48 protein-coding genes and 4 pseudogenes (2 of these 52 cut by a window edge) are annotated in these 57671 nt (G+C 70.2%); 33 read left to right on the top strand and 19 right to left on the bottom strand.

Features of this window, described 5'->3' with window-relative positions:
* From ACWC91_RS31385 to ACWC91_RS31370, 4 genes are all read right to left on the bottom strand, one after another.
* Positions 1-223, bottom strand: partial view of an acyl-CoA dehydrogenase family protein gene (locus ACWC91_RS31385; RefSeq protein ID WP_225080136.1) — the 5' portion only. It extends 1004 nt beyond the left edge of the window; only the first 223 of its 1227 coding nucleotides appear in the window; the start codon lies at positions 221-223; its stop codon lies beyond the left edge, outside the window.
* Positions 220-387, bottom strand: coding sequence for a hypothetical protein (locus ACWC91_RS31380; protein WP_450643815.1), 168 nt, complete (start codon positions 385-387; stop codon positions 220-222). The genes ACWC91_RS31385 and ACWC91_RS31380 overlap by 4 nt, the downstream gene beginning before the upstream one ends.
* Positions 384-1991 carry a type I 3-dehydroquinate dehydratase gene (locus tag ACWC91_RS31375; RefSeq protein ID WP_450643814.1) on the bottom strand — a complete coding sequence of 536 codons (1608 nt, stop codon included), beginning with the start codon at positions 1989-1991 and terminating at the stop codon, positions 384-386. Before ACWC91_RS31375 ends, ACWC91_RS31380 begins: the two co-directional genes overlap by 4 nt.
* Before the next feature lie 255 nt (positions 1992-2246).
* Positions 2247-3731, bottom strand: a complete 1485-nt coding sequence (locus ACWC91_RS31370) for an arsenate reductase/protein-tyrosine-phosphatase family protein (protein ID WP_225080134.1) — start codon at positions 3729-3731, stop codon at positions 2247-2249.
* Positions 3732-4305: 574 nt separating this feature from the next.
* Here ACWC91_RS31370 and ACWC91_RS31365 point away from each other — a divergent pair.
* Positions 4306-4437, top strand: a complete 132-nt coding sequence (locus ACWC91_RS31365) for a hypothetical protein (RefSeq protein ID WP_263638711.1) — start codon at positions 4306-4308, stop codon at positions 4435-4437.
* A 1003-nt stretch (positions 4438-5440) separates the two neighbouring features.
* A complete protein-coding gene (locus ACWC91_RS31360) occupies positions 5441-6106 on the top strand; it encodes a hypothetical protein (protein WP_450643813.1) in 666 nt (221 codons plus the stop codon).
* A 701-nt stretch (positions 6107-6807) separates the two neighbouring features.
* Here the strand turns inward: ACWC91_RS31360 and ACWC91_RS31355 are convergent.
* Complete coding sequence (locus ACWC91_RS31355; protein WP_225080131.1) at positions 6808-7539, bottom strand: SDR family oxidoreductase; 732 nt, start codon at positions 7537-7539, stop codon at positions 6808-6810.
* A 609-nt stretch (positions 7540-8148) separates the two neighbouring features.
* Here ACWC91_RS31355 and ACWC91_RS31350 point away from each other — a divergent pair.
* Positions 8149-9009, top strand: coding sequence for an alpha/beta fold hydrolase (locus ACWC91_RS31350; RefSeq protein ID WP_225080130.1), 861 nt, complete (start codon positions 8149-8151; stop codon positions 9007-9009).
* Positions 9010-9078: 69 nt separating this feature from the next.
* Here the strand turns inward: ACWC91_RS31350 and ACWC91_RS31345 are convergent, their stop codons facing one another.
* Positions 9079-9993, bottom strand: a complete 915-nt coding sequence (locus ACWC91_RS31345) for an NmrA family NAD(P)-binding protein (protein WP_225080129.1) — start codon at positions 9991-9993, stop codon at positions 9079-9081.
* 386 nt (positions 9994-10379) lie between these two features.
* Between ACWC91_RS31345 and ACWC91_RS31340 the strand changes: the two genes are divergently transcribed.
* The gene (locus tag ACWC91_RS31340) at positions 10380-11279 is read left to right on the top strand and encodes an MBL fold metallo-hydrolase (protein WP_450643812.1); all 900 of its coding nucleotides are present in this window, start codon (positions 10380-10382) and stop codon (positions 11277-11279) included.
* Between the two features lie 265 nt (positions 11280-11544).
* Positions 11545-12012 carry a nuclear transport factor 2 family protein gene (locus ACWC91_RS31335; protein ID WP_225080127.1) on the top strand — a complete coding sequence of 156 codons (468 nt, stop codon included), beginning with the start codon at positions 11545-11547 and terminating at the stop codon, positions 12010-12012.
* On the opposite strand, the pseudogene ACWC91_RS31330 reads toward ACWC91_RS31335, so the two are convergent.
* Positions 12009-12311: pseudogene (locus ACWC91_RS31330) on the bottom strand (MFS transporter); the annotation flags it as partial. The gene ACWC91_RS31335 and the pseudogene ACWC91_RS31330 sit on opposite strands and share 4 nt — an antisense overlap.
* A 139-nt stretch (positions 12312-12450) precedes the next feature.
* Entirely contained in the window at positions 12451-13002 is a 552-nt protein-coding gene (locus ACWC91_RS31325; protein ID WP_376499947.1) for a GNAT family N-acetyltransferase, read from the bottom strand.
* A 48-nt stretch (positions 13003-13050) separates the two neighbouring features.
* Between ACWC91_RS31325 and ACWC91_RS31320 the strand changes: the two genes are divergently transcribed.
* Positions 13051-13674: a TetR/AcrR family transcriptional regulator gene (locus tag ACWC91_RS31320; RefSeq protein WP_450643811.1), complete on the top strand. Its 624-nt coding sequence runs from the start codon at positions 13051-13053 to the stop codon at positions 13672-13674.
* Between the two features lie 75 nt (positions 13675-13749).
* Here the strand turns inward: ACWC91_RS31320 and ACWC91_RS31315 are convergent, their stop codons facing one another.
* The gene (locus tag ACWC91_RS31315; RefSeq protein WP_225080150.1) at positions 13750-14295 is read right to left on the bottom strand and encodes an AAA family ATPase; all 546 of its coding nucleotides are present in this window, start codon (positions 14293-14295) and stop codon (positions 13750-13752) included.
* Positions 14296-14429: 134 nt separating this feature from the next.
* Positions 14430-14589: pseudogene (locus ACWC91_RS31310) on the bottom strand (FAD-dependent monooxygenase); the annotation flags it as partial.
* A 267-nt stretch (positions 14590-14856) separates the two neighbouring features.
* Between ACWC91_RS31310 and ACWC91_RS31305 the strand changes: the two are divergent.
* Positions 14857-15786, top strand: a complete 930-nt coding sequence (locus ACWC91_RS31305) for a GNAT family N-acetyltransferase (RefSeq protein WP_225080125.1) — start codon at positions 14857-14859, stop codon at positions 15784-15786.
* Between the two features lie 102 nt (positions 15787-15888).
* Complete coding sequence (locus ACWC91_RS31300; protein WP_450643810.1) at positions 15889-16236, top strand: VOC family protein; 348 nt, start codon at positions 15889-15891, stop codon at positions 16234-16236.
* 420 nt (positions 16237-16656) lie between these two features.
* On the opposite strand, the gene ACWC91_RS31295 is transcribed toward ACWC91_RS31300, so the two are convergent.
* Together ACWC91_RS31295 and ACWC91_RS31290 are read right to left on the bottom strand one after the other, a co-directional pair.
* On the bottom strand, positions 16657-19740 hold the full coding sequence (locus tag ACWC91_RS31295; protein ID WP_450643725.1) for an NPCBM/NEW2 domain-containing protein: 3084 nt from the start codon (positions 19738-19740) through the stop codon (positions 16657-16659).
* 517 nt (positions 19741-20257) lie between these two features.
* The gene (locus ACWC91_RS31290; protein ID WP_376504693.1) at positions 20258-21517 is read right to left on the bottom strand and encodes a cytochrome P450 family protein; all 1260 of its coding nucleotides are present in this window, start codon (positions 21515-21517) and stop codon (positions 20258-20260) included.
* Between the two features lie 296 nt (positions 21518-21813).
* Here ACWC91_RS31290 and ACWC91_RS31285 point away from each other — a divergent pair, with 296 nt between their 5' ends.
* The 7 genes from ACWC91_RS31285 (at position 21814) to ACWC91_RS31255 (ending at position 32213) form a co-directional block, all read left to right on the top strand.
* Positions 21814-23433, top strand: a complete 1620-nt coding sequence (locus ACWC91_RS31285; protein WP_225080122.1) for an FAD-dependent oxidoreductase — start codon at positions 21814-21816, stop codon at positions 23431-23433.
* A 175-nt stretch (positions 23434-23608) separates the two neighbouring features.
* The gene (locus tag ACWC91_RS31280; protein ID WP_225080121.1) at positions 23609-24550 is read left to right on the top strand and encodes an amidohydrolase family protein; all 942 of its coding nucleotides are present in this window, start codon (positions 23609-23611) and stop codon (positions 24548-24550) included.
* Positions 24551-25478: 928 nt separating this feature from the next.
* The gene (locus ACWC91_RS31275) at positions 25479-25823 is read left to right on the top strand and encodes a hypothetical protein (RefSeq protein ID WP_450643724.1); all 345 of its coding nucleotides are present in this window, start codon (positions 25479-25481) and stop codon (positions 25821-25823) included.
* Positions 25824-25825: 2 nt separating this feature from the next.
* The gene (locus ACWC91_RS31270) at positions 25826-27154 is read left to right on the top strand and encodes a PP2C family protein-serine/threonine phosphatase (RefSeq protein WP_225080119.1); all 1329 of its coding nucleotides are present in this window, start codon (positions 25826-25828) and stop codon (positions 27152-27154) included.
* Between the two features lie 224 nt (positions 27155-27378).
* Complete coding sequence (locus ACWC91_RS31265) at positions 27379-28356, top strand: MASE1 domain-containing protein (RefSeq protein ID WP_225080118.1); 978 nt, start codon at positions 27379-27381, stop codon at positions 28354-28356.
* Between the two features lie 439 nt (positions 28357-28795).
* Entirely contained in the window at positions 28796-30430 is a 1635-nt protein-coding gene (abc-f, locus tag ACWC91_RS31260) for a ribosomal protection-like ABC-F family protein (RefSeq protein ID WP_225080117.1), read from the top strand.
* Between the two features lie 79 nt (positions 30431-30509).
* Positions 30510-32213 (top strand): ABC-F family ATP-binding cassette domain-containing protein, encoded by a 1704-nt coding sequence (locus tag ACWC91_RS31255; RefSeq protein WP_450643723.1) that lies wholly within the window; start codon positions 30510-30512, stop codon positions 32211-32213.
* Between the two features lie 272 nt (positions 32214-32485).
* Here ACWC91_RS31255 and ACWC91_RS31250 read toward each other — a convergent pair whose 3' ends face one another.
* Both ACWC91_RS31250 and ACWC91_RS31245 read right to left on the bottom strand, forming a co-directional pair.
* The gene (locus ACWC91_RS31250; protein ID WP_450643722.1) at positions 32486-33052 is read right to left on the bottom strand and encodes a DUF1097 domain-containing protein; all 567 of its coding nucleotides are present in this window, start codon (positions 33050-33052) and stop codon (positions 32486-32488) included.
* Between the two features lies 1 nt (position 33053).
* Positions 33054-34331, bottom strand: a complete 1278-nt coding sequence (locus ACWC91_RS31245; protein WP_450726125.1) for an amidohydrolase family protein — start codon at positions 34329-34331, stop codon at positions 33054-33056.
* 431 nt (positions 34332-34762) lie between these two features.
* Here ACWC91_RS31245 and ACWC91_RS31240 point away from each other — a divergent pair, with 431 nt between their 5' ends.
* Positions 34763-36340: a PucR family transcriptional regulator gene (locus ACWC91_RS31240; RefSeq protein WP_450726123.1), complete on the top strand. Its 1578-nt coding sequence runs from the start codon at positions 34763-34765 to the stop codon at positions 36338-36340.
* Here ACWC91_RS31240 and ACWC91_RS31235 read toward each other — a convergent pair.
* The gene (locus ACWC91_RS31235) at positions 36321-36743 is read right to left on the bottom strand and encodes a hypothetical protein (protein ID WP_450644099.1); all 423 of its coding nucleotides are present in this window, start codon (positions 36741-36743) and stop codon (positions 36321-36323) included. The genes ACWC91_RS31240 and ACWC91_RS31235 overlap by 20 nt on opposite strands.
* 151 nt (positions 36744-36894) lie before the next feature.
* On the opposite strand from ACWC91_RS31235, the gene ACWC91_RS31230 reads away from it, so the two are divergent.
* From ACWC91_RS31230 to asnB, 4 genes are all read left to right on the top strand, one after another.
* Positions 36895-38475 carry an acyl-CoA synthetase FdrA gene (locus ACWC91_RS31230; RefSeq protein ID WP_450644101.1) on the top strand — a complete coding sequence of 527 codons (1581 nt, stop codon included), beginning with the start codon at positions 36895-36897 and terminating at the stop codon, positions 38473-38475.
* A 41-nt stretch (positions 38476-38516) separates the two neighbouring features.
* The gene (locus ACWC91_RS31225) at positions 38517-39977 is read left to right on the top strand and encodes a YlbE family protein (RefSeq protein WP_376504665.1); all 1461 of its coding nucleotides are present in this window, start codon (positions 38517-38519) and stop codon (positions 39975-39977) included.
* Entirely contained in the window at positions 39974-40810 is an 837-nt protein-coding gene (locus ACWC91_RS31220; protein WP_225080109.1) for an oxamate carbamoyltransferase subunit AllH family protein, read from the top strand. Before ACWC91_RS31225 ends, ACWC91_RS31220 begins: the two co-directional genes overlap by 4 nt.
* 559 nt (positions 40811-41369) lie before the next feature.
* On the top strand, positions 41370-43208 hold the full coding sequence (gene asnB, locus ACWC91_RS31215) for an asparagine synthase (glutamine-hydrolyzing) (protein WP_376504661.1): 1839 nt from the start codon (positions 41370-41372) through the stop codon (positions 43206-43208).
* Between the two features lie 92 nt (positions 43209-43300).
* On the opposite strand, the pseudogene ACWC91_RS31210 reads toward asnB, so the two are convergent.
* Positions 43301-43477 (bottom strand): annotated as a pseudogene (locus ACWC91_RS31210) (helix-turn-helix domain-containing protein); the annotation flags it as partial.
* Between the two features lie 59 nt (positions 43478-43536).
* Positions 43537-44133 (bottom strand): dihydrofolate reductase family protein, encoded by a 597-nt coding sequence (locus ACWC91_RS31205; protein WP_225080107.1) that lies wholly within the window; start codon positions 44131-44133, stop codon positions 43537-43539.
* Positions 44134-44204: 71 nt separating this feature from the next.
* On the opposite strand from ACWC91_RS31205, the gene ACWC91_RS31200 reads away from it, so the two are divergent.
* A complete protein-coding gene (locus tag ACWC91_RS31200) occupies positions 44205-44783 on the top strand; it encodes a TetR/AcrR family transcriptional regulator (RefSeq protein ID WP_225080106.1) in 579 nt (192 codons plus the stop codon).
* 99 nt (positions 44784-44882) lie between these two features.
* Here ACWC91_RS31200 and ACWC91_RS31195 read toward each other — a convergent pair.
* Positions 44883-45059, bottom strand: a pseudogene (locus ACWC91_RS31195) (VOC family protein); the annotation flags it as partial.
* On the opposite strand from ACWC91_RS31195, the gene ACWC91_RS31190 reads away from it, so the two are divergent.
* Positions 44989-45660, top strand: a complete 672-nt coding sequence (locus tag ACWC91_RS31190; RefSeq protein ID WP_450644104.1) for a helix-turn-helix transcriptional regulator — start codon at positions 44989-44991, stop codon at positions 45658-45660. The pseudogene ACWC91_RS31195 and the gene ACWC91_RS31190 sit on opposite strands and share 71 nt — an antisense overlap.
* A gap of 47 nt (positions 45661-45707) precedes the next feature.
* Complete coding sequence (locus ACWC91_RS31185) at positions 45708-47600, top strand: SMI1/KNR4 family protein (protein WP_450644106.1); 1893 nt, start codon at positions 45708-45710, stop codon at positions 47598-47600.
* A gap of 30 nt (positions 47601-47630) precedes the next feature.
* Here the strand turns inward: ACWC91_RS31185 and ACWC91_RS31180 are convergent, their stop codons facing one another.
* Positions 47631-50345 (bottom strand): AAA family ATPase, encoded by a 2715-nt coding sequence (locus ACWC91_RS31180; RefSeq protein ID WP_450726121.1) that lies wholly within the window; start codon positions 50343-50345, stop codon positions 47631-47633.
* A gap of 370 nt (positions 50346-50715) precedes the next feature.
* Here ACWC91_RS31180 and ACWC91_RS31175 point away from each other — a divergent pair, with 370 nt between their 5' ends.
* The 10 genes from ACWC91_RS31175 to ACWC91_RS31130 all read left to right on the top strand — a co-directional run.
* Complete coding sequence (locus ACWC91_RS31175) at positions 50716-50850, top strand: hypothetical protein (RefSeq protein WP_376504653.1); 135 nt, start codon at positions 50716-50718, stop codon at positions 50848-50850.
* A gap of 230 nt (positions 50851-51080) precedes the next feature.
* Positions 51081-51302 (top strand): heavy-metal-associated domain-containing protein, encoded by a 222-nt coding sequence (locus tag ACWC91_RS31170; protein WP_376504651.1) that lies wholly within the window; start codon positions 51081-51083, stop codon positions 51300-51302.
* A 35-nt stretch (positions 51303-51337) separates the two neighbouring features.
* A complete protein-coding gene (locus tag ACWC91_RS31165; RefSeq protein ID WP_450641193.1) occupies positions 51338-52117 on the top strand; it encodes a hypothetical protein in 780 nt (259 codons plus the stop codon).
* A gap of 175 nt (positions 52118-52292) precedes the next feature.
* Positions 52293-53090 (top strand): SMI1/KNR4 family protein, encoded by a 798-nt coding sequence (locus ACWC91_RS31160; protein ID WP_450641194.1) that lies wholly within the window; start codon positions 52293-52295, stop codon positions 53088-53090.
* Between the two features lie 399 nt (positions 53091-53489).
* The gene (locus ACWC91_RS31155; protein WP_450641196.1) at positions 53490-53723 is read left to right on the top strand and encodes a EutN/CcmL family microcompartment protein; all 234 of its coding nucleotides are present in this window, start codon (positions 53490-53492) and stop codon (positions 53721-53723) included.
* A gap of 108 nt (positions 53724-53831) precedes the next feature.
* Positions 53832-53975 (top strand): hypothetical protein, encoded by a 144-nt coding sequence (locus ACWC91_RS31150; RefSeq protein WP_225080095.1) that lies wholly within the window; start codon positions 53832-53834, stop codon positions 53973-53975.
* 248 nt (positions 53976-54223) lie between these two features.
* On the top strand, positions 54224-54775 hold the full coding sequence (locus ACWC91_RS31145; RefSeq protein ID WP_450641197.1) for a 2-oxo-4-hydroxy-4-carboxy-5-ureidoimidazoline decarboxylase: 552 nt from the start codon (positions 54224-54226) through the stop codon (positions 54773-54775).
* 35 nt (positions 54776-54810) lie between these two features.
* On the top strand, positions 54811-55893 hold the full coding sequence (locus tag ACWC91_RS31140; protein WP_450641199.1) for a sugar phosphate isomerase/epimerase family protein: 1083 nt from the start codon (positions 54811-54813) through the stop codon (positions 55891-55893).
* On the top strand, positions 55800-56936 hold the full coding sequence (locus ACWC91_RS31135) for a sugar phosphate isomerase/epimerase family protein (protein ID WP_450641200.1): 1137 nt from the start codon (positions 55800-55802) through the stop codon (positions 56934-56936). The genes ACWC91_RS31140 and ACWC91_RS31135 overlap by 94 nt, the downstream gene beginning before the upstream one ends.
* Positions 56933-57671, top strand: the 5' portion of a protein-coding gene (locus ACWC91_RS31130; RefSeq protein ID WP_376504638.1) for an ABC transporter substrate-binding protein. 449 nt of this gene lie beyond the right edge of the window; 739 of the gene's 1188 nt are visible here — the first part of the coding sequence; the start codon lies at positions 56933-56935; its stop codon lies beyond the right edge, outside the window. Before ACWC91_RS31135 ends, ACWC91_RS31130 begins: the two co-directional genes overlap by 4 nt.

Raw genomic sequence — 57671 nt, 5'->3', positions numbered from 1 at the left:
AGCCCAGGCCCCCGTATTCGCAGGGCACGGTGACGCCCAGTAGACCGCTGGAGAACAGATCGTCGAAATCCTCGGCGGGGAAGACGGCCTTGCGGTCGTACTCCACAGCGCGGGGGGCGAATTTGTCCGCGGCGAGCTTCGCCGCGGTGACGAGAACAGCCTGGTCGTCTCCGATCGCCGGGCTGCGGGCCGATCCGGCGGCGCGGGGCAGGTCGTCGGTCATATGGAGGTGGCCCTCTCCAAGTGCCACGTCACGTTCAGCAGGCGGGCACCCTTCGAACTGTGCTGGTCGGTGCTGCCCCTCTTGCCCAGCAGCACCGAAATACCCGGCCTGCCTGCCGGGCGGGCGGTGGGCAGGCCGGACGGGGGCGTCGAACGGATCGTCATGGTGCTTCCCGCCCCACGCGGTGTGTTCGGGTCGATCCCCCCGATACGGTGAGGCCGTGGCCGGCGGCCTGCTCGGCCAATCCGAAGCAGATCGAGCGCAGGGACAGCGTCTCGGGCATCGAACGGCCCGTCATCAGCCTGAACTGCTCGCACGCCTCGACGAACAGGACCTGCCAGCCGTCGATGCCGACCAGCCCGCGAGCACGGGTGGCGCGCGTGAGCGCAGTCGGCGGATCGCGGTAGGCCATCTCCAACACCACCGCGTCCCCGTCGGCTGCGGCAACCGGGAACGGCTCCCGCTCTACCAAGGGCGTGGCGTGCACGAGCAGGTCGTACCCCGCCGGGGAGAATCGGGACAGCGGTACGTAGGGAAGCCCGAGCTGCGAGGAGGCTTCCAGACCGTGCGCGATCCCCCGGTTGACAAGGGTCACCCCGGCTCCGGCCTCGCGCAGGGCCCAGGCGACGGCCCGTCCGGCGCCGCCGCAACCGATGACGGCGGTCGTACGGCCGCTCGGGTCGACTCCACCCAGGGCAAGGGCACGCAGGGCACCGACGGCATCGGTGGTGGCCGCCCGCCAGCGCCCCTCGTCGAGCCACAGCAGATTGGCCGCACCGCACTCCAGCGCCTCCGGGGCGGCAACGTCGGCCACGAGGAGCGCGCTCTGCTTGTGCGGGGCGGTCACGGTCAGCCCGCGCAAGGGCATCCCACCCAGCGACGCGAAGTCGAAGCCCCACTGCCAGAATCGGGAAAACCTGTCCACCTGGAAGGGCAGGTACAGCGCGGGCAGCCGCAGTTCCCGCAATGCCGCGTTGTGCAGCCGAGGCGACAGCGACCGTCCCGGCGCGCGACCGGCAATGCCGAACAGGCCGCTGAGCGGAGGCAACGCGGGCAGGCCGTAGTCGGCCAGGAGCCGGCCCACACTCGGCATGCCGTCCTCTCCCGGCGCACCGACCCGGCCGAAGACGACAGGCGCCCCCAGCCACGGCGCCAGCACTCGGGTCCACATGCCGACCGGGCCGGACGCAAACGCCGTCACGTCGGTACGTCCGAGCCCGGTGAGCAGCAGCGGCGCGGCAGACCCGTACTGTCCGCCCGCAGGCGGCACGAGGAGGTACAGCGCCGCCGGCACGGCGGCCATCGCGGCGAACCGCTCCTGGAGTCTTCCTGATGCCTCCCGCAGCTCCGCTCGACAGCGTCCCTCGGCACTCCCTGCATGCCCGGACGTGTGCCAGGAGACACGCCGCTGCCGGGCGGGGACGGCCGCCAGCAGTTCCGGCTGTATGTCGTCCATCGCCTCGAGGTCGACCAGTTCATAGTGGTCCGCCGCACGCAGGAGCCGGGTGCGCCGTTCCACCGGGCCGGCAGCCGAGTGGCCACCATGTCGCGCAGAGCGAAGGCTGTAGGTCAGCTGCCCTCTGAAGTTCCGCCGCAGCCAGGACGGATCGGGATCGCCGACCAGATCGGCACGGACCTCCAGCTCGTCCGCCACTCCTGCGAGGCCACGCAGCGAACGGGGGGTGAGGTCCTCCGGTTCGGCGGCTACCGCGACCAGCCGGGCCCGACGCCCGAGGGCGGCACCGTATCCGCTCGTCACACGTGCCACTGGACGTACTCCTCCAGACCGGCTCGCCGCGGGACGAACCGATTGACCGGGGCTGTCCCGTCCGCGTAACTGACAGCCATGGAGCGTACGGCGAGCCGGGCAGGAGAGATTTTCAGATTCGCTCGGAGCACGTCCCCATAACCGGCAACACTGAACTGCGGACAACTGCTGAGCCCCCTGGCCAACAGGCCGAGCATCACCTTCTGCAAGGTGATCAGGGACAGGCCGTCGCGAAGCCCGAGGGGCATCCCTGCCTCACCCCCGTCCCAAAGTGGTGCGGCAAGCACCGTAGGAGTCGGCGAGCTCGCACAGGCGGAGGCGGACGGAGCGCTGGATGTGCTGGGCGCACCGACGGTACACCTCCGGCGACTGCCCCTCCGGATCGGGGATGTCACAGTACGGGTCCAGCCGGAGGGTACGGTCCTGGGCTTCGGGCGCCATGGCGATCACCCTGTCGCAATGGGCTCGGGTCATGCAGTAGATGACGGAGTTGACCCGGCACAGTTCCAAGGTGACCGAGCGAGCGCGGTGACGGCGGGGGTTTCCCCTGCCCGGCACCCGTTGCAGGCCGAGTTCAGCAAGCGCGGACCGGGCGCCGGGAGCCATCGGGTGCGGGGGCAGCGGCGTCGCGACACCCGCGCTGGAGAACCGGAAGGCGTGTGCGACGCCCGCCTCCGCGGCTTGGGCCCAGGCGATGACCTCCGCCATGGGCGAGCGGGACGTGTTCCCACCGCAGACGAACAGCACCCGGCATGCCGTGCCGGCGCCGCGGGTTCGCCACCAGAGGGCGGCCGACGGGCAGGACAGGGCCGCAGCCGCGCCGACCCCGAACACGAGCGCGATCAGCTGGCTGCTTCCCGGAGCCCGGAGCCCGGCCAGCCATGCAAGCGCAAAGGAGCCGACCAGGCCGGACATGAGGCTGGCGAACGCCCAGGCCGACACCCCCCAGGTGTATTCGCGCCGATCGAGGTAGATCAGCGTAGCGAAGACGAACAGCACCTCGTAGGCCACTCCTATCCCCGCCGCCCCCAACGCGGCAGGCGTACCGAGGAACCTGGTGAAACCCGCGCGCAGTTGTGGTTGCCCGGCCAGCGCTCCTGCGCCCAGCAGCACAGTCAGCCAGACCGGTGCCGCGACATGCTCCTCCACGAAGAATCGCCGGTTGGTTGCGACAACCCCGTTCTTGGCAACGCGGCTCATGATTTCGAACCGGCCGAGGTAGCCGACGAGGTAAATGAGGACACTCACAACGGCGGCCGGCGTGAGGTGATAACCGTTCACGTCACCGAGAGCCACGGAAATTGCTATCAGACTGAGGGACAGAGCCAACCATGAATGTTTCATAACGGAACGCTTGCCCGCCACGTCGATCAATGGGGAGAGAATGAGAACTCCGCCCCTCATCAACAACAGCATGAAGAGGATCGAGACGCCGGCAAAGGTGTAGTTCATCGTGGTGGCGCCAATGATGAGCGAGGCGAAGAAGCCGGCCGCCAGTGTCTCCCGCCCTGCCATCGGAATTCGGCTCCCGCCGATCCTGCTCCTGCGCATATACCGCCACCGCCCCGACATGCCAAGGAAGAGCATCATCGCGGCGATCTGCCCGAGGGTGGCTGCGGGTAGCAGCTCATAGCCGCTGACCGGCTGGGACGATAGTGGAGTAACCCCGCTGGCCAGTGCCTTCACCAGCATGGCGTAGGGAATATATGATAGGAAGTATCCGAAAGTGAGCCAACCCATGTGAGTACCATTACTGGTCGAACGTCAAGGCTCTAACGCCGCAAGTCCGGGATCAGTACGTCTGGTTGAATTCTGACCCGAATGAGTCTGCATGCTGTTCAGGATCGTTGAGCGCAGCGGACAATGGGATCCCGCGAGCCGCCCCGCAACGTCGAAGGGCTGTTTGCGGACCGCGCGGCGAACATTCAAAACTGCGCCGGATTGTAAGCCGCGCTCCGTGGGGTGTTGTACACTTCCGTGACCCACAAAAGCGCACGGCCAGTCGCATTCACTTTCCCCGAAATTGTACCGCTCACAGCTACACACAGCCAGCGCAGGAGCGAGGGCCGCGCCGTTCTTGCGGAGTCCCCGACTTGATCATGAAATGTTCTGGGTCGTGAGGGCCCGCGGCCTACACATGGTCGGTCACCGGGCCGACGGGGGTGGGGGCAGCCCCCGGCCGAACCGTAGGTGTGCCTGATGGGTGCGTAGGTGTGGGTGCACTGGCGTCGCGGAGTGTTGGACCTCGAAGGCCCTGGAACAGCGTTTTCTCCAGGCCTTGCTCAGGTCAATCTTCCGAAGCAGGGGGACATGCATGCGTCAGCGACTCCGCTGCCTCGGGATCTTCGCGGCGGCCGGACTCGCCGCCGGCGGACTCGCCGCGTGGGAACGGCGTGCCGGTCCTCGGTGGCTGCGGCAGTCGCTGCTCGGGCAACTACACCGTTGACGTGCCCACCGTCACTTCGGTGAGCGGTGAGGTGTTCAGCGGGGCGGTCCACGATGCCGTACAGCAGGTTCGTCTCGTCCCACATTCCGGCCTGCTCGCAGTACACGGCCGGGGACTTGGAGCCGTCGACCAGGCCGCCGTGGCGTCCGGTCTCGATGAGGTCGGCGCCGGCCTGCTTGGCGGCGGTGGCGAAGCCGCGGCGCAGGTTGTGTCCGCTCCAGCGAGGTGGGGTCGGCGCGGGCTGCGGCCCGGGTCACCGCGTCTCCGATGCCTTCGCCGGTGATGCGGCCGGAGGGGTCTCCGATCTGTTGGCCGTGCCGGTGGATCGGGTGGGCGATGCGGCCGTGCCGGTCGATGCGCAGGAACACGGGACCGACCGGCTGGTGGCCGTGCTCGATCAGGCACTGGCGCCGCGCGCGGACCGCGCGGACGGGGCAGGTGGCCGGGTCGGAGCCGTAAGCACGCCGAGCGGACCCTCATGGTTGACCTTCGGTCGCCAGACCTCGACGGCCAGGCCCTCCTCGACCTCCTCGAGGTCGGTCCAGTCCAGCAGCCGCAGTTCAAAACGGCGGGCGGCGAGGGCGAAGCCCAGCAGCAGGACAACGAGGACCCGGGCGACCGTGCCGCCTTCGTCGGACAGCCACCGTTCACGCCTCCTTGGAACCTACGACAGACCTCACGTCAAGCAGCGACTCGCCGATGCTTCCCGGCGATCCACCGCCACGACGGGTGATCAGAAGTCAGAAGATCACCCGCAAGGGCTAATTGTCATTCAATCTCCCAAGCTGCGGCAAGCTTTGACGGTTAGTCAGCTCTCCTTCTGGGCGGCGTGAAGGGTCTCTATATACCCGATCAGCCCCACGAAGCCGGAGCTCCAGATTTACTCGATATGACAGCAATAGGGGGTGTTAGTACGTTCAGTCACGCACCAGCTGCCACAGCGGGTGTTCCTCTCTCCGTCTCAGAAGGAAACAAGTCTCCGTCTCAGAAGGAAACAAGCGACATGATCATGAACCGTTCCCAGGCGATGGCCACGGCCGTCGCGGCCGCTGCGGCACTGACCGCGACCGGCATCACCTACGCCACCGCCGCCCCCGCACCTGAGGCGGCCCCGGCCGTCGTCAAGCAGGCGCCCGCTCCCGACTACGCCCCGATGGGCGGCGAGGGCGGACAGGGCAAGGGCAACGAGGGCGGCGGCCGCGGCGGCGAGCGCGGCGAGGGCGGCGAGCGCGGCGAGCACGGCAAGCGTCGCCACCACGAGATCGGCCGAATCTTCATCAACGAGCGGTCGTTCTCCGCCGTGCCCGACGGCTGCATCACCGTGGTCAGCGGCCTGGGCTCCAAGAGCTTCAACATCCGCAACGACAGCAAGAAGACCGTCGAATTCTTCCGCGGCGTCACCTGCGACAACGGCGCCCCCGTCGCCACCGTCGGCCCCCACAGCGAGGCCAACAACGTCCGCACGGGCAAGATCAAGGACGAGGACGAGGGCGAGAAGGGCGAGCACGAGAAGGGCGAGGACGAGAAGGGCGAGCACCACAAGAAGCACCACGAGGAGATGGAGGACGGCGTGAAGGTCAAGAACGGAGTCGTCGGCAGCTTCCGCGTCATCAAGCGCCACCACGAGAAGGGCGAGGGCGGCGAATTCGGCGGATTCGACGAAGACTAGAATCAGCAACCACGTGATGCGCATGCTGGAGAACCCCGGCCCGCCGTAATCGGGCCGACGCCCTCCGGCCAGGCACACGAATCAGAATCCCGGCCCGCCGCAATCGGGCCGGGATTCTCGTCTGGACCCCGGCTTCCGGGTTGAACGTGGCATCGCGCAGCAGGGCTTTCGTGGACTGGTACTCGCCCAGGTAGGCCCGGTAGGTGTCGCCGCCGCCGAGGATGTCGTCGAGGCGTCGCAGCCGGGCCGAGCGTTGCTGCATCTGGTCAACGTCGCTGACGGTCACGTGCCTGGGCGCTGGAAGTCTGTGAAGAGCGCGCAGGGCGGCAGCCAAGCCGGCGGAGGCTAAGGGGTTGTCCGATCCGCCGGACTGCGCGGACGCGTCCGTGACCGCGACCACGCCACGTGACGGAGCTCGGCCCCCGCCTGCTCTACCCGATCGCCCCCGCCCTGCTGCTGCGCACCGACCCGCCCCCGCCTCGGCGGCCGTTGCGCGTGGCGACAAAGGGGGCCACGGGATGATCACTGACGAGCGGGACATGACGCCGACGATCTACGGCGGCGGCGAGGTGCTCACCGCGCAGTCCAGGGAGCACCTGCGGCTCCGCAAGACGTTCACCGGCTGCAACGCCGGACAGACCTTCTTATGCAGCGTGCCTGGCGCCTACCCACCGTTACGCCGACAGGGTGGGCTGGGTGGTTCAGACGAGCCAGTCGCTGTAGTGGGTGGGGGCGATACGGGCGTCGCCCTTGGCGGTGATGGCGTCACCGTGGACGGCGGCGAACATGCCCGCGGTGTCATCGGTGACGACTGTGCGGCCGTCGGGGCGGGCGTTCAGAGTGACCCGGCCGAGTTCGTCGAGGGAGAAGACGTCGGGCCCGGCGATGTTGCGAGTGCTGTTCAAAGGGGAGCCGGTGGCCACCTCGGCGACGGCGTCCGAGACGTCCTGGGCGGCGATCGGCTGGATCGGGGTGCTGGGCAGGCGGACGGTGTCGCCCTCGGTGGTCGAGGACAGGATGGCGTCGATGAACTCCATGAACTGGGTGGCGCGGACGATCGAGTAGGGGATCGGGCCGGCCTTGAGGATGTTCTCCTGCAGGGTCTTGGCCTGGTAGTAGACGAGGTCGGGCACCTGGTCGGTGCCGACGATGGAGAGAATGACGATGTGCCCGACCCCGCCCTTGTGACTGGCGGCCAGGATGTTGTCCATGGAGGTCTGGAAGAACGGCAGGGAAGCCTCGTCGAAGGTGGGGGAGTTCGTGAGGTTGATGACGACGTCGGCGCCGGCCACCGCCTCCTCCAGGCCTTGGCCGCTGATCACGTCCACGCCCGTGGACAGCGAGAGCGGCACGGCTTCATGTCCCGCCGCCTTGAGCTTCTTCACGACCTGCGACCCGATCAGGCCGGTACCGCCGATCACTGCGCACTTCATGGGTCACCTTTCGTCGCGCACCAGCGCGGGTCGTCACCCAGCACAGTGACCCGACTCACGCCGCCAACCATGGGCGCGTGATCGTGGGCGGATCACGGCCATGCCTCCAGGTTGCTACGGCGCCGAGCGCCGCGCATGCCGCCCGCACCATGTGGGGCGGCGAAAGACGGGGCCACGGCGGCAGCTCACCGGTCAGGAGCATCGGCTGAATGGCTGAACGGCTGAACGGCTGTATGTAGGCAATGGCCGGCTGACCGGCCGACATGGCGCATCCGAGCGCGGCTCAGCGGCGCCATCACGCGGTCGGGCCGAGCGTGCCGACCGTGCGTGGCGCCGCGTCCGGCACACGCGCCCGAGAAGTGCCCATGTCCCAGCATGAGTTGGCCTTCGCCTACACCATCACCGGGACACACCTGGGGCCGCTGACGGGCAACCGGCGACCGGCAAGAAGGTGCGCTACCGAAGCCCGGAGACTTCTCGCAAACCCGCGGCGCGTTCTCTCACTCGAATGCCCTGCTCGCCTCACCCTGTCGGCCCTTGTCGTCGGGCCTCGCACCGCGGATGGAGTAATGCTCGGGCGGTGGGGGCCTCACGGAAAGGAACGCCTGCATGATGGCATCTGTGGCGCTCGGTCTCATACGTCGCACAAGTCGGACGCCCTTCATTGTCGCCGGGTGCACGGTGGCTCTGTGCGCGTCGGCGACAGCCCCGGCCGCCGCCGACGGCGACGCGAGCGGCGGCAGACCCACCGTGGTCCTGGTGCACGGGGCGTTCGCGGACGCCTCCAGTTGGAACGGTGTCATCGCGCGACTCGAACGTCGCGGCTATACGGTCGTGGCGCCCGCCAACCCGCTGCGGAGTCTGTCCAACGACTCCACCTACATCGCCTCGGTGCTGGACAGCATCAAGGGCCCCATCGTGCTGGTGGGGCACTCGTACGGCGGCGCCGTCATCAGCTCGGCGGCAGCCGGCAACCCACGGGTCAAGTCCCTGGTGTACGTGTCGGCGCTGATGCCCGACAAGGGCGAGAGCGGCGATGCGCTGTCCGCCCGATTCGCCTCTCCACTCGCCACCGCCACCACATCAGTCCCCTACCGGGCCGACGGCGCCAGCGGGACAGACCTGTACATCCGGCCGGACAAGCTCCACGAGGTCTTCGCCGCCGACCTGCCGGAGAGCACGACGAAGTTGATGGCAGCCACCCAACGGCCCGTCGCGACAACCGCGTTCTCCGAGAAGGCCAAGGTGGCGGCCTGGCGGTCCATTCCGTCCTGGGCCCTCGTCGCGAAGCAGGACAAGAGCATCAACCCGGATCTGGAACGCTTCGAGGCGAGGCGCGCCGGTTCTCACACGGTGGAGATCGACTCCTCCCACGTGGCCATGATCTCCCATCCCGACGCGGTCACCGACCTCGTCCTCCAAGCCGCCGCGGCCGCTGACTCCGCCCGCACATCGCCGACGGCCTCCTAGAACGCGGAACCGCGTGCAGCGGGGACCGCAGTACGAGCGGCCTGACCAGCCCTTCCAGGGTGAATCCGGCTACGACTGCAACGCGGGGATGTTCCTGATGAGGCTGTCGAACCCCAGCGGGGGGCGTCCGAGGAGCTCGGTGACGTCGTTCGTGGCCCGGTCGTACCGTCCCTCGGCGTGCAGCCGCGCCATCGTGGCGATGTGCTCGAAGACGTGGGGTGGCAGGTCCAGCTTCTTGAGGTCGTGTTCCAGCCACTCCTCGTACGGCACGTTGACATAGGTCACGGTACGGCCAAGGGCAGTGGAGAACTCGGCCGCGATCGCGGCCATGTCACGGGAGCGCGCCCCGGTCAGCTCGTAGACCCGCCCGGATGACGGAGCCGGGTCGAGCAACAGGCGTGCGATGACCTCCGCCACATCGGCTGCGGCGATCGGGGAGGTCCGGGCGGAGCCGAACGGGAGGCGGATCGTGCCGTCCCGCAGGATCGAGGCGACGGCGACCCGGGCGAAGAGCGGATTCTCCATGAACACCGTGGGCCGGACATGGACGACCGGCACGCCCGACCAGTTGAGGACGTGCTCGCCCAGCCAGTGCAGTCGCTGCTGGTGGGACTCGGTATCGCTGGTGAGGCTCATCTGCGAGACCGTCATCTGCGAGATGCTCACCAGCAGATCCAGGCTGTCGTCCTCCCGAGCGGCCGCGGCGACCGTCGTCGCGGCCTCCAGGTAGGAGGCCGACACGCTCATCCCGAAATAAGCCCGGCGGCAGCCCGCCAGCGCCTCCACCACGTCGGCGCCACGGGTGAGGTCGCCGACCACCACGTCCACGCCGGCCATGGCCCGCAGGTCCGAGGTCCGTTCGTCTTCGTGGTGCACGAGAGCCCGGACCGGCACGCCTTTCGCATGCAACCGGTCGAGGACCGTTCGCCCGACTCCGCCGACGCCGCCACCAACGCCAGTGACGAGAATGGGTTGGACGTGCACGGCAATCGCCTCCTGCCTTCCGGACCGGAGCACCCGATCCGCTCGGGACGTCCCCCCCAAGGCTGTCCAGTGGATCGCTCACGCAGCCACCGCGGGCCTTTGAGCGCCATGCTCCAGTCGACCATGCCCTGAGCGTCGACGTCTGCCTGGACGTACCGCGGGCCCCTCTCTCATGTGCCGTCCGGCGCCGCCCGGCTCCGCCGCCCGTACACCGTCTTCCACCTCCCGAACCGTCCTGGAGGCACGCCACGGATCACCGTCCGCAGCCGGACATCCCGTGAGTACTCGTGAGCCCGACTGAGTGACCGAGGCTTTGACTGGGGGCCTCCGAGGCACGGTTCACGGGACCGATGGCGCCCGCGTCATCCGGCACGCAGGCTGAGGGCATGGACACCATCACGCTCGGACACGTGGAGATCACCCGTGTCGTGGAGCTGCCCGCCAAAGGCCGCGCCCGCGACTACGTCTTCCCCGACGTGCCCGTGGAGCACTGGCGGGCGCACGAGAAGTGGCTCGCCCCCACCTTCCTGGACCCGGCCGCCGACGAGGTCCACATGGTGATCCAGACCTGGCTGATCCGCAGCGAGGGCCGGACGATCCTGATCGACACCGGTGTCGGCAACGACCGGGAGCGCCCGGCCATGCCGTCCTTCCACCATCTGCACACGAACTACCTCGGTGAGCTGGCCGCGGCGGGTGTCCGCCCGCAGGACGTGGACACGGTGATCTGCACCCATGTCCACAGCGACCACGTCGGCTGGAACACCTGCCTGACCGACGATGGAGAGTGGGGGCCGTCCTTCCCCAACGCCCGGTACGTCATCTCGCGCGCCGACTTCGACTACTGGAACCCGGCCAACGGACACCGCACCCGCTCCGGCGTCCAGATGGCCAACGTCTTCGAGGACAGCGTCGCCCCCGTGCACCAGGCCGGACAGACCGTGCTGTGGGAGGGCGACCACTACGACATCGACACCCAGCTCCGTATCGAGCCCGCACCCGGCCATACGCCTGGCTCCTCCGTCGTATGGCTGCGGTCGGGCGGTGAACGAGCGGTGTTCTCCGGGGACCTGTTGCACAGCCCATTGCAGATCGCGGAGCCGGACGACTGCCCCAGCTTCGACGAGGACGAAGCCCGCGCACGGATCAGCCGACGCCGGGTGCTGGGGGAGGCCGCGGACCGGGGCGCCCTGCTGTTCCCCGCGCATTTCCCCGGGCCGGGCGCAGCCGAAGTGCGACGCGTCGGCGACCGTTTCGCGGTGAAGGAGTGGGCGGCATGGCGGTGAGGGCGTTACGCCGCACTCTCGTGACGCTTGGCCCTCCCCATGCGGCCTTGGCCCATCACTGCTGTGACCGGACGGGCGACACCCCCGCTCGATGAGCTGCATACGTAACCCGGTCGCCTCAGGGCCGCTGTTGCGATCACGCGGGTGATCGGTATGGAATGAATCGCCGAACGCCTGCTTGCCCCCGACTGCATGGCCTGCCTGCCCGGTGCACAGCCGGAGGCGGGCTCCGGATCTTCAAAACCGTGACGCTCTGGGAGAATTGATGGCCCCGAAGCCCCCTGTTCCCCCGTTCACCCGGGAGAGTGCGATCGAGAAGGTCCGCCTCGCCGAGGACGCGTGGAACACCCGGGACCCTGAGCGTGTGGCCCTCGCCTACACGGTCGACAGTCGCTGGCGTAACCGTGCTGAATTCGTCAACGGGCGCGAGGAGATCGTCGCCTTCCTCACCAGGAAGTGGACCAGGGAGCTGGAGTACCGGCTCATCAAGGAGTTGTGGGCCTTCGAGGGGAACCGCATCGCCGTACGATTCGCCTACGAGTGCCACGACGACTCGGGCAACTGGTTCCGCTCGTACGGGAACGAGAACTGGGAATTCGACGAGCAGGGCCTGATGCGGGTCCGCCTGGCATGTATCAACGACCTCCCGATCAAGGAAGAGGAACGCAAGTACCACTGGCCCCTTGGCCGTCGCCCCGACGACCACCCGGGGCTGAGTGACCTGGGTTTCTAGTTCTCGGTCTGGAGTTGGTTCTGCGCGGTGGCGAGGAAGACGACGAGCACCACTGTTGAGACGGCGATTCCGCCAAGCGACATCACCATCATCAGCGGATAGCTGAGCACGGTCAGGAGGAAGGATGCCGCGAGGAGCATCCTTCTGCGGCCGAACCGGTCCGGCAGCGCCGCGGTGCCGGGGATGAGGGCGATGCAGCAGGTGAGCGCGATGGTGACCACCAGGTTGGAGTCGGCCTCGCTCATGCCGGTCTCTTCGATGAGGTAGGTCGGAATGGAGCTGAGGAGCAGGTAGTAGCCGCCGGTGTTGAGGGGGGAGCCGCCGCGCGTACACCTCTGTCTCGAACTTCATCCGGGGGGTCGGCGAGGCCGCACACGAGCACGGCGTCCACGGCGGTGACCAGTGGCCACCGCGGTTGTGTGCGCGCCGGCTTCGCGTTCACTGGCGATGCGCGTGCCATTCGGGGGCGAGGATCGCCCAGAGCTCTTTGTCGTGACGGGTGCCGCCGTAGGGCCAGTACTCCCGCCGCACGCCCTCATATGTCATACCGAGCCGCTTGGCCACGGCGGAGCTGCGCTCGTTGTCGGCTCGGCAGTGCCACTCGGCCCGGTGTATCCGGCGGGTGGTGAACGCCCACTCCAGCAAGGTGCGGCACGCCTCCGTGACCAGGCCGTGGCCTTCGGCGGCCGGCTCCAGCCAGCAACCGATCTCGCACGAACCCGAGGTGGCGTCGAAGGCCACGAACATCACGCCGCCGACCAGCACGCCGTCGAGCCAGAGCCCGTAGAGGCGGGCGCCGTCCGCGGCCTGGCGCTCGGCGTACCGGCGCAACGTGGCCCGAGCGCCGTCGAGATCGTCGGTGACGAACGCCGGCCCGACCCACGGCCGGATGTGCTCGCGGGCCCGGTCCATGTGGGCGGCGAACTCCTCGGCGTGCCATATCTCGAGCGGACGCAGGTGGGCGTTGTCCCGCAGCGGGAGGGAGAACATGGTGACCCCATTCACACAACAAGCGTTATGGCTATGTACGGTAGCAGCATGCCACGCACCAAGGGGGACCACGAAGCCCGCCGCCGCGACGTCTCCGAAGCGGTCTGGCGGGTGCTGGCCGCGCACGGTTTCGGCGGACTGACCATGCGCGCCGTCGCCGCCGAACTCGACGCGACCACCGGCCTGCTCACCCACTACTTCCCCACCAAGCGCGACCTGGTCGCATACGCCCTCGACCTGCTCGAAGTACGCAGCGACTCCCGTCTTCGGCGTACCGCGGGAGAGGGGATGTCCGCCCTGAGGGCCGCTCTGCTGGACATCCTGCCGCTGACAGGCGAGGCCACCGTCAGCAACCGGATCTGGGTGTCCTCCTGGGACGCCGCGCTCGGCGACCCCGAGCTGAGCGTCGACTACGCCCGCAAGTACGCGCGAAGCCGCGCCAAGCTGCGCGACCTGGTCACCGCAGCCCAACAGTTGGGCGAACTGCCCCCCGGAGACCCGGCCCGCATCGCGGCCGGAGCCCAGTCCCACGTGCTCGGTCTGGTGGTACAGGCCCTCTTCGACCCCGAGGCGTTCCCACCACACCGCCAGATCGAGCTCCTTGACGACTACCTGGCGACGCTGGCCTCCCCGCCCCCGACCGGTGACGACGGTCATGCAGCCCCGACCTGATGCCACGGACCAACCCGTGCGGTCGAGTGGGACTGCTGACGCGGGGGAGCACTCCCGTTGAAGCGGTGACCGCTCCTACGAGTTCACGCTCACACCGACACGAGTCAAGACCTCGTCCGCCAGTTCCCGGCAGGGGCGCTCGCCGTCCAAGAAGATCGTGTCCGCCGGCAAGGTATCCGCTGCGGCCACGCACCGCGCGATCCGAGCCTTGCACCACTGACGGACGGCCTCGTCACGTTCGGGATCGTGCGGGACCACACTCCGGACATCGATCCGTCGCGCCAGAACCTCGGCCGGGACCTTGAGGAAGAAGTGGTGGATGGCCACCCCCGCTTCCTCCAGCGCACCGAAGATCTCAGCGACGTACTGCGGGTCGGCCAGCGTCATCGGGGCCAGGATCGGACGTTCGTACTCCTCCAGCAGTCCCACGGCCATGCTGACCACCTGCCGCCGCCACAGGCGCAAGTCCTGAAAGTTCCCGGTCGGCACATCGACGATGCCACGCAATACGTAGCCGATCTGCTCGGGGTCGTACACCAAAGCAGCAGGCCAGCGCCGGTGCAACTCGTCGACCAGAGTGGTCTTCCCGCTCCCGAAGGCGCCGTTCACCCAGATGATCACGCGTGTCTCCCGTCCTGGACCACCGTCACTTGGTTCACACGCTATGTCTGGACGACCAACGGTCGACACCAGTGCCAGGCACCACGGGGAGTGACGGTGACGGCTTCACCTCACGAGGGAATCTGATCGAGGAGTCACTCCGCTTCCTGGTGGGAGGCGAAGAACTCGATCATTCGCTCCAGGCCCCGATCGCCGAACATGGTCTCCAGGCCGGCGGCGGACTCGGCGGCGGATGCTTCGCTGCGCGGGAAGAGTAGCTTCCTCGTACGCGGCCAGGGCTGGTGCAGCCCGCCCTCGGGCACCACCCGCCCGGCCTCCGTCGCCCCCGCACCGACCATGCGCGCGACCTCCCCGTCCCCGTGACCGGCCGCCTTGGCGGAGGCCCGCATCCGGCGCACCGGAGCCGCGGGCAGGTCCGCCGACGACCCCACTGATAGAGCCCCGACCGTTGGACCTTCGGGCCTGATGCCGCAGTCTGCTGCGATCCTCGTCCCCGGGAAAATAGTTCGACGGCTTCGCGGTGCCCTGCCACAGTGGCGCACCATGGATGACTCCGGTCTCATGACCGCGGCGGACGTGCAGCTCATGCAGGGCCTGGCGCAACGGGTCACGGCCGTCCGTCCCGATCTGGTGAACAGCGACGCGACGCTGGGAGAGCTGGCCTGGAACTGGGGCAAGGGGCACGCGTCCGACGGTGAGAGCTGGCTGCGTCGACTGTGGTTCTCCGGTGACGAATTGGTCGCGTGGGGCTGGGCCTGTCTGCCGCACCGGGTGAGGCGGAGCGACGGGTCGGTGAAGGACGTCACCAACGCCTATCTGGGATATCAGGTTCATCCCGACCACCGCGAGTTGGTGGACGAGGTGATCGACTGGTACGACGGCGTGACGGTCGGCATCGAGCGTACGGTGATGCCACAGGCCGCCGATGAGTTCGCCCTGAAGCGATGGGCGGCGCACGGCTATGAGACCGATCCGGCCTCGCTCGGCGACACCGGCTCCTGGACTCAACTCAATGAGCGGGACCTCGACGACGTGGAACAGCCGGTGCTGCCGGACGGATTCCGATTCCGCACCGCCGACGAGGCCGGGCCACAGGCCGCGGTCCAGGCCCATGTCGACGCCTGGGCTCCGTCACCCTATACAGTCGAGGGCTACGAGGGCGTCCGGCGGACACCGCCGTATCGCGGCGATCTGCACGTCCTGGTGGAGGCGCCGGACGGAACGATGGCCGCATCGACGATCATGTGGCTCGACGAGGCGAACAGGACCGCCGAGTTCGAGCCGGTCGGAACGCATCCGGACTACCGGCGGCTCGGACTGGGCAGGGCGATGCTGCTGCACGGTATGCATCTGGCACGGGAGGCCGGGGCCCATCACATGACGGTGGCCTGTCTGGGGGCGCCGGGGCATCCCCAAGCGCGCGGGCTGTACTACAGCGTCGGGTTCCGGGAGTTCACACGAGATGTGCCACTCATCAAGACCGGGGGCTAGGGCCTTTCGTAGGTCGTCTTGCGGAAGTGCGTGCGGTGACGGGCCTGCCGTAGTACCTCTGGACGGTCCTGGATCCGTGTGTGTTCTCCTCGGGAGTCGTCGATGGCCGTTCGCCGTGTCATGCCCATCATCCAGTCAGAGGCTGCGAAGGAGAGCCGGGAGTTCTATGGACTGCTGGGCTTTGAAGAGGTCATGAATCTCGGCTGGATCATGACGCTTGCCTCGCCGTCGAGTCCGGCAGCCCAGGTCAGCTTTATGGCCGGCGACAGAACCGCCCCGGTCACCCCCGATATGAGCGTCGAAGTCGACGACGTGGAGGCGGCTTACACGATCATGCGGGACAGCGGCGCGGAGATCGTTCACCCCCTGCAGGACGAGGAGTGGGGCGTACGGCGATTCTTCGTCCGCGACCCCAACGGCCGCGTGGTCAATGTTCTGAGTCACCGCTGACGCCGGGCCACCGCGCTCCCGGGCAGGTCGAGGGCTCAGGGCGCCAGCAGGTCGCGCGGCGACTTCGCTTCACGTCGGGGGTCTCTTCCGCCATGAAGCGGCCGCAGGAGACGGTCGAGTGGTTCAGGCCGGCGACCCAGGCGCCCCAGAGGGCGGCGGCCCTCGTACCCGAGGGCAGAGCCGCAGTCCTGCTGGAGCACCGAGAGCTCCGAATCGCATCCGCTGCGGCGTGCCTTCGTCGCCAGACCGCCGCAGTACGCCCTGAGTTCGTCCCACCCCTTACGACAACGTCGGCCGTCAAGACCACAACTCGGTCTTGACGGCCGACGTCACGTCACACAGCGCCCCGGCTCAGCCGAGAGCGCCGGAGGGCCGGGCAGCGTCGGGGGTCGGACTGGTCGTGGTGCCGCCGCGACGGTGTCAGGCGCAGTGGAACTTCGCGTCCGCCCAGTCGCCGTGGTCGCCGGACTTCGTGCCGTCGGTGTCGGTGATGACGAGATGGACGTGACGGGCGCCGTCCAGGGGTACGTTCACCGGCACGGGGTCGGACTTGCCGCTGACGGTGGGGGAGGACCACAGCGTCTTACCGTCCGCGACGACGGAGAAGGACACGCCTCCGTAGCCGTTGATCTCGTCGTCGATGCCGACGGTGGCGGTGAACGAGGAGCACTGGCCGCCGAGCCAGAACTCGATGTCGGAGTCGGCGTGTGCGCCGATGCCCTTGGCGTAGGTCGTGCCGTTCAGGGTGAGCGTATGGCCGTCGTCGGCCGCCGACTCCCCGTTGCTGCGGTCGCGTTCGGGCGGTCCCCAGCCGTTGGTGGCGTTCAGCCAGGGCAGGTCACTGGCCCACGCGTCACCCTTGGGCGGGGCCGGCATGGTGCGCACCGCCGTCCGTTGCGTGGTGACGGTGTCCTGCCCCGCCGCCCGGTAGCGGGCGGTGCCGCTGAGCACGGCCTCGCCGACACCGGTGTCGGCCGGCGCGGTCACGGTGAACTCCGCGCTCGCCCGTTTCCCCGGCTCCAGACGGCCGACGGTCCGGGCCGGCGAGACGGTCCAGCCGTCGGGTGCGCTCACGGACAACTCGGTGGCCCCGGCGCCCGTGTTACCCGCGGTGAACCCGACCGTGACCTTCTCGGACACGCCGGCGCCGGTCTCGGCGGGCGGCGCGACCGAGACCGTGCCCGTCGCCCCCGGGACCTTGCCGCCCACCGCGCTCGCGCCGTCCACGTCGACCTGGAAGGCCCGGTCGGTGCTGATGCTACGGGTCTTGATCTGGACGACACCGCCCCGGTCGGAGGCGTCGTACCACCAGCCCCGGTCGGCGGCGTCGAAGGCGGCCTTGGAGGTGAATTGGGGCAGCGCACCGCCGTCCAGGCCCACGTGGTGCGGGGCGGAGCCGGTGTGCACCGTGAACCGGTACGGGCGGCTCTTCTGCTTGCCGGCGAAGTCACCGGCGTCGGCGCCGACCGCGATGCGCACCGCTCCCGCTCCGCTGTCCGGGGCTGTCACCGTCACCCGCTGCTCGGCGTACTTGCCCTGCCGGTGCTGCCGGGTGACACCGTCGTCCTCGTACAGCGTGAAGGAGGTGCGGCCCTGCGGGTAGACGTCCCAGGCGAGTGGGGAGTCCGCCGTGCGGTCCTGGTAGGAGTTGATGCCGGGCCACATGGGGATCGACGCTCCCGCCTTGACGAACAGCGGCAGGGTGTCCAGGGGCGCCTGGTAGCCGTCGACGGTGGTCGGACCGTGGTAGGTGCGCCCGGACCAGTAGTCGATCCAGTCGCCCTTGGGCAGGTAGATTCCGTCGCGGACGGTGGTGTCGCTGTAGACGGGCGCGACCAGGAAGTCCTCACCGGTGAGGAACTCGTACTTGGCGGCGTCGCTCGCCGCCTTCGGGTCGTCGGGGTACTCCAGCGTCAGCGGCCGTACGGCGCCCACACCGGTGCGGTTGGCCTGCGCCGCGTAGGTGTACATGTACGGCAGCAGGGATTCCTTCAGCTTGAGGTACTTGCGGTTGATGCTGGTGTACGGCTCCCCGTACTGGTAGGGCTGCTTGTCCTTGGCGGCCCAGCCGTCCATCGTCATCACGGCCGGCAGGAACGACTTCCACTGCAGGTCGCGGGTGTAGGTCTTGGCGCTGCCACCGAAGATGCCGTCGACGTCGCCGCTGGTGTACGCGAGTCCCGACATGGTGGCGCCGGCGTAGGTGGGTATCTGCCAGCGGATGTAGTCCCAGCTGCCGGACTGGTCACCGCTCCACTGCACACCGCAGCGCTGGGCGCCGGCCCAGCTCTCCGGGGCCCAGGTGAAGCCGCGCGCGTCGCTGTTGTCCTCGATGCCGCGGTAGGCGTCCTTGCACCCGTCCAGGGCGAACTTGTAGCCGGAGCCCACCCAGGCAACGTCCAGCTTGGCCACCCGCTGGCCCGCCTTGACCTGGTCGGCCAGTTTGTCCAGCCCGTCCTGGGTCCACAAGCCCATCTGCATCTTGCGGTCGTTGAGGCCCTTGGCGGTCTCGGCGAGGTCCTCGTAGCCGCAGCCGTATCCGTCGTTGACGAGCATCCAGCCCAGCGGCATGTCGTTCTTGACGTAGTCGTCGGCGACCTTGAGGGCGTCCAGGGTGCGCCGCTCGCCGCGGTTGGCGTTGTGCAGATAGCAGTCGGAGTCGCCGACCTCCAGGCCGTAGATCGGGGGAAGCATGGGGCGCCCGGTGAGCTTGGTGTACTGGCCGATGACGTCCTTGGTGGAACCGCCGGCGAAGTAGTAGGCGTCGAACCGGTTCTCCTGCTCGGTGGTGGTGACCGGGTCGGCGAAGGCGTAGGTGCCGGGCGCGTAGGTGTTGCGGTAGACGCCGTAGCCCGCCGAGGAGAGGTAGAACGGAACCGAGTTGGGGTGTCCGCCCTCGTTCCAGTTGTAGTCGACGCCCACCTTGAGCGTCTTGCCGCGGTGCGAGGTGTTGCCGCTGCCGTTCTGCTCGCCCGTGCCGTAGAACTGCTCGTCGGCGCCGCGCGTGAGCGTCTGGGTGGTGGCGGTGCCGTCCCAGCTGATGCCGCGGGTCTCCTCCCACAGGCGGGTCCCGTCGGCGCGGTACAGGGCGAACCGCAGTGGCGACTTGTACACCCGCAGGGTCACCTTGTCCGTGGACAGTTCGTAGTGGTCACCGCGGTCGGTCCAGCGGGTGGCCGGTGGAGCGCCCTGCGGCAGCACGATGTCGCCGCCGACGGGGTCGGTGAACGTGCCGTCCGGAGCCACCTCGATGCGGAAGGTGTCGGCCGAGACGAAACTGACCCGGGCCTTCGCCGTGCCCGCCGTGAAGGTGTAGGCGGCGCCGGACCGGGAGAACCCGGTGACCGCCCCGATGACGGTCGGGGTCCCGGACGCGGTGGCCGTCGCCGCTCCGGCCGGTGGGGCCGGTCCGATCTCGGCCGCCAGGACGGCGAACAGAGCCGTGGCGGCCAGGACCGCCCCTCTGGAACGGAAAGCCTTGCGTCTGCGGGATGGAGCGCTCATGTCGATCCCTTCGCACACGTCGATCGGCGTGGGGCGGTTGCTTGAACTTGCTTGATACGCCGCTGAATCAAGCACAACCAATCACGCGGAGAAGGTATAGCGCACTGGGAACGCCCGTGACCAGAGTGCGTACCGGGTGAGGTGAGCGTGGATGCCGGACGGCTCGGCTGATCGGCGTCGGCGGCTGGACGGCGCGCCTGCGGCGCTGCGCCGGTCCGGTTCGTCGCGAGCGGCACGCCGACGACGGCCTCCGTGAGGGCGACACGCGGTGTCCGACCTCCGCGCTGCTTGTCCGGCTGCCCCACCACCGGACGCGCGCGACCGACCTGTGCGCCACGCCGCCGGCTCTCCGCACATGGTGAAGCGACGGGCCTTCGGCATGGTGCGTGCCGAAGGCCCGTCGCTGTGTGGTCGTATGGCCGGCCCGAAGTGCGTTCACCTCATGGAGCCGGAATCCCCCGAACCCTGGTCACCTCACCGAACTGCTCGAGCCCGGCCGTGAGGATTTGATGGCCTGTCACGGAACCAGCGCGACAGGGAGCCTCTCCAGTCCCCGGAAGGCGGGGAACGGGACCTTGAGCCATTCGGCCTCGGACGCCGGAAAATCGAGTTCGATCTTCGGGAACCTCTGGAAGAGCGTGGTCAACGCCGTTCGCATTTCCATTCTGGCCAACGGCGCACCGAGGCAGTAGTGCGCCCCGCTGCCGAAGCCGAGGTGCGCGCTCTGCAGACCCTCCCGCTTCACGTCGAAGGTGTCGGGGCAGGCGAACCTCTCCGGATCCCGGTTCGCGGAGGCGACCGCGATCTGCACGAGGGAACCCTTGGGGATGAGCGTGCCCCTGATGTCGATGTCCTCCAGTGCGTGCCGGAACGTCGCGTTCTCGACCGATCCCTCGAAGCGGATGACCTCCTCGATGGCGTTCGGCAGGAGTTCCGGATCCTCCAGGACCTCCTGCAGTTGATCGCGATGGGTCAACAGGTCGAAGACGGCGTTGCCGATGAGGTACGCCGTTGTCTTGTGGCCGGCGAAGAGCAGTACCCACAGGGTCGACAGAAGCTCGCCGTCAGTCATGGCGCCTTGCTCGTCCTGCGTCCGGATCAGGTCGCTGAGAAGGTCGTCGGACGCGTTCTTGCGTTTGCGCACGATGAGATCGGCGAAGTAGTCCCGCAGCGCTCCCTCGGCCTCTGCCAGTTTTTCCTTGTCCTTCCTGCTGAATCCGGTGCGTGCGACGGTGGTGCACCATTTCTGAGCTTCCGCGCGCTCTTCCTCGGGAATTCCGATGAGCTCGCAGATCACGACGAGGGGGAGCGGGAAGGCGAAGGACGACAGCAGGTCGATGGGTGCGTCGGTGTCACAGCCGTCCAGCAGTTCGTCGGTGATCTGCTGAATACGAGGACCCAAGGAATCGATTCGGCGCGGACTGAAAGCGCGGTTGACGATGCGGCGCAGCCGGGTGTGCTTGGGCGGATCCGAGAAGAGCATGTTGTCGTCGAGCGCGATGGACGAGTCGCCGAAAATGGTGTGGTACGCGTCCATGGCCGCGTACATGTCCTTGCTGATGCGCGGATCCGTCAGGGCAGCCTTGGCGTCGTCGTACCGGGTGATCAGGTACGTCTCAACCCCGTGCGGGGGAGACAGGCGGCACACCGGGGCCGACTCGCGCAGGCACGCGTACACCGGATAGGGGTTGGCGCGATACTCCGCTGAACCGCGCGAGGCCGCCGCGATCGCGTCCGCTGTCGAGTCCGTCGTGTCCCGTTCGTCGAGCTGAGTCATCATCCCGGCCTTTCTCAAAGCAGCTTCCGCCCCGGCCACGGGACAGCAGATGTACGACTTACGATCCACCGGTCCCCTGAAGGATCCCGTACGTAAACGCAATTCGCCCGATCGCACCTACCCCCTCTCGCGGTGTCGTTGGGGCTCGTGTCCACAGGCTGCGGCGAGGCGGATTTGCCGCTGATCGGGTGATCGCTGCTTATCGGCTCGCCGCGCATGGCAAAAGAACTGAGAGCGAGTCATGGAACCCATCGGCCACCGCGCTGCGGAGATGCTGATCCCAGAGGAGAAACGCGATGAACGATCGCGGCAACGAGTATGTGCCCGTCCTGGTCGTGGGGGGCTCACTCGTGGGCCTGTCCGCATCCGTGTTCCTCGGGCGCCTTGGCATCGAGCACTGTGTCGTCGAGCGCCATGCCGCCACGTCGGCACATCCGCGCGGCCGCGGCAACAACATGCGGACGATGGAACTGTTCCGGACCGCCGGCCTCGAGCCGCAGATCCGGAAGGCCGCGACCACGCTGTCGAAGAACCATGGAATCCTTCAGGTCGACACCCTGCGCGGCGAGAACCGGCGCTGGCTCTCGGCGCGGATCACGGGCAGGCCGCCGGAGGCGGACCTGTGCTCGACGATCCGCTGCGCGTGCAGCCAGAACGATCTGGAGCCGGTCCTGCTGCAAGGCGCCCGCGACCTGGGCGGGGACGTGCGTTTCGGTACGGAACTGCTGTCCTTCAGCCAGGACGACGACGGGGTGCTGGCCGTTCTGCAAACCAGGGACACCGGTGAGACGTACACGGTGAGGTCGGACTACCTGCTCGCCGCCGACGGTCCCCGCAGTCCCGTCCGCCAGCGGCTCGGGATCGAGCACTCGGGATCGGGAGATCTGTTCCACAACGTCAGCGTCACCTTCCGCAGCAAGCTGCTGCGCGAGGTCGCGGGGGAGCAGAAGTTCGTCGTCTGCTACGTCACCGACCCCACCGGCGAAGGCGTGCTGCTGCCCGTGGACAACGAGGAGCAGTGGGTTTTCCATGTGCCCTGGTTCCCGGAGCGCGGGCAGACACTGGAGCACTTCACCGATGCCCGGATCACCGACCACATCCGGGCGGCGGCCGGGGTGCGCGATCTGGACGTGGAGATCACCGGGAGAGCGCCGTGGCATGCGGCGGACCGCGTGGCGAACAGCTATCGGGACGGACGTGTGTTCCTCATCGGTGACTCCGCCCATGAGATGCCGCCGACCGGGGCGTTCGGATCCAACACCGGTATCCAGGACGCGCACAATCTCGCCTGGAAGATCGCCGCGGTCCTCCGCGGCTGGGCGGGCCCGACGCTGCTGGACAGCTATGAGGCGGAGCGCCGGCCGGTGGCTCAGACCACCAGCGCGCGGGCGACCCTTCAGGCCGCTCGTGAACAGCACCCCGGCTACTCCGCCAGGACGGCGTCGAACGACACCGCTGATCTGATGACCGTGGCGCTGGGCTACCGATACACCTCGCGGGCGGTGGCCGGCGCGAACGCGGAGGACCCCGTCATCCCCGACGTCCTGTGCCTGAACGGCGAGCCCGGAAGCCGTGCACCGCATCTGTGGGTCACACGCGACGGGGCGAAGGTCTCCACCATTGACCTGTACGAGCGCTCCTTCGTCCTGCTCTGCGGGAGGCCCGGCTGGCGCACCGCGGCCCGCGGTGTGAGTGCGCGGCTCAACGTACCGCTCGACGTCTACTCCATCGGCGACGGAGTGGAGTACGACCTGGACACCGGCGGCGCCGCGGACTGGTCTTCGGTGTATGGCGTCGCACCGGAAGGCGCGGTGCTGGTGCGGCCGGACGGCTTCGTGGCCTGGCGGGCCGAGGCCGAGACGGCGGACATGGAAAAGGAACTGACCGGCGTCCTTCTTCAGATCCTCGGGCGCTGACCGTCACCGCGGCTCGACGACCCGAGCCGCACAAGAGTGACTTCTCCTGCGTCACCACAGAAATGGGAGCCTGTCCATGACATCACTAGAGACGGCGGCGGGCACGGCCCCACTGGCCGGTATAGCCGACAGCGGGCCGACGGCGGCGGGGGAGGGCGACGCACGCCGGGAGCGTGTGGACGTACACCACCACTACACCGCGCCGGAATGGCTCGACTGGGCGGAAAAGCAAGAGATCGTCCAGCGTCGGAGGCTGCCGCCGTGGACCCGGTGGGACCTCGGCACAGCTCTCCGGATGATGGACGAGGCGGGCATCCGGACCAGTGTTTTCACCGTCGCGATGCTGGGCCGCCTCCAGGATCCGAAGGTACGCAAGGAAAGCGCCCTCGTCGCCCTGGAAGCCGCCAGCGACCTTGTCCAGAGCCATCCCGATCGCTTCGCCTTCTACACGCCGCTGTTCCTGGACAGCCCGGACCTGTCGATGTGGTCGCTCACCCATGGACTGGACGACCTCGGGGCGATCGGCGTCAGTGTGCGGACCAGCGCCAAGGGGGTCTATCTGGGCCACCCCGACCAGGACAGAATCCTGGCTGAGCTCAATGAACGCTCGGCCGTGGTCAGTACGCACCCGATGGACGTACCCGGAGGCGGTGCGGAGCTGGAGGGTGTGCCGCCGTTCCTGTGCGACTTCCTGATGGACACGACGCGCGCGGCGATCAGTCTCATCATCAACGGGACCTTGGACCGCTATCCGAACCTCAGCTTCATCCTGCCGCACGGTGGCGGTTTCCTGCCTTACATCGCCGGCCGCGTGGAAGTGTTCAGCGACTATCTGACGCCCAAGGTGGACCGCGCCCGGGTCCGTGACTACCTGCACCGCTTCTACTACGACACGGCCGGCCCCATGTCCCCCTCGGCCACGCCGAGTCTGCTGTCCACCGTGGATCCCTCCCGGATCCTCTACGGCAGTGACTGGCCCCCCACCCCGGCCCATCTGGTCACGGGTGTCACCGCACCCGCGCTCGACAACGACCCCGCCCTCGACGAGCAACAGCGCCGCGGCATCAACCGCGACAACGCGCATCGTCTTCTTCCGTCGCTTGCCGCTCGTCGATAGCGGCTGCGAGGAGGGGGCACGAGCAGCGCAGAAGGGGAGGACCGGCGACCTGGCCCCGGACCATGATCGGTCCGGGGCCGATGCGCCGGCGCCTCCGGCAGGATCCCCCTCGCAGGATCCCGAAGGGCTTGCAGGGGGTCAGACGTCGGTGACGCGCGGGCCGGCGTGGGCCTCATATACCGACCGTCCGCCCCACGCGGTCCAGGGCAATGACCTGCCGCCTCCTTCGTCCCGGGTGCGGCATGCCGCTTTTGGAGTAATGAGCCGGCCAGGCTGCTGGGCCGTGTCAGGCTGTGGTCTTGTTTGATCACGGTCGTGCCAGGAGGCCGGGGTGTACCGCTCGCGTGAGTGGCTGTACGAACGGATCCGTCGTGGCGGGCCGGCGGGTCCCACGGTTTCGGCACCGGTTTACGACTGGGGGCGGGGCCCGGTGTCGGCGGTGCACCGCAATGGCCGGATCACCGTGCGGCGAGCGAACGAGGTGCTGGTCTTGGGCGGGCGGCAGTTCGCCGCCCGGCACCTCAGGCCGACTCCCCGCTGCACCTGCCACGACATCCTGGAGATTCTCCTTGTCAGGCCCGGCGCGATCGCCGGGCCGCCGCTTTGGCGCAGGCCCGGGCCGAGGGCGGCCTCACCGCCACTCATGAGGCGTTCTGTTCGGCGGCGAAGACCAAGACCGGCGGACATGAGGGCACCCGGGTGCTGATCGAGGTGCCGCCGTCGCACCGGCCGTTGCCGGCCGCGGCGGTCGTCGGCGGCATGCAGGCTGTTCTCGGCTTCGCCTCGGCCGGCATCGACCTGGTGGCCATCGCGGCCCGCCGGTGCAACGCCACCTGTGAGGAGATGGGCGACAGTCCGGCTGGGGGGGGCGAAGACCACCTCGCGGCACGCCCGGCGACCGCCACCCGATCCGCGCCCGCTCGCGGACATGACCACGTACGACCGGCTGCCGAAGCCGGACACCCCGCACCACCTCGAAGAAGGGCACGAGCGCATGAGCCCCGCTAAGGCCGCCCCCACCGACAAGGACGCCGAGGCCGGCTTTGAGTATCAGTTGCCGCCGCGGCGGCTGCCGCTGCCGGAGACGGAGACCCCGCTGATCGGGGTGGGCACTGCGATCGCCGAAGCAGGGGGCTCCAAGCCGCTGTTCCAGATCCTCACCGAGCGGGAGGAGCGCAAGGCCACGGCGGTGGCTTCCACCGCCCCGTACAGCGCGTGCGGCGGGCCGTTGCAGTCCACCGAGGGCGAGTACCGGTCCAGCGGGCGATCGTGATGATGGCGGGCAAGAAGGGAGAAGGGGCGGAGCGGCCGCCCCGCCCCGACCTGCTGGCGCGTCTGGACGACGAACTGGGCAGGATCGATGAGCAACTGCGCGCTCTGGCCGGCGCCAAGCACCGCGTTCAGGGTCTGTTGGAGGCGGTGGTGGCCATCACCCGGGAGGTGGAGCTGCCCGCGGTACTGCAACGCATCGTGACCACCGCCATGGACCTGGTCGACGCCCGCTACGGGGCACTGGGAGTTCTCGACGTGTCCGGCGAGTTCCTGGAGCAGTTCATCGTCGTCGGCCTGTCCGAACAGGAACGGTCGTCCTTGGCCGAGGTGGGGTTTCCCCGCGGTCGGGGCGTCCTCGGACACTTGATCCGCCACCCCGAACCCCTGCGGGTGGACGACATCGCCTCGCATCCGTCGTCGGTCGGCCTGCCGCCTGGCCACCCGCCCATGCGCACCCTCCTGGGCGTCGCCGTCAGCGTCCGCGGCGACATCTTCGGCGACCTCTACCTCTCCGAGCGGCGCGACGGACAGCCCTTCGACGTGCACGACGAGACCATCGTCGTTGCTCTCGCCCGCGCCGCCGGTATCGCGATTGACAACGTCCGGCTCTTCGAACAGGTTCGTACCGGGTCCGAACAGTTCCAGCGGCGTCTGCTGCCGGCGCTGCCCGACATGCGGCCCTTCGACGCCGCCGCCATCTACCGGCCCGCCGCCAAACCCCACCATCTGGGCGGGGACTGGTATGACGCCATCCTCCTTCCGGACGGCGCGGTGGCGGTCGTCATCGGCGACGTGGTCGGTCACGATCTGCATGCCGCTGCCGCCATGGCCTCCACCCGCAACATGCTGCGCGCTCTGCTGTTCACCCTGCGGACTCCGCCCAGCGCGGTCCTCGCCCAGCTCGATCGCACCCTGGAGGCCATCACCGACAACCCCGTCACCACCACGAGCCTGGCGCGCATCGAACCCGCGGGAGCTGCCTGGAGATTGCACTGGAGCTCGGCAGGCCACATCCCCCCTTTGCTGATCGCTCCGGGCGGCCGGGCGGAGTACCTGTTCGCGGAGCCCGGACTACCACTGAACGTCGACGTCGGGCAGCCCCGCCCCGATCACACCCACCCCCTGCCCCCGGACACCACCGTGGTCTTCTTCACCGACGGCCTCATCGAGCATCCCGACCACCCCCTCGACGAGAGCCTGGACGAGCTCGCCGAACTCGCCACCACACACGCGGCCCTGCCTCTCCAGGACTTCGTGCAGGCCCTGGCCGACCACCACCCCAGCGACGCGCACGACGACATGGCCATCCTCGCCGTGCGCACCCCGCGCTGAAGCCGCACGGAGCCCCTGCGGCTGAGAGGCAGACCCCTCGGGTCGCAAATCGCTCCGAGAGGTCACTCGAAGCAATCCCGGCAGAGCACACGGCGAAAGGTCATACAGATGAACGGCGGTGTCGTGGATCCGGGAGGGTCAGCGAACAGTGGACGGGGGAGCGGAGCCGAGGGGAAGACTTCCCGATGACTGCTGCGAGCAGCGACAGGCTCCGGAGCGCCGGCATGACGGCCCTGCAGCTCATCGCCGTTGCCGTGCTGTACTACGTCTCCGGCAAGCTGGGACTCCTTCAGCAGTTCATGCGCGGCCAGGTCACGCCGCTGTGGCCTCCGACCGGGATCGCCCTGGCCGGCCTGCTCCTGTTCGGACTGCGAGTCTGGCCCGGGATCGCGCTCGGCGCCCTCCTGATCGACATCCCGCTGGGGCCGACGACCCCCGCCGTGCTCGCCATCACGGCAGGCAACACACTCGCTCCGCTCTGCTCCTACGCACTTCTTCGCCGCATCGGGTTCCGCACCCAGATGAACCGTCTCCAGGACGCGCTCGCGCTGGTCTTCCTCGGTGCGCTCACCGGCATGCTCATCAGCGCGACCGTGGGCAGCTGCAGCCTGAGCCTCGCCCACGCGCTGCCCCCCGGCGGATTCTGGCTCTCGTGGTGGGTCTGGTGGACCGGCGACGCCATGGGCGTCCTGCTGGTTACGCCGCTGCTGCTCGTCCTCCGCTCGGCGCGCTGGCCCAGGGACACTCCGCCATCCCGATGGGCGGAGGGATCGCTGCTTGTCGCGGCCACCATCGCCGTCGGTCTCCTCGAAACCTTCCCCGCGCCGCTGCTCTTCCTGGGGTTCCCGCTGCTGACCTGGGCAGCCTTCCGCTTCCAACGCGCCGGAGCCACACCCTGCGCGCTGGCCGTGTCCACGTTCGCCATCCTCGCCGTCACGCGCAGGGCAGGCCCGTTCGCCGGGCACACGCTGCTCACCGACATGATCTCACTGCAGGCATTCAACGGCGCCGCCGCACTGACCGCGCTGCTGCTCGCCGCGGCCATCACCGAGCGGAACCAGACCCAGGCGAAGATCGAAGAGGCCTGCAGGCGGCTCGCCGAGATGGTGGCCAGAGCCGCACCGGACACCGACGGTCCGCCAGTGCTTCCCAACCCACAGGGCGACGGGGGAGAGAACGGCGGACAGACCCGGGCGTCGTGATCAATCAGCAATCGCGACAGGGGACCGGGCCCGCCGAACCACGCCTTCAGGGACACAGATTGCCGATCACGAGCTCGCGGGACATCAACGATCTCCACGTGCCGTGGCCCGCGAATCCCGCGACTGCCCATCCGGGACCGGGAACCGCCGCCCGCCAAGCCCTGGGCGCGGCGGCCGGCCGAGGTCCGGACCGGGTGATCCTTCGTGTCTCCGGACCAACGCAACCTGTTGTTAGACTGGTGGAGACGTTGATCGTTTGTTGAGGAGCCGAGACATGGTGGTGGACGACGACATCTCCGGGTGATACCCGGACCCGACAGGCCACCGGACTGGTGCGTGGAAGCGCCGCCGACGTGGCCTCGCTGTCGTCCCCTCTTTCCCTCTGTCTGCTGCCGGGGCAGAAGTGTCTTCCCTGCCCCCTCCCCACGAGGTCACCTCCATGTCCGACGCTTCCGTCGTCTGCTCGAACCTGTCCTTCACCTGGCCCGACGACACTCTCGTCTTCCAGGACCTGTCCTTCACCGTCGGCTCCGGCCGCACCGGCCTCGTCGCGCCCAACGGCGCCGGCAAGAGCACGCTGCTCAAGCTCATCGCCGGTGAACTGCGGCCCGGCACCGGGTCGGTCTCCGTGGCCGGCACCCTCGGCTACCTCCCCCAGAGCCTCCCCCTGACCGGCGACCTCACGGTCGCCGAGGTCCTGGACGTCGCCGCGATCATCCAGGCCATCGACGCCGTGGAGTCCGGGGACGTCGACGAAAAGCACTTCACCACCATCGGCGACGACTGGGACATCGAGGAACGCACCCGCGCTCAACTCGACCGCCTCGGTCTGGCCGACCTCACCCTGGGTCGCAGCCTGAGCACCCTCAGCGGCGGCCAGGTCATCTCTCTCGGTCTCGCCGCCCAGTTGCTGAAGCGGCCGGACGTGCTGCTGCTCGACGAGCCCACCAACAACCTCGACCTCGACGCCCGGCACAAGCTCTACGACGTGCTGGAGGACTTCAACGGCTGCCTGCTCCTGGTCAGCCACGACCGCGCCCTGCTGGACCGCATGGAACGCGTCGCCGAACTCGACCGCGGCGAACTGCGCTTCTACGGCGGCAACTTCACCGAGTACGAAGAGGCCGTGCGGGCCGAGCGGGAAGTCGCCGAGAAGAACGTCCGCAACGCCGAGCAGGAGTTGAAGCGGGAGAAGCGGGAGATGCAGCAGGCCCGCGAGCGCGCCGAACGCCGGCAGAGCAACGCCGCCCGCAACCTGAAGAACGCCGGTCTGCCCCGTATCTTCGCCGGCAACATGAAGCGCGGCGCGCAGGAGTCCGCGGGCCGGGCGGGCCAGATGCACGCCGGCCGGGTCAGCGAGGCGAAGGCCCGGCTGGACGAGGCCGGGCGCGCGCTGCGCGAGGAGCAGCGCATCACGCTCGACCTGCCGGACACCAACGTGCCCGCCGGACGCAACCTGTTCCTCGGCCGGCAACTCCGCGTCCGCCTCGGCGAGAAGGACGTGTTCGCCGGCCAGGGCGTCGACCTGACCGTCCGGGGCCCGGAACGCATCGCGCTGACCGGTCCCAACGGCGCCGGCAAGAGCACGCTGCTGCGTCTGCTCAACGGCGACCTGACACCGCACAGCGGCGAGATCAAGCGGGCCGACGGCCGTATCGCCTACCTCTCGCAGCGCCTCGACCTGCTGGACCTCGACCGTACGGTCGCCGAGAACTTCACCGACTACGCCCCCGAGCGGCCGGACGCCGAGCGGATGAACCTGCTCGCCCGCTTCCTCTTCCGAGGACCTCGCGCCCATCTGCCCGTCGGGGTGCTCTCCGGAGGCGAGCGCCTGCGCGCCACCCTGGCCTGCGTGCTGTGCGCGGAACCGGCTCCGCACCTGCTGCTCCTGGACGAGCCGACGAACAACCTCGACCTGGTCAGCGCGAGCCAGTTGGAGGGCGCCCTGAACTCCTACCAGGGGGCCTTCGTGGTGGTCAGCCACGACGAGCGGTTCCTGTGCGAGATCGGCGTGAACCGGTGGCTGCGGCTGGCCGACGGCGAGCTGAAGGAGACGGGGGCCCCTGAGATGTGAGCCGCCGGCGTGTCGACCTGGCCCGCGTCCGAGGCATGCCGCCCCGCGGGCCGAGCACCGATCACGTTGGACGGACCCCATGCCTCAACCGGCTCTGCTCGCCCACGACCTCGTCCACACTCTCGGCGACCGACGCCTGTTCGACGGTGTCTCCCTGACCGCCTCGCCCGGGCACCGCATCGGGCTGATCGGGGAGAACGGCGTCGGCAAGTCGACCCTGCTGTGCCTGCTGGCCGGGACGGACGAGCCCGACGTCGGCAGCGTCACGCGCCCGCCCGACCTGGGCTTTCTTCAGCAGGAGATGCCGTACGACACCGACGCGACGATCGCCGACGTACTCGACGACGCCCTGCGCGAAGCCAGGAAGGACCTCGCCGAGCTGGAACGGCTCAGCGAGCGGGTCGCGCGGACCGCGCAGGACGCGCCCGAGTACGCCGGCCTGCTCGACGCGTACGGCATCCGGCTCGAACAGGCCCAGGAACGGGAGGTCTGGAACGCCGACCGGCGTGCCGCGCTCGTGCTCGACGGCCTCGGCCTCGGCGCCTTCGGACACGACCGGACACTCGGGTCGCTGTCCGGCGGCCAGCGCGGCCGGCTCGCGCTGGCCGCGCTGCTGGTCCGGCGGCCCTCCGCGCTGCTGCTGGACGAACCGACCAACCATCTCGACGACGGTGCCGCCGCCTTCGTCGAGGACCAGGTACGCGCCCTGCCCGGGGTCGTCGTGGTGGCCAGCCACGACCGGGCCTTTCTGGACGCCGTGTGCACGGACCTGATCGACCTCGACCCCGCGATGGACGGCCCGGTCCGCTACGGCGGCAACTACAGCGCCTACCTGGCGGAGAAGCGTGCCGAGCGGGACCGCTGGGAGCGGCGCTGGGCCGAGGAACAGGAGGAACTGGCCGCGTTGCGGGTCTCCGCTCAGGTCACCGCGCACCGCGTCGCACCGGACCGGGGACCGCGCGACAACGAGAAGATGGGCTACGGCCACCGCGCGGGCCGGGTCCAGAGCCAGATCTCCCGGCGGGTGCGCAACGCCGTCCGCCGCCTGGAGGAGCTGGAGCGCTCCCAGGTCGGTGAGCCACCGAAGCCGCTGCGTTTCAGGAGCACGGCGCTCGCGGCACCGGGGGCGAAGGGCGACGGTCCGCTGGTGTCCCTGGACGACGTACGGGTACCGGGCCGGCTCGCACCGGTGAGTGCGCAGGTTTCGGCGACCGACCGTCTGCTGGTCACCGGTGGGAACGGCGCCGGGAAGTCGACTCTGCTGGCCGTGCTCGCCGGGCGGCTCGCGCCCGAGGGCGAGGTACGGCGGCGGCGCGGACTGACTGTGGGCCTGCTCGCCCAGGACACCGTCTTCGCCCGTCCGGGCCGGTCCGTCCGGGACACCTACGAGCTGGCGCTGGGAGCCGAGCGGGCCGAGGCAGTAGCGCTGGGCTCGCTCGGTCTGATGCACGAAGCGGACCTGGACAAGCCGGTCGGCCGGCTCTCGGTCGGACAGCGCAGGCGGCTCGCGCTGGCGCTGCTGGTGGCGCGACCGCCGCAGTTGCTGCTGCTCGACGAACCCACCAACCACTTGTCGCCGCGCCTGTGCGACGAATTGGAGGCGGCGCTGGGCACCGGGCCCGGCGCGATCGTGCTGGCCAGCCACGACCGCTGGCTGCGGGAGCGCTGGCAGGGAGGGGAGATCCGGCTCGGCTCCGGCCTCGAGCGTTCGGGAGGTGCGGGGCACAGGCTTCGCGCCAGTGGACACCGCCAGACCGCGCAAGGGGTTGGGTCGGCCGGATGACGGTAGGAAGGGACGGCACGGTCGGCTGAGGGCTGTTCACAAGGGGATCTCCTCCACGAGCACTCGCGATCTTGGCTGCGAGCGATTCCCTCATGTGCATGCCGTGCGCCGCGAACTCGCCGTCTGCGGAGTCCTCTTGCGCGGTTGCGCCACCGAAGGCGGCGGCCGTCGGGCGGGACAGGCTCACGGTGCACGCGGCCCCGGCCGCCGCGGCGGTGGCGAGCGCTTCGCGGCGGACCAGGGGACGAGCGCGGGGGATGGTGTCGAAGGCGTCAGGACCGTGCCTTCACCGGGAACGTCAGCGACATGGACAGCCACGCGTACACCGGCCCCAGCGCGTTCATGGCGATCACGGACACCCACGCCGCCCACGGGTTGCCGACGTCGTAGCCGAACCCGCCGAAGAACGTGGCGAAGTAGCTGGCGAAGCCGAAGAACATGCCAGGGATCAGTGAGAACAGCTTGAGCTTGCCCGTGTACATCAGCGCGGAGTTCACGACGAGGGTGCACAGTGCCGCGAAAGCGTTGCGGGCGAGCCGGCCCTCGCCGAAGGCCGTGCCCTGATGGGTCTCCAGCAACACGATGACCAGAGCGTACGTCGAACCCATCGGCATGGCCGACCACAGCCGCTTGGCGTCGGGGAGGTTCGGCCCGCCGCGCAGGAACATCCCTGCCCAGGGGATGAAGATCGCCCACGGCGGCAGATGCCACACGGTGCCACCGATGAAGGCGGTCGTGGCCGCCAGCACCGACGCCGCGATCTCGTGGGGTATGCGCTCCCGCCCCGGCGGCGGGGCCTCGGCCGACGTCGCCTGCCGGTCGGCGGTCGTCTCGGTCATGTCAGGCCCCCAGACCGGTCACGAGGGAGCTGTCGAGTTCCGTGGCGAACGTCGAACGGGCCACCACACGGCCCGACTTGACCACCGCGGTACGGACGGGTCGCTCCAGGAGCACCGAGTCGTAGTCGTCCGTGTCGAGCACGACGAGGTCCGCGACCGTGCCCTCCCGAACCCCGTAGTCCGCCTCCGGCAGTCCGATCACCCGCGCGGCGTCGTACGTCACCATGCGCAGCACCCGGCGCAGGTCCGCCGGGCCCGACAGGTGCCCGAGCCGGGCCAGCAGCAGCGCCGCCTCCAGGACGTCACCGGTTCCGTACGGGGTGAACGCGTTGCGGATGTTGTTGGTGGCGCAAGCCGTGAGCACGCCCGCCTCCCACAACTCCCGCACCGGGGCGAGGCCACGGCGTACCGCCGTGTCGTCGCCGCGCCCGCCGAGGAAGAGGTCCGTCGCCGGCAGCGGCACCACGGCCACGCCCGCCGCGGCGAGGTCGGCCAGCACGGCGCGGCGCTCGGCGGGCGGGCGGCCGCCCAGGGAGGTGGCGTGGCCCAGGGTGACGCGCCCGGACAGACCACGTGCGGCTGTGCGGGCCGCGATGAACTCGGCCAGCGCGAACCGCTCGTCGTCGCAGTCGTCCGCGAAGTCCGCATGGAGGTCGGCGGGTACCCCGTACTCGGCGGCGAGGTCGAGCACCAGCTCCACCTGCCGGTGGCAGTCGGCGACCGACGCCTCCGAGTAGGTGCAGCCGCCGATGGCGTCGGCGCCCGCGTCGAGCGCCTTGCGCAGCAGCTTCTCCGTGCCGGGTGCGCGGAAGACGCCCTCCTGCGGGAACGCGACGACCTGCAGGGTGACCAAGTCGGCCCAGGATTCGCGCAGTTCAAGCAGCACCTCGAAGCCGACGAGACCGGCCGCCGGATCGACGTCGGGGTGGGCGCGGACGGTCGTGGTCCCGTTCAGGACGCACATCCGCAGCACCCGCTCGGCGCGCGCCCGCACGTCGTCACGGGTGAAGCCGGCCTTGAGTTCGGCGGTGACGCGGATGGCGTCGGCGAGCGTCCCGGTGGGATTGGGCCGGACGGAGTCGAGCAGTGCCTTGTCGGGGTGCAGATGCGCCTCGATGAGCCCCGGGATCACCACCCGTCCCGCGCAGTCGAGCACCTCCGCGCCGTCGGGCGGCTGAAGGTCCTGGCCGATGGTCTCGACGCGTGCGTCCCGGACCCGGATGTCTGCCGGGTCCAGGGAGTCCTCGACGCGTGCGTGACGCAGCAGCAGAGCGCTCACGATGGGTTCTCCTCACGTGGTCGTGGCGGTTGGGGACCGTACGTGCGGGGAGTGCGGGCGGTGCGGGGACGGTGCTTGCGGCGGGTCAGGTCAGGTGCCGGCGGTGAAGTCCGCCTCGCGGATCACGCTCGCTCCCGGGTGGCAGGGCGTTGTCGCCGGTCGCCAGGACGGTCACGGGGCCGCCGGCGGGCGGCGACGGGGCCCGGGCGGGGCTCGGAGAAGGTACGGGTCCAGGAGTCATGCCAGGACGATAGGAACACCGGCGCAGAGGGTCATGGGCAGCGATTGCCAGTGTGGACGCGTGCGCGTTGACGCTCGCTGACAGTGTCCGTGGGCATGACGACAGAAGCCGTCGGCGGCTGCCGGGAATTGTATACACACTCGCGTCCTGGCCGTTTACAGGGACAGGGCGGCCGCCCATAGTGAGCTGCGTGACCTCAGCCCGTGCCGCCTCGGCGCTGCCTGCGCGCACCCCTGCCGGAGTCCTGACCGTGGCAGGGGCGCTGGAGCTGCCCGCTCTCGCGGGCGCCCGCCTGGCGGCCGGGCGGGCCGGCGCCGGGCGCGCAATCAGGGTCGCCAACATCATGGAAGTGCCGGACATCATCCGCTGGATGCGCGGTGGCGAGTTTCTGCTCACCACCGCCTACGCGGTGCGCGACGACGAAGAGGCGCTGACGGATCTCGTGCCCGAACTGGCCGCCCGCGGCCTCGCCGCCCTCGGCGTGAAGGTCGGCCCGTATCTGCCGCGGCTGCCCGACCGGCTGCTGCGCTGTGCCGACGAAATCGCCTTCCCCGTCGTCGAGTTGCCAGGCCACGTGATGCTCAACGACATTCTCTCCGAGGTCATCGGCACCGTCGTCAACCGCCAGGCCCTCGCCCTCGAACGGTCCCAGGCGCTGCGGGACCGGCTCTCGCGGGCCGTCCTCGACGGCGGGTCCTACCGTGAACTCGTCGCTCTGCTCGCGGGCGAGACCGACTGCCCCGCCGCCATCCGCGCCGCCGGCGGGACGGTCCTCGCGGCCGTCGGTGACGTATCGCTGCACGCCGTGGCGCCTCTCACCCGGCCCATCACGGTCGACCACCGGCCCAGCGGCGACGTGGCCCTGTGGACGGCGGACGGCCAGGAACCCGAACCGGACCAGGTCACCGCCGTGGAGCACGTGGCGAGTCTCGCGGCCATGCTGGCCGTGCAGGAGCGGGTGCTGGCCGAACGTGAACGCCGTTACCGGACCCTGCTGTTGACCGAACTCGTCTCCCACCCGCCGCGCGACCGTGCCGAGTCGGCGCGCCGGGCCGCGGCCCTCGGCTGGGACCTGGAACGTCCCCGCGCCGCCGTCGTGGTGGAGGCCGCGTCGGCCCCCGAGGGCGGCGGCGCCCGTCTCACCGAGGACCGGCTGCTCGCCGCCGCCCGCACCGCCCTCGGCGCGGACACCCCGGCCTGGGGAACCCCCGACGGCCTCACCCTGCTGGTGGCCCCGGGCGGGCCGGACCGCACCGCGCTGCGCCGCGCCTGCGAGCGCCTGCGCCGCGCCGTCACCGCCGCCTGCCCGGGGCGGACCGTGGCCGTCGCCGCGGGCACCGTCCGCGACGACTTCGCCGATCTGCACCTCAGCCACAGCGAGGCCCTGTCCGCGCTCGCCCTCGGCCGCGAACTCGACGGCCTCGCAGGGTCGTTCGTCCGCCTCCACGAGGAGAGCGGCCTCTACCGGCTGCTCGACCAACTGCCCGCATCCGAACTACAGGCCCTGGTCGAGGACACGCTCGGCCCGTTGCTGCGCTACGACGCCGGGAACGACGGCAGCCTCGTGCACAGCCTCGCCGTGTACCTGCGGCACGACCGCAACGGCGTGGAGGCCGCCGAGGAACTCCACATCCACTACAACACGCTGCGCTACCGACTCAAGCAGATCGAGCGGCTCACCGGCACCCCGGACAAGGACCCGATGCGCCGCCTGCAGACGGAACTGGCCGTCCACGCACACCGGTTGCTCAGCGCACGCGCACGCTGACCGGTGCCGCGGCGGCCGCCCGCGGGGCACGCCGTCGCGCCAGCGGGAGCAGCGGATGCAGCCCCGCACCGGTCAGCGGCAGGACGTGCCACAGGCGGTCGCCGAGACCGAACCCGAGCAGCACATTGATCCCGACGCCCCCCGCGAACGCCGCCACCGCACGCCAGTTGACGACCGCGACCGCCGCCTCCGACGGGTCGAAGTGGCCCGGCGCAACTGGAAGCAGTCGGCGGCCGGACTCGGCCGGCGTGGTCGTCCGCACGGCCCTGTCGCTCCGTGCGAACCGCGTGGCGTCCGGGGTGACGGTGGCGCCCGTCATCCACTGGTCGACGCCAAGTGCGAACAGGGCGAGCGCCGTGGTGATGCGCTCGCGTCGGCCGGCGAGGCCGCACAGGAGCGACACCTTTCGAGTCGTCGGGGAACGAGCGGTGTCCCGACGACGCTGAGGCACGACGCGCCCGCGGGCACTGTCAGCCGCTGCCGGTGATCGGCGTCCACTCGCTGGCACCGGTCGCCGAAGACAGCACCCCCCGGAGCGGCCGTACGGTCGACCCATGGAGCCGACCCCGACCGCAACCGCCGCCCGAACCGCCCCGGAGTCCGCCGCGTCGACCGCGACGCACACGACCAACTCCGTACGGCACGACGCCTATGCCGACTCCGTCGCCCTGATGCGCGCCGCCCAGCATCTCACCGGCCTGGCTGGCATCGAGGCCGCCAGCCTCGTCATGGCGACCGAGCCCAATCTGCGGCTGCTCGCCGATGCCGGGCTGCTCACCGACGAGGGGCGCGCCGCCCGCCCCGCCGATCTCGTCGTCGCCCTGCGCGGCACGGCCGAAGCCGTCGAGCGGGCCATCGACGAGGTGCCCGCACTCCTCGATCAGCCGGCCCAGGACGCACAACCCAGGGGAGCGGTGGGGGAGATGGTGCCGCGTGCCCTGGTCGAGGCGGACCCCGCGACCAGCCTCGCCCTGATCTCCACCCCCGGGCCCTACGCCGCCGCCGAGGCCCTCAAGGCGCTGCGGCTCGGCATGCACGCCTTCGTCTTCAGCGACAACGTGCCGCTCGCCCAGGAAATCCGGATCAAGCAGGAGGCCCACCGGCAGGGACTGCTCGCCATGGGGCCCGACTGCGGCACCTCGCTCCTCGACGGGATTCCGCTCGGCTTCACCAATGCGCTGCGTCCCGGCCGCATCGGCCTGATCGGCGCCTCCGGCACGGGACTTCAACAGGTGTCGTGCCTCCTGGACGCCGCCGGCGAAGGCGTCCGGCAGATGATCGGGACCGGCGGGCGCGACCTGAGCGCCGAGGTCGGCGCGCGCACCACGCTCGACGCGCTCGACCTGCTCGACGCCGATCCCGGCTGCGCCCTGATCGTCCTGGTCTCCAAGCCGCCGGCGCCGGACGTCGCCGAACGCGTCCTGGCCCGCGCCGCACGCGCGGACAAGCCCGTCGTCGCCGCGTTCCTCGGCCCCGACCGGGCGGCCTCCCGCGGCCGGGTCACCGTCGTCGGCACCCTGCGGGACGCGGCCCGCACCGCGCTGACCGCCCTCGGTGCCACCCCGCCGCCTGCCTGGACGCCGCCCTCGGTGACCCCGGGCCGCGGCCGCCACCTGCGCGCCCTGTACGCGGGCGGCACCTTCGCGTACGAGGCCCGGCAGTTGCTGCCCGACGCGGTCACCGCAGTGCGGCCCTTCGCTCCGGGCGGCGACATCGCCCTGCCCGAGCGGCACTTGGTGCTCGACCTCGGCGACGACGCCTACACCGCCGGGCGCCCGCACCCGATGATCGACCCGACGGTCCGCGCCGCCCATCTGCGCGCCGCGCTGCACGACCCGAACACCGCCGCAGTCCTCCTCGACGTGGTCCTCGGCCACGGCGCGGGCCCCGACCCGGCCGCCGCGCTCGCCGCCGAACTGGACCGGGTACCTGCGGCCGAACGGCCGCCGGTGCTCGCGTTCGTCGTCGGCACCGAGCGTGACCCGCAGGGCACCGCGGCCCAGCGCGGCCGCCTCGCGCAGGCGGGCGCCCACCTCGCACCGACCAGCACGGACGCGGCCGAATGGGCCGTGGCCCTGACCGGCTCTGCGGCACACGGCCCCGTGGGGACAGGGGACTTGACGTCGACCGGATGACCCGCCGCCCGCCTCCGCCCGACCACGTCAGGAGACCCCGCATGAACGCTCCCACCGCGCCCGCCCTCCTCGGCACGGGCGACACCCCGGCCCGGATCGCCGCCGTCGGCATCGCCGGCTTCGCCGACGTCCCGCGCACCGGGGGCGCCCAGGTCGACACCCTCGACTGGCGCCCCCCGGCCGGCGGCGACCCGGACGCCGGCTGGAACCTCGCCGAGCTCACCGCCCATCCGCTCGTCGAGGAGGCCAACCGCACCGCCGTCGCACGCCTGCTCGCCGCCCGGCCGCTGTGGCGCGATGTCCGCCCGGCCCGCGAGGTACTGCCCGTCCTCGACGACCGCGCCACCGGCGAACGTGTCCTGCTGCACGCCGGACCCCCCATCGGCTGGGCCGACATGTGCGGGCCGATGCGCGCCGGCGTGATCGGCGCCGCCCTGCTCGAAGGCTGGGCCGACACCCCGGAGAAGGCCGAACTCCTCGCGGACTCCGAGGCGTTGCGCTTCGAGCCGTGCCACCACCACGAGGCCGTGGGGCCGATGGGCGGCATCACGTCCCCGTCCATGCCGGTGCTCGTCGTCGAGGACCCCGCCACCGGGCGCCGCGCGTACGCCAACCTCAACGAAGGCGCCGGACGCTGTCTGCGCTACGGCGCCCTCGGCGACGACGTCATGGAGCGGCTGCGCTGGATGGCCGACGTGCTCGCCCCCACCCTGGACACCGTCCTGGGCACCCTGCCCGAGGGGGTCGACCTGCGCGCGATCACCGCACAGGCCCTCCAGATGGGCGACGAGTGCCACAGCCGCAACACGGCCGCGTCCGCGCTGCTCCTGCGTGAGATCGCCGCCCCGCTGGCCCGGACGGACCACGGCCCGGACGTCCTGGAGTTCCTCGCCGCGAACCACTACTGGTTCCTGAACTTCTCCATGGCCGCCTCCAAGCTGGCCACGTCCGCCGCGCACGGCGTGCCCCACTCCACCCTCGTCACCGCGTTCGCCCGCAACGGCGTCGAGGTCGGCATCCGCGTCAGCGGCCTCGGCGACGCCTGGTTCACCGCGCCCGCCGCCCGCATCGAGGGGCTCTACTTCGCCGGATACGGGCCCGAGGACGCCAACCCCGACATCGGCGACAGCGCCATCACCGAGACCAACGGCCTCGGCGGCTTCTCGCTCGCCGCCGCCCCCGCCATCACCGGGTTCGTCGGCGGCACCGTCGACCAGGCGCTGCGCACCAGTCGCGACATGGCCCGCATCACCCTCGCCCGGCACGAGGCGTACCGGCTGCCCGCCCTCGGCGGCCTCGGCTCGCCCGTGGGGATCGATCTGCGTGCCGTCGTCGACACCGGCATCGAACCCGTCGTCACCACCGGCATCGCCCACCGCGAACCGGGCATCGGGCAGATCGGAGCCGGACTCGTGCACGCCCCGATGGAGTGCTTCGTCAAGGCGCTCGCCGCCTTCCCCGTACCGCGGGACGAGGAACGGGAGGACACACGGACGTCATGAGCCCGACCTCCCTGCCGGGCCTGGTCAGCGAACTGGCTCGCGACGTCCTGGCGGGCCCCGCCCGACCCGCCCGCGCCATCGCCGTCGCCCGGCAGGCCCTGTATCTGCACCCGCACGGACAGCGGGATCCGCTCGCCCTGGTGGTGCCCGGCGCCGTGCGAGTGCCGGCCGCCGTCGTCCTGCCGCGCGCCGCGGGGGACCGGCCCTTCCACGGGCTGATCCCCGGCCGCACGGGACGCGTCGGGGCCGGCCGGATCGCGATCGGGTCCCTGCGCCTGACCACGGGGGAGTTCTGGGCGCCGCCCCGCGCCCAGGACACCCCACCCGGCCCGGTACTCGACCGGCTCGCCACGCTCCGCCCGCCCCGGCCGCTGCCGACCGAGCTCCGCCCCGTCGCCCGTGCTCTCGTGCGCATGCTCGCGCACGGCGGCACCGCGGCCCGGCGGCGCGCGGCCCGCGCCCTGCTCGGCCTCGGCCCCGGCGCGACACCCTCCGGGGACGACTTCCTGTGCGGACTGCTGCTCGCCGCCCAGGTGCGGCGGCGCCCGCCGGACTGGCTCGCGGCCCTTGCACATATCGCGGCAGAGGCGGACAGGCTGACGCCGCCGGTCTCCGCGGCCCTTCTCCGGCAGGCCGCCGAAGGCCTGTGCATCCCTCAGGTCGCGGCGCTGCTGCGGGCCGCCGCGACCGGTGGCGACTCGTCCGGCCCGGTCACCGCCCTGCTCGCCGTCGGCCACAGTTCGGGGTGCGACCTGCTGCACGGCCTGTGCGCGGGAGCGCGCCTGGCGACCCGCGCCCGCGACGGGGTCAGGCCCCGATCCACACCGTCGTGATGTCGCAGAACCCCTTGCCGCCGCGGTCCGACGGCTCGTGCACGGACCCGGACAGCTCGGCGCCGCCGATGGGGACCGCGGCCGAGGCCGGTCACCATCCGCACCGAACGGATCACGGGGCAGTTGTACGGCCGTGCAGACCTCGCCCTCCTTCGCCTTCGCATCCTCCTGCGGTGACCGCCACGCAGCGCGACCACCGATTTCTGTACAGAGCCATTCGATGGACAGTTCTTCCACCCGAAAGGAGCCGAAAGCCGCTGGGCCGGACCGGCGGCGCGCGAACTTGGGTAATTCTTTACAGCGGGCCGAGAGCCGACGGCCGCGGCCCGGAACCCGGCGGTCGCGGTCGGGGCGAGGCTCCCAGGCGTGTGCAGGGAAGGCAAAGCCGGTCCGAACCGAGGGGGCGGGCGGCGCCGACCAGGGTGCGGACGGGCCGACCGCATTCCGCACGTGACACACGCTCGTCCCACAGCTGAACACAAACTGGTTCGCCGGGATTGGCTGCGAGAAGCCGCAGGTGAGCGGGCTCGGCCCGGAGGCCGGACGCGGGAGGTAACACATGTGCGGGATCACCGGCTGGGTGTCCTTCGACCGTGATCTGAGGTCCGAGAGCGCGACCTTGGACGCGATGACCGAGACCATGTCCTGCCGGGGCCCGGACGACTGCGGCACCTGGGCCGAGGGGCCCGCCGCCCTCGGCCACCGCAGACTCGCGATCATCGACCTCCCCGGCGGGCGGCAGCCGATGAGCGTCCGGACACCCGAGGGCACCGTGGTGCTCGTCTACTCGGGGGAGACCTACAACTTCACCGAACTGCGCCAGGAACTGACCGGTCTGGGCCACCGCTTCACGACCGAGTCGGACACCGAGGTGGTCCTGCACGCCTACCTCGAATGGGAGGAGGGGCTCGCCAGACGGCTCAACGGCATGTTCGCCTTCGCGGTGTGGGACGGCCGCCACAACCGGCTCGTGATGGTCCGCGACCGTATGGGGATCAAGCCGTTCTACTACTACCCGACCTCCGACGGCGTGCTGTTCGGCTCCGAGCCCAAGGCCATCCTCGCCAATCCACTGGCCCCCGCCCGGATCCGCCTCGACGGCCTGCGGGAAGTGTTCGCGATGGTCAAGACACCCGGACACGCCGTGTGGGACGGCATGCGCGAACTGGAGCCCGGCACCGTCGTCACCGTCGACCGGCAGGGGACGCGCCGACACGTCTACTGGCAACTTCAGACCCGTCCGCACACCGACGACCGAGCCACCACCATCGCCACCGTGCGTTCACTGCTCGACGACATCGTGCGCCGCCAGCTCGTCGCCGACGTCCCCCGCTGCATGCTGCTGTCGGGAGGCTTGGACTCCTCCGCGCTGACCGCCCTGGCCGCCCGCCAACTGGCGGAAAACGGCGAGAAGGTGCGCAGCTTCGCCGTGGACTTCGTGGGACACGCCGACGACTTCGTCGCCGACGAGCTGCGCGCCACACCCGACAGCCCGTACGTGCACGACGTCGCCCGCGCCTCCGGCACCGAGCACCAGGACATCCTTCTCGACGCGCAGGCCCTCGCCGACCTCGACGTACGGGCGGAGACGATCCGGGCACGCGACCTGCCCGTGGGCATCGGCGATTTGGACTCCTCGCTCTACCTGCTCCTCCGGGCGATCCGCGAGCACTCCACGGTCGCGCTGTCCGGCGAGTCGGCCGACGAGGTCTTCGGGGGCTACCTCCAGTTCTTCGACGAGGAGGCCCGGCGCGCCGACACCTTCCCATGGATGGCCCAGGCCCAGCGCTTCGGCAGCGATTCCGGCGTCCTGAGCCCCGCTCTCAGCGAAGCCCTGGACCTGAAGACGTACGTCGCCGACAGCTACTGCGCCGCCACCTCCGACATCCGCCGCCTCGACGGGGAGAGCGACTTCGAGTACCGGATGCGGAAGATCTGCCATCTGCACCTGACCCGGTTCGTACGGGTCCTGCTGGACCGCAAGGACCGCCTGAGCATGGCGGTCGGGCTGGAGGTGCGGGTGCCGTTCTGCGACCACAGGCTCGTTGAGTACGTGTACAACGCTCCCTGGTCGCTGAAGTCGTTCGACGGGCGGGAGAAGAGCCTGCTCAGGGAGGCGACCGCCGACCTGATTCCGCGGTCCGTGTACGACAGGACCAAGAGCCCCTACCCGTCGACCCAGGACCCGAAGTACGCCGTCGCCATCCAGGAACACGTCAGGGACATCCTCGCCCGCCCCTCCCACCCGGTCTTCGACCTGCTCGACCGGGACCGGGTGCACCAAGCCGCCCACCGGGACGCCCCGCAGGTCACGCTGGCGTCGCGGCGCGGTCTCGAACGTACCGTGAACCTGGCACTGTGGCTGGACATGTACAAGCCGGAACTGACGCTGACCTGATGCCGGGCACGCCGCGAGCCGGTCCCGCCGGAGCCCGCCGCCGTGCCTCGCGCCGCACCGTGATGGACGACGCCGGTTCCGGAACCGTCCGTGCCGGCGTCTTGCCGGGCTCGGCGCCACCGCTGAACCGAGCGCAGGCTCACCCGCAAATCCTTGGCGGCCTCCGCGTTGGAGGCACCGGCGCCGAACCGTTCGGCGGCCTCCATCCGGATCCGCTCACGAACCGCGTGCCGTCCAGGCGTCAGCCCACCACCCTGCGGATACCTGATAGACGGCATACCGTGACGGTCACACCCCGTCAGCCCCCAACGACATCACGCTTCCGAAGTCAGTGGCGGCGGGTGAGGTGGGTGAGGGTGACTCCGCTGGGGAAGGCGGTGCGCTCGGCGACATGGAAGACGGTGGGGTTGAAGGCGCCGTCGAAAGCCGGGATTCCGGCGCCGGCGACCACCGGGTAGTTCTTGACCACCAGTTCGTCGATCTCGGGCAGGAGGGCGCCCGCGAGCTTGCCGCCTCCGCAGAGCCAGATGTCCAGGCCGGTGCCCTCCTGCTGCTTGAGTTCGCGGACGAGGGCGAGTGGGTCGCCCGGGACGACGGTGACGGCGGGGTCGGTGTCGGGCTTGAGGGTGCTGGACACCACGTATTGGCGCAGGTGCGCGTACGGGCTGGTGATCCCCGCGTCGAAGGCGGGGCGGTAGGTGCCGAGGCCCATGACGATGGTGTCGAAGCGCCGGTTGGGCGCGTCGGTGAGGCCCACGGCGGCACGGTGGGCGGTCGGAACGGTCTCGGGGTACAGCGTGTTGGTCCAGGAGAAGTAGGCGGCGGTCTGCTGTTCGTCGCCGGCGGGGAAGAAGTCGTACTCGCCGCCGGGGCCGGCGATGCGGCCATCGAGCGTGACACCGACGTAGTACACGAGCTTTCGCATCTCTGATGGCTCCATACGTAGTACTCTAGATGAAGTGGTTTGAACGTAGTACTACAGTTGGAGTGATGTCAATGGTGAGGCGAAACGACCAGCGGCGCGCCGCCCTCGTCGACGCCGCGATCGAGGTGCTGGCCAGGGAAGGAGCACGTGGTCTGACGTTCCGGGCGGTGGACACCGAGGCCGCCGTACCGGCCGGCACCGCGTCCAACTACTTCGCCAGCCGCGACGACCTGCTCACCCAGGCCGGCGCCCGTGTGTACGAGCGGCTCAAGCCCGACGACGCCACGATCGCCCGCCAGCAGGCGGCCGGCCGCGACCGGGAAACCTACGCGGAGCTGATGCGTGAACTCGTCGGCCGCATCGCCCGCTTCCGCACCGGATACCTCGCGCTGCTCGAACTCCGCCTCGAGGCCACCCGCCGCCCCGAATTGCGCAAGGTCCTCACCGAGCGAGTCCGGGCCGACGTCGACGCCAACGTGGCCTACCACGAGGCCTCCGGCCTCCCTGGCGACGCCATGGCCGTCAAGCTGCTCATGCTGGCTCTGAACTGGCTGATCGTCGAGCAGCTCACCCTGCCGGACGTCTTCACGGAAGCAGAGCGTGAACAACTGGTGACGGCCGCGGTCGAACGCATCGTGGCGGCGGAGTAGACGGCTGACGCGCACCGGTCCGATCCGGTGCTCGCGGCGCAGGTGTTGCCGCGCGAGGGTGGCCCGGTTGAGATCGCGTCGGGTGCCGGCGGGGATGGGTCAGCCGTTGTGGGGCGCGGCGACGTCCAGAACCCAGGTCACGCCGAAGCGGTCGGTGAGCATCCCGTACAGCGGGGCCCACTGGGCCTTTTCCAGCGGGCGCACGATGGTGGAGCCCTGGGCGAGCTTGTCCCACAGGGCGCTGATCTCGTCGGCGCCGTCCCCGCGCACCGATACACACGCTGCCACGACGACCGACCCGCAACTCCTGCTCACCCTGGCGGAGATCATCCGCGCTCGCGAGGAACTGCGCTTCGACCATCAACCCGCAGCCGGCACCAGCGCGCCACCACGCCGGGCACAGCCGCATCACCTCCTCACGTGGCGCGGCAAGTGGTACCTCCTCGCCTGCGACTTCGACCGAGAGGACTGGCGCACCTTCCGCGCCGACCGCATCAGCGTCCGCACCCCCAACGGACCACGCTTCACTCCCAGGCCGCTCCCCAACGACGACGTGTCCGCCTTCATCACCGGCCGCTTCCGCGGCACGGACGGCACAACCGCCGACTGGCCGTGCCGAGGCGAGGCCGTCCTCCACCTGTCCGCACACGCCGTCGCCCCCTTCACCCCCGACGGCATGGTCGAGGAACTCGGCCCCGACCGATGCCGTGTCATCCTCGGCTCCTGGTCATGGACCGGACTCGCCGCCGCCCTCGGCCGCTACGACACCGAAATCGATGCCGTCAGCCCACCCCGGCTCGCCACCGCCTTCGCCCTCCTCGCCGAACGCCACGCACACGCAGCGCAGGCAAAGACCGACGTCGTCCCGCCCGGGTGAAGGGTGGTCGGGGCGCCGTTGTCAGTGTCGGATGACACCATCCGGCCATGAGTGGTGAGTCTTTCAACTGGCACGATTTCCTCGGACGTTGGCAGGAGGAGTGGGTTCCGCGCGCGGACGACGACGAGGACTGCGGGCAGACCGCCGTTCCCCTGGGCAGGCCCGGGGCGGACGAGGCGGCGATCGCCGCGGCCGAGCAGCGGCTGGGAAGGCGGCTGCCGCCCTCGTACCGGGAGTTCCTGGCCGTGAGTGACGGGTGGCACGTGGACCAGACGGCCGGGGTCTATCAGCTCGGCGGCGCCGCGGACATCGACTGGTTCCAGGATCCGTACGGCATGACCCGACAGTACGAGGAGAATTTGGGAGACAACCCGCGCCAGGAGGACGTCCTGCTGGCCGGGATGTGGCAGCGGGCACTACGGCTGGAGACGGACTCCGACATGTCGTACGCCCTGCTCGACCCGGGCGACAGTGACCAGGACGGCGAGTGGGCGCTGTACGTCTACAAGGGCTGGAGCGGTGAACTGCCGGACCGTTATCCCTCGTTCCGCGCGTACATGGAAGCCATGTACCGCGGCTTCCACTCCGACCGGGTGGAGAGACCCGACTTCGTGAACGCGACCACGCGCGCCCAGGACGCCCGTGTGGAGGAGGCCCGCCTGCTGGCCCTGCGCGGACGGTACGAGGAGGCCCTGCCCCTGCTCGAGGAGGCGCTGTCCTTCGGTCGGCCACGGAGCGCGGTCCTGCTGAACCAGCTCCGGCATCTGCCGGCTCCGTGCAGCTCCCGCGGTTACGGCAACCTGGTGGCCGACCCGCGCTACCTGCCCGAGGTGCTGCCCGTCGAGGCCATGACGCCCGCACGCGGCGAATGGCGGCTGGGCGGGGACGACCACTGGCTCGGGATGATGACCGCCCGCGGGGCCGCCCGGAAGACCGCCGAGGCCGTACTGAGCACGATGCGGGACGGCACCCATCGCTATGCGCCTCCCGGTCCATGGGGCCGGGCCGTCGCCGAGGCCCGCGAGTCGGCCCGCTGGGGCGCGACCGATGCCGCGTGGCGGGTACTGCGGGACGCGCTCCCGCTGTGGGAGGCGCCCGGGCCCTCGCTGATCGCCCCGATCGGCCTGCTCGCCGATCCGGTCCTGGGTCCGCTGATCACCCCGGAGCGCGGGCGGGAAATCCTCGCGACACCGCGGGCCGGGGAGACGGGACCCGCTCCAGAGCCGGTGCCCGATCTCGATCCGCCGGGCCTCGCCTGGCTGACGGAGCCTGCGGCGAACCGGCGGCCGCTCGACGGATACCGCTGTGTCTGGGTCGAGGGGATCGACCCCGCCCGGCTCCTCGCCCTGATCGGCGAGGAAGGCGCCGAACTGAGCGCGCCCACGGATCCGCGCAAGGCGTCCTGGCGGGCACCCGAGCCCCACGAACGGGAGGGCGTGGAACTCTGGGAGGACCGGGCCGTGGTCGCCGTCGGCCGGACCGCCGACGCGTGGGCCTTCGCCTTCGACGGCCACTCCCACCGCCACCTGAACAAGCTGTTCCTGTCTCCCGCTCCGGCCGCCTCCTCGTCCGGCCGCGCGGTGGTGGTGTGGCGCGAACCGAGGCGCCCGTCCCCGGGTGAGCACCCGGCCGCGTTCCACCTATCGGTGGCCGAACAGGGCGAGGAGCTCTACGCGTTCACCGTGCGGGGTTCGGAGATCCAGCGCTCCGGCGCGATACCCGAGGCTCTGGACCCCACGCGGCTGTTCCGCCCCGGGGAAGCTGAACTGGACTGCGAACGGCGTGCGTTGGAGGCCCTGCATACCGAACTCGGGCTCTCGCTTCCCCGCTTCGCGCTGACCGAGGGCAGGCTTCGCACCTTCACCACCCGGTCCTGGACCCGGGCACCACGCGCGGGCGAGGGGTTCGCCTACGCCTACTTCGTGCGGCACCGGTCCTGAACTCGGGTGGAAGGCGCAGATCCGTGCCGGTCACAGGTCGAGGGGGAGAGCGGTGAGCTCGGCGCGGGAGGCGACGCCCAACTTGGCGTAGCAGTTTCTCAAGTGAAAGTCGACGGTGCGTGAACTGACGAACAGCTGCGCGGCAACGTCCCGGTTCGACAGGCCCTGCCGGACCAGGGCGGCGACCTGGCGCTCCTGCGGGGTCAGCTCGGTGGCGGTGGCGACGTCGCGGCGGCGGACGCTCTCGCCGGAGGCGCGCAGCTCTTGCGCGGCCCGCTGAGCCCACGAGGTGGCGCCGAGGCCCTCGAACAGCGCCAGCGCGGTGCGCAGATGCTCGCGGGCGTCGACCCTGCGGCGGACGCGGCGCAGGTGTTCGCCGAAGGCCAGATGAGTGCGGGCCCGGTTGGGCAGCCGCGGCGAGCCGGCGTGCGCGGCCAGTGCCTGCTGGAAGTGGGCCTCGGCGTCGCTGCCGGCTGCGAGCAGGGCACGGCCGTGTTCGACGACCGCGGTCGCGGCCGGCAGACCGGTGCCCGCGGCGAACTGCTCCAGCTCTGCCAGCCATGTGCGGGCGAGACCGGGGCGGTTGCCGCGGATGGCGGCGTCGAACAGGTCGAGAGCGGCCAGGCGGCGGCAGGCCGGCCCTTCGATTTGCTCGAGATGGTGCAGCGCGGAAGCGGGCTGCGTGACCACGCGCAGCCCGCGGGTCCAGTGCGTCAGGTCGGCGACGAGGCCGTCGGTGATGCCGACCGGGTGCTTGTCCCGGATCTCGGTGACCTTGTCCAGGTGACGGTCGGTGACGTCGTCTCCGCGTAGCGCCGCGACCAGGGCGAGTTGTGCCGTGGGCAGTGCGGTCAGCCCCGGGTGGCCGGTGCCGACGGTCAGCGGCAGCGCCTCGGCGGCGGCGCCGGCGGCCTTCGGCCAGGCGCCGGTCGCGATCTGGAAGTGGGCCCCGCGCGTGAGGGCGTGCTCGACCATGGTCAGCGCGCCGGCGCGGCGGGCGGCGGTCAGTTGCTGTTCGTGCAGCCGCAGTCCGCGTTCGTCGTCGTCGATCAGCATCGCGGCGATGCCCAGGTTGGGTTGCAGCAGATGGTCCTCGACCGGGGCGTCGTCGGTGAGGCTGAACGCGGACCGGAAGGATTCCGCGGCGGGCGCCCAGTCGCTGCGGGCGACGGCGCCGAAGCCGTGCAGGAGGGCCCAGGCGGCCCGCACCGGGGGCGGCGCGTCCGGCGCGGGCTCGGCCACCAGCGCGGTCGGGTCCACCGCGCGCGGGGACCGGGCGCCGAACGCCGCCAGCGACGCGGCGAGCATCGCCAGCTGCGCCACCAGTGTCGCGTCTCCATCGGCGGCGACCTCGGCGGCCCGCAGGATGAGGTCGTAGCCGTCGTTCAGCGAGCGGGTGTTCCACTCGATCTGCCCCTGCAGTGCGAGCAGTTGCGCACGCGCCGGCGGATCGGTCACGTCTGCCGCGGCGGCCTGGGCGAGCGCCGAGGCGCGCGAAGGGTGCGCGCCCAGCCAGGCCGAGGACGCGGCCCGGTACAGCCGCCGGCCACGGGCCTCACCGCCGGCGGTGAGCTCGGCGGCGCGGGCCCACGCGGCGGCCGCCGCCTCGTGACCACCGCGGGCCGCGGCGCGCTCGGCGACCCTGTCGAGGGCGGCGACGACGTCCTCGTCGGGCCGGTCGGCGGCCGCGGCCAGGTGCCAGGCCCGCCGCTCGGGGTCGCCGGTCAGCACGTCGGCGAGCGCACGGTGCGCGGCGCGGCGTTGCGCGCTGGTGGCCGCCCGGTAGACCGCCGAGCGCACCAGCGGGTGGTAGGGGGAGACGGCGTCGCCGTCGACGCGCAGCAGCCCCGACAGCTCCACCGCGTCGAGGGCGGTATCAGCGGCGTCGAGGCGCTCGGCGGCGTCGCGGACCACGGTCAGGCGGGTGGTGTCGTCGGTCGCGGCGACCAGCAGGAACCGCTGCGCGGTCTCGTCGAGGCGGCGGAAGCGGTCGAGGAAGGCGCGCTCCACACCGCCGGTCAGCGGCAGCGGGGTGGGCAGCGGCGCCCGGCCGCTCAGTTGGTCTGCGGTGAGCATCCCGGCCAGCTCGACCAGCGCGAGCGGGTTGCCACCGGTGCCCGCCACCAGTTGGTCGCGAGCCGCCGGATCGATGTCGGTCCCGGTGTGTTCGGACAGCAGCGCGTGAGCGTCGGCACCGTTCACGCCGCCGAGAACGATGGCGGGCAGGTCCCCCGCGTCGAACTGGCGGGCGTCGCCGTCGCGGGCGGCGAACAGCAGCGCCACGCGCTCCGCCTGGAGTCGGCGGGCGGCGAACAGCAGCGCCGCGGCCGACGCGTCGTCGAGCCAGTGCGCGTCGTCGACGACGACCAGCAGCGGCGTCTCTTCGGCAGCGTCGGCGAGCAGACTCAGCGTGCCGAGGAACGCGCGGAAGCGGTCGCCCTCGCCCTCGGTCTCACCCATCGCCGCGCGCAGTGCCGCAGCCTGCGGCGCAGGCAGGGCATCGATGCGGGTGCGCAGCGGCCACAGCAGCCGTTGCAGTGCGGCGAAGGCCAGCGGCGATTCGGACTCCACGCCGGAGGCGCGCAGCACCCGCAGGTCCAACGCGGTTGCCAACACGTCGCCCAGCAGCGCCGACTTGCCGACCCCGGCGACGCCACGCACCACCAGCGCGCCGCCGCTGCCGGTGCGTGCGGCGTCGAGCAGGGCGGCGATCGCCGCGCGTTCAGGATCCCGTCCGGCCAGCACGAGCCCAACGGTACCGAACGCGCCGGTGAAGACACCGGCGCAAGTGATCACCTGCGGCGAGCGTGGCAGCTGACCATCACCCGATTCCGAGCGGGAGTCCCGTCGGCCCACCCCGCCGCCGAACCGGCGCCCCCTCGCACAGGCACCGGTCGCCCCGTGGGCCGGCCGCGCACAACTCGGTCGCTCTGGCGCCCGCACCCTGGCCCTCGGCACGGCGGCCGGCCGCAGGTGTGCTGCCGGCCGCCGGTGCCGCCGGAACCTCCGACGCCGGCGGTACCTCGGACGCCGGCATCGGACCGCCGGGCTTCCTGCTCGTCGGCGCCGGTGTCGGGCCGATGTCCGCCGCCATCGACGTCGTGCGACGGGCGACGTGCCCACCAAGGGTTCCGGACCGTCCTCGAGGCTGACGACGACCGGCCATGAGATCGGCGCCACGCTCGGTGTCCCCGGGCTCACCGCGACAGCCGGCGACCTCGCCGCACAAGCCGGGCTGATCGTCGCCTAGCACCGGGCTTTCGCCATCACCGTCGGCGTCCTTGCCGTCCTGCTCCTCCTCACCGCGCTCGCCGTCCCCGTGGCAAGCCCTGCGCCACGGTCAGCAGCCACGGAACGCACCGTCCCCGACCGGGCCGACCCCGGCGGAAAACCCGGCGATTTCCCCGGTGAGACGCACCCACCCCCGGGCCGACGCTTGCACCTGACCGGCACCACCACCAGCACCTCGGGGAATCGCCCTTGCAGTCCAGCACCTCCATCGCCTCGACCACCTTCGAGGACGAGGACACGACCCGCGCGCACTGCCGGCGCACGGTCACCGAACAGATCGCCGCCATCGACAGCGTCGGCTCCGTCACCATCGGCCTGGCCGCTGGGACGGTCACCGTCATCGCCACTCGCCCCCTGGACCGCGCCGACATCGCCGCGGTCGACGAGGCGGGCCACGCCCTCAGCCCATGACTCCGCCCATTCCGCACGCCACCCGGAGGCCTGCCGTGCCCCGCACACTGCCCGCTCCCAGCGCCACCCCCGTCCACACCGAATACCTGGCGCGCCGCACGTCGCTGCGCCTGTCCGCCACGCTGCTGCTCGTGGGACAGCTCCTGTACATCGTGGTCACCCAGTTCCACACCGATGGGGACGCGAACAATCACCCCGCCGTGTTCACCGAGTACGCCGGCAGCGGGAGCTGGACGGCCGTCCACCTCGGCCAGTTCGCGGGCATGGCGGTGCTCCTCGCGGGGCTGGTCGCCCTGTTCTTCGCCCTGGACGTCCAGGCTGGAACAGCCAGATGGGCGGGGCGATTCGGTGCCGCTTCGGCGGTGGCGACGCTGGGGCTGTACGGCGTCCTCCAGGCCGTGGACGGGGTCGCCCTCAAACAGGCCGTGAACGCGTGGGCGAGCGCCCCGTACACCGAGAAGCCGGCGCGCTTCGCGGGCGCCGAGGCGATCCGCTGGCTCGAATGGGGCGTGAGGAGCTACCAGAACTTCGCCCTGGGCCTCGCACTGCTCCTGTTCGCGGCCGCGGTCATGCGAACGGCTTGGGTCCCGCGGCCCATCGGCCGACATCGGCGGCATGACGTGCGCCTCGTGCGTGAGCCGGGTGGAGAAGGCGCTTCGCCGTGTCGACGGGGTCGCCCTGCCCGCCCAGACGTTCGGCCCCGAACTCGCCGTGCACGCGGAGTTCCCCACCGCCGGGACCTACCAGCTGTGGGCACAGTTCGGCTCGCCCACGGAGACGTGATCACCGTGCCGTTCACCGTCCGGGCCGGCTGACCCGAGCAGGCCCCATGACCACCACCGTTGCCACGTCGGCGACCTGCCCGGTGCCGGCTGGACCCGCGGCCCGGGCGACGACTCTGGGAGGTGTTGGATCCAACGCCCCTCCAGTTGACGACAGGTCCCTCTGTGAACAGGTCCATTGTCAGTGCGGTGCGTTTCACTGTCCGCCATGGAGCTCACGCAAGCGACCGTCAACGACCTGCTGGCCCAACTCGGCCCGGGGGACGGCTACATGTACCTGCCCAGCGACCTGGATGCGCGGCACCTGACCGACCTGCTCGACGGCAGGTACGGCGCCCCGCGCACCCTCGTCCTCGACGGCTTCACCGATCCGACGGTCGACGAGTCCAGGGGCGCGGCTCTCCTCGTGCCTTTCGAGGACCGGGCCGTCACGATACGGGCGTGGGCGTACGGGGACCAGTGGGTCGGCACGGGTACGGCGCGGGACGCCGAGGGGATCGAGCGGCCGGTGCTGGTGGTCGCCCGCAGGGAGGTGCCCGAGCCCTTGGCGGTCGCTCCGGACGAGGACGTCGACTGGGTGGAGCGGCTCATACGGATCACCGGGTGGACCCAGCCCGTCCGGCGGCCGGACGTGGACTGGGCGGAGGTGGAGTCACGCCTGGGCACCGCGCTGCCGAGCGACTACAAGCGCATGGCCGAGACGTTCGGCGAGGGCGCCTTCGACGGATATCTGGACCTGAACCAGGAGCCGTGGACGTCTCTCAGGGAGGACGGGCTGCTCATCTGGGCGGGCACTGAGCACGAGGACCTGTACTGCTGGAGGACCGACGGCGACGACCCCGACCGCTGGCCCGTCGTGGTCCGGTCCTTCGACGGCGAGGACGTCCCCTTCGACTGCCAGACCGCGGACTTCGTCTGCCGCATCCTCATCGACCCGCACCACCCGTTCACGATGGCCCGCTATTTCGACACCCACTGGTTCATGAACTACCGTGAACACGGCTGAACTTCGCCGCCGACGGCATCCGCGGCGCCCGGTTGACGGCGTCTTCGGGGATCAGGCCGAAACACTCGTGTGCCACAGCGGATCCGCCGAATGGTGACGATGTTCCCGTCGGCCGCTGCAGTGCCATGCCGGCGAGGCAGTTCCCGCCGAGTGCGACCGCCGGCGTGAGATCCAGGAGGACTTTGCCCGGGTCGTGACGGCCTGCGGCTGCCGACAGGGAGCGAGCGCCGCGGAGTTGGCCCGGACCTGGGAAATCCTCATTGTCGCTGCTCAGAGGCACCTTGTGCTGTCCGACCGCGTGTCGGGCAGCCCGCTTCATGAAAGCGCGAGGTCAAGTTGATGCACCCGCTCGCGCCAAAGGTCTTCCCACAGATGTTAGACGTCTGCTAATCATGTCACATGATGAATCGCCGGGCTGTCACGGTGATCGCCAAGGTGATCGGCTGTGCGATCTCCACCCCCGAAGTGCCGGGCCTGCATGGCTCAAATTACATGCTCGTGTACGACTCCGACGTCAAGGGCCAGCCGTTAGGCGAACCCGTCGTCTCCGGTGGCTCCCGAGCCGGAGAGCTGATGCTCATCGCCACAGGAACTGCCGCCCGTGCTGCCGAAGTTCGGCCGCCGACTACGTAGGTCTCAACTGTCACTGGGCTGGTGTGAAAGAGGGATCCGCATCAGCCGGCGTTGAGGCCGACCCTCTGACCGCGCGCGACGCCGCCGTCGATGCTCTGTAGAACGTCGATGGCTGAGGCTGAACTCAAGAACCGCTTCATCATCACGAACGCCGTCGGGACTCCGGCCCCGATACGGGCCACCGCCTACGCGCGGCCCCCCATGACGTACTCACCGATTCCGCTCAACTACGCCCACCAGGCTGCGCGGTAGCTGCGCAACTGCTTCCGGCTGGCTGGAACCGGCTTCAAAACCAGCCCGATCGTGCCCGTCAGGTCGTGGCCGGCTTTCTCCTCCAGGAACCGGATCGTCGAGGCCTGGCCGCAGCCGAACCGCGTCGGCTCGCTCCTGCACCCCTGTGAACCGAACTCCGCCCTCATGCCGCGGGCATCGATGAGGCCCTCGACGGCGTGCTCGCCCCCATCCCCTTCCGACACCCTTCGTGAAGCAAGGAGCCAGTCATGAACAGCGCCGCCGGCGTCACCGACAGCGGCCTGGCCATCGTGAACTCGATGCCACGTGAGGAATTCGTCCAGAAACTCTTCGACTCCTGCCACCTGCCGGTGCTCGCGTGGGCCGAGAACGTCGCAGCCGCGCGGCCCTACGACACCGTTGAGAGTCTGCTCGGCCGGGCCACGGGCGCGGTCGACGGACTCAGCCAGGAGGAGGTGGTCGCCGCACACACCGGCCTGACCCGCATCGGCGCCCCGATAGCCGGCACCGACGCCGAGGCTCGCTGGTCACGCTCGGAGTCAGCAGGCGTGGGAACCGAAACGGAACTGCTCGCACGCCTGGCGGCGGCCAATGAGGCATACGAGGAGCGCTTCGGCCACGTGTTCCTCATCAGCGCCACCGGCCTCACCGGGTGGGACATCGTCGAAGCCATCCGGGCACGCCTGGAAAACGACGAGGCAGCCGAGACAGAGCAGATCAAGAGCGAACTCAAGAAGCTCACGGCGATCCGGCTGCCGAAGCTGCTGCACGAGCTGGCCGAGCCGGGCACCTCCGACTGACCTGATCGAAAAGAGGAATGGACCCGATGTCAACCGTGAACGCATCAACCATCCTTCGCACGAGCCCCAAGGTCGGAGTCGACGGACGGAAACTGCCTGAGGGAGCCGAACCCGGTGCGCTCGGCCGGCTGCGTCACGCCGCCGAACTCGGCCTCGACGGGGTCTTCTTCCGCTCGATACTCGAAATGAGCGAGACACTCGATCCGGGCGAGCTGCGCGAGGTGCGCGCACTCGCCGACGAACTCGGCCTCTACCTGGAAGCCGGGGTGGGGAAGGTCAACCCGTACGCAACTCCCGAGACGCCGGAGATCCGGATCCTCGGGGACGGGGATTACCTGCGCGGCATGGAGCGCATGATCCAGGCTGCGGCAGAGATCGGCATTCACGAACTCTGGACCGGAACCGCCAACTACAAGTTCGGGTTGCCCGGCTACTTCGTGTTCGACCGGTTCCGCACCGACGCCCCGTGGCCCGACCAGCTCACCGCGACCGTCAAGGTGCTCAAGAGCCTGGCCCCCGTGCTGAACGCGACAGGCTCCCACCTCAACCTCGAGACCCACGAGGAGATCACCAGTTTCGAGCTCGTGCGCATCGTCGAGGAGGTGGGCCCGAACACCGTCGGCATCACCTTCGACATCGGAAACGTGCTGGTCCGGGCAGAGGACCCCGTGAAGGCCGCCCAGCGCGTCGCGCCGTACGTGCGGATGACCCATGTCAAGGACGCCGGCCTGTACTTCACCGACTTCGGGATCGGCCATCAACTCGTCCCCGTCGGCCAAGGCGTCATCGACTGGGAAGGCGTGTTCGGCCTTCTCCGGCTCGAAGCGCCGCACGTCAACCTCTCCATCGAGAATCCCCAGCTGCGCTTCGAGATGCCGCTGCACATCTATGACCCGACCTGGCGCGCGGCCCACCCCGACCTCACGACCGACGAGCTCGCGGCGATCGTCCAGATGACGGTCACTCACGAGAACAGGATCCGCGACGGGCTGGCGCCCACCCGGGAGCAGGTGTACGCCGCGCCGTGCGGGTCGGAAGACCAGCTCGCGTTCATCACCGAGAGCGCGGCGTTCATCCGCGAAACGCTGGCGAAGGTGGCTGGGAGAGGCGACTGCTGATGAGGGTCGGACTCTCCTGCGAGTACTTCCCGGGCAGCCGGGACCGCTCAGCCCGTGCCACCCTGCAGCGGGCGGCCGAGGAAGGCCTGGACGGCGTCGCGTTCGCGACTCCCCTCACGGTGAGCAGCCGACTGGATCGTCATGAACTGGTGGCGATACGTGACTTGGCGGCCGATCTCGGCCTGTATCTCGAAGTCGGCATCGGTGCCATCGCGACACTGGACCGTGTGATCCCGGCGGTCGAGGCCGAGTCACTGCTCGATGCCTGTCTGGTCCTGGGCAGCACCGAGATCACGGCGTACACGAAGCTCGATCGCTTCGACCCCGGGCACTCGTTCGCGGCTCAGCTGGACGGCGTGGTCACGCTCCTCACGGAACTCGCCCCGAAAGCACGGAACGCACATGCGCACCTCAACCTCGAGACGCACGAGGACCTCACGTCCACCGATGTGCTTCGCGTGGTGCAGGCCGTGGGCCCGGACGTCGTGGGCGTGACGTTCGACCTGGCCAACGCCGTCGTACGGGGCGAGCACCCGCTGCGTGTGCTCGAACAGCTCGGGCCGTACGTGCGCCAGACACAGCTCGAGGATGTGACCCTCAGCCTGACGAAAACCGGTCTGAGACGGCATCTGGCGCCGTGCGGCGGCGGCATCACCGACTGGGCCGAGGTCATCGACGTACTCGGTGCCCTGGCGGAACCGCCGAATCTCACCGTCGAACAGCACAGGGGCCAGTTCGACATCGAAGTCTTCGACCCCATCTGGGTCGGCGCGCATCCCGATCTCGAGCCGGCCGGAGTGCTCGCGCTCGTGGCCGAGGCGGTGCGCGGTGCCCGTCAGGACAGGGACGGGACGTGGTTGCAGCTCTCCCAGGAGCCACAAGCACGAGGGGAACGGGAGTTCTTGGAACACCTTCGGCTCAGCGCGGATCACCTCCGCCTTGTGCTCGCAGAAAGCAGCAGGACCGACCGCACGACAGCGGTCGGGCGAGAGACCGGCCGCCCCCTTGGCGGCGGTGGCACCCATGAGGGAGTACAAGGATGATTCGTGGAACGCGCAAGCGTGCGGCGGGGGTGATGGTCACTCTCTGCCTCGCACTGTCGGCCTGCACCATGAGCACGGACACCGCCTCGAGCAATCACGACGGGACCGGGCCGATCACCATCGGATTCATCGGCGGCATGAGCGGTGTGTTCGCCCCGTACGAGAAGCCGGCCCTCGACGGCGCCGAACTGGCCGTCAAGGAGATCAATGCTGCTGGGGGAGTCGACGGCCGCCCACTGAAGCTGGTCACCGAGGACAACAAGTCGGACATCAACGAGAGCGCGCGCGCCGGACAGGCGATCCTCGACGACGGAGCGGTCGCTTCCCTTGTTCCCGTGGACCTCAACTACGGCGGAGGAGCCGCGCAGGTCATCCAAGGTGCCGGCAAGATCGCGATGTCGGTCGGGGGTGGCAGCACCCAGTGGGCGAAGTTCGGTCCACTCGTCTACAACGTCGGCACTACGGCGACCTCGGACGGTGCGGCGATGGCACAGTTCGCCCACGACAAGGGGATCAAGGACGCCTACCTCATGGTCGACACCATCTCGGACTTCAGCCAGGAGCTCTGCGACGGCTTCAAGACACGGTTCACAGAGCTCGGCGGCAGGATCCTCGGGAGCGACACGTTCAACAACAAGGACACCTCGCTGGGCGCCCAGATCACCCGGATGAAGTCGGCCGCGCCGCAGCCCGGCATCATCGCCAACTGCTCCTTCCCTCCTGGTGGCGCGTTGA

Source organism: Streptomyces sp. NPDC001204, assembly GCF_053598035.1.
This window is presented reverse-complemented; position numbering and strand designations above follow the sequence as displayed.

Excerpts from the sequence above, each read along its gene's own strand:
- ACWC91_RS31380 (WP_450643815.1), bottom strand. The coding sequence starts at position 387 with ATGACGATCCGTTCGACGCCCCCGTCCGGCCTGCCCACCGCCCGCCCG.
- ACWC91_RS31370 (WP_225080134.1), bottom strand. The coding sequence starts at position 3,731 with ATGGGTTGGCTCACTTTCGGATACTTCCTATCATATATTCCCTACGCC.
- ACWC91_RS31365 (WP_263638711.1), top strand. The coding sequence starts at position 4,306 with ATGCGTCAGCGACTCCGCTGCCTCGGGATCTTCGCGGCGGCCGGACTC.
- ACWC91_RS31360 (WP_450643813.1), top strand. The coding sequence starts at position 5,441 with ATGATCATGAACCGTTCCCAGGCGATGGCCACGGCCGTCGCGGCCGCT.
- ACWC91_RS31355 (WP_225080131.1), bottom strand. The coding sequence starts at position 7,539 with ATGAAGTGCGCAGTGATCGGCGGTACCGGCCTGATCGGGTCGCAGGTC.
- ACWC91_RS31350 (WP_225080130.1), top strand. The coding sequence starts at position 8,149 with ATGATGGCATCTGTGGCGCTCGGTCTCATACGTCGCACAAGTCGGACG.
- ACWC91_RS31340 (WP_450643812.1), top strand. The coding sequence starts at position 10,380 with ATGGACACCATCACGCTCGGACACGTGGAGATCACCCGTGTCGTGGAG.
- ACWC91_RS31335 (WP_225080127.1), top strand. The coding sequence starts at position 11,545 with ATGGCCCCGAAGCCCCCTGTTCCCCCGTTCACCCGGGAGAGTGCGATC.
- ACWC91_RS31325 (WP_376499947.1), bottom strand. The coding sequence starts at position 13,002 with ATGTTCTCCCTCCCGCTGCGGGACAACGCCCACCTGCGTCCGCTCGAG.
- ACWC91_RS31320 (WP_450643811.1), top strand. The coding sequence starts at position 13,051 with ATGCCACGCACCAAGGGGGACCACGAAGCCCGCCGCCGCGACGTCTCC.
- ACWC91_RS31305 (WP_225080125.1), top strand. The coding sequence starts at position 14,857 with ATGACCGCGGCGGACGTGCAGCTCATGCAGGGCCTGGCGCAACGGGTC.
- ACWC91_RS31300 (WP_450643810.1), top strand. The coding sequence starts at position 15,889 with ATGGCCGTTCGCCGTGTCATGCCCATCATCCAGTCAGAGGCTGCGAAG.
- ACWC91_RS31295 (WP_450643725.1), bottom strand. The coding sequence starts at position 19,740 with ATGAGCGCTCCATCCCGCAGACGCAAGGCTTTCCGTTCCAGAGGGGCG.
- ACWC91_RS31290 (WP_376504693.1), bottom strand. The coding sequence starts at position 21,517 with ATGACTCAGCTCGACGAACGGGACACGACGGACTCGACAGCGGACGCG.
- ACWC91_RS31285 (WP_225080122.1), top strand. The coding sequence starts at position 21,814 with ATGAACGATCGCGGCAACGAGTATGTGCCCGTCCTGGTCGTGGGGGGC.
- ACWC91_RS31275 (WP_450643724.1), top strand. The coding sequence starts at position 25,479 with ATGACCACGTACGACCGGCTGCCGAAGCCGGACACCCCGCACCACCTC.
- ACWC91_RS31270 (WP_225080119.1), top strand. The coding sequence starts at position 25,826 with ATGGCGGGCAAGAAGGGAGAAGGGGCGGAGCGGCCGCCCCGCCCCGAC.
- ACWC91_RS31265 (WP_225080118.1), top strand. The coding sequence starts at position 27,379 with ATGACGGCCCTGCAGCTCATCGCCGTTGCCGTGCTGTACTACGTCTCC.
- abc-f (WP_225080117.1), top strand. The coding sequence starts at position 28,796 with ATGTCCGACGCTTCCGTCGTCTGCTCGAACCTGTCCTTCACCTGGCCC.
- ACWC91_RS31255 (WP_450643723.1), top strand. The coding sequence starts at position 30,510 with ATGCCTCAACCGGCTCTGCTCGCCCACGACCTCGTCCACACTCTCGGC.
- ACWC91_RS31250 (WP_450643722.1), bottom strand. The coding sequence starts at position 33,052 with ATGACCGAGACGACCGCCGACCGGCAGGCGACGTCGGCCGAGGCCCCG.
- ACWC91_RS31230 (WP_450644101.1), top strand. The coding sequence starts at position 36,895 with ATGGAGCCGACCCCGACCGCAACCGCCGCCCGAACCGCCCCGGAGTCC.
- ACWC91_RS31225 (WP_376504665.1), top strand. The coding sequence starts at position 38,517 with ATGAACGCTCCCACCGCGCCCGCCCTCCTCGGCACGGGCGACACCCCG.
- ACWC91_RS31220 (WP_225080109.1), top strand. The coding sequence starts at position 39,974 with ATGAGCCCGACCTCCCTGCCGGGCCTGGTCAGCGAACTGGCTCGCGAC.
- asnB (WP_376504661.1), top strand. The coding sequence starts at position 41,370 with ATGTGCGGGATCACCGGCTGGGTGTCCTTCGACCGTGATCTGAGGTCC.
- ACWC91_RS31205 (WP_225080107.1), bottom strand. The coding sequence starts at position 44,133 with ATGCGAAAGCTCGTGTACTACGTCGGTGTCACGCTCGATGGCCGCATC.
- ACWC91_RS31200 (WP_225080106.1), top strand. The coding sequence starts at position 44,205 with ATGGTGAGGCGAAACGACCAGCGGCGCGCCGCCCTCGTCGACGCCGCG.
- ACWC91_RS31190 (WP_450644104.1), top strand. The coding sequence starts at position 44,989 with ATGGTGGAGCCCTGGGCGAGCTTGTCCCACAGGGCGCTGATCTCGTCG.
- ACWC91_RS31185 (WP_450644106.1), top strand. The coding sequence starts at position 45,708 with ATGAGTGGTGAGTCTTTCAACTGGCACGATTTCCTCGGACGTTGGCAG.
- ACWC91_RS31160 (WP_450641194.1), top strand. The coding sequence starts at position 52,293 with ATGGAGCTCACGCAAGCGACCGTCAACGACCTGCTGGCCCAACTCGGC.
- ACWC91_RS31155 (WP_450641196.1), top strand. The coding sequence starts at position 53,490 with ATGATGAATCGCCGGGCTGTCACGGTGATCGCCAAGGTGATCGGCTGT.
- ACWC91_RS31150 (WP_225080095.1), top strand. The coding sequence starts at position 53,832 with ATGGCTGAGGCTGAACTCAAGAACCGCTTCATCATCACGAACGCCGTC.
- ACWC91_RS31145 (WP_450641197.1), top strand. The coding sequence starts at position 54,224 with ATGAACAGCGCCGCCGGCGTCACCGACAGCGGCCTGGCCATCGTGAAC.